At 73.4% G+C, this 57,671-nt stretch carries 48 protein-coding genes (2 of these 48 cut by a window edge); 42 read left to right on the top strand and 6 right to left on the bottom strand.

Annotated elements, in window-relative coordinates; genetic code table 11:
* The 3 genes in view from CHB94_RS04115 to CHB94_RS04105 are tightly spaced (at most 6 nt apart) and all read right to left on the bottom strand, a layout consistent with a single transcriptional unit that may run on beyond the window.
* Positions 1-1,318, bottom strand: partial view of a transglutaminase TgpA family protein gene (locus CHB94_RS04115; protein WP_089335317.1) — the 5' portion only. The gene continues 1,052 nt to the left of window position 1, outside the view; the window shows 1,318 of its 2,370 coding nt (coding positions 1-1,318); it begins with the start codon at positions 1,316-1,318; its stop codon lies beyond the left edge, outside the window.
* The gene (locus CHB94_RS04110) at positions 1,315-2,712 is read right to left on the bottom strand and encodes a DUF58 domain-containing protein (protein ID WP_089335316.1); all 1,398 of its coding nucleotides are present in this window, start codon (positions 2,710-2,712) and stop codon (positions 1,315-1,317) included. The genes CHB94_RS04115 and CHB94_RS04110 overlap by 4 nt, the downstream gene beginning before the upstream one ends.
* A gap of 6 nt (positions 2,713-2,718) precedes the next feature.
* Positions 2,719-3,702, bottom strand: coding sequence for an AAA family ATPase (locus CHB94_RS04105; RefSeq protein ID WP_089335315.1), 984 nt, complete (start codon positions 3,700-3,702; stop codon positions 2,719-2,721).
* Positions 3,703-3,969: 267 nt separating this feature from the next.
* Between CHB94_RS04105 and mraZ the strand changes: the two genes are divergently transcribed.
* The 19 genes from mraZ (at position 3,970) to CHB94_RS04010 (ending at position 25,780) form a co-directional block, all read left to right on the top strand.
* Positions 3,970-4,404, top strand: a complete 435-nt coding sequence (mraZ, locus tag CHB94_RS04100) for a division/cell wall cluster transcriptional repressor MraZ (protein ID WP_089335314.1) — start codon at positions 3,970-3,972, stop codon at positions 4,402-4,404.
* Between the two features lie 417 nt (positions 4,405-4,821).
* Positions 4,822-5,817, top strand: a complete 996-nt coding sequence (rsmH, locus tag CHB94_RS04095) for a 16S rRNA (cytosine(1402)-N(4))-methyltransferase RsmH (protein ID WP_089335313.1) — start codon at positions 4,822-4,824, stop codon at positions 5,815-5,817.
* Positions 5,814-6,317, top strand: a complete 504-nt coding sequence (ftsL, locus tag CHB94_RS04090) for a cell division protein FtsL (RefSeq protein ID WP_089335312.1) — start codon at positions 5,814-5,816, stop codon at positions 6,315-6,317. The genes rsmH and ftsL overlap by 4 nt, the downstream gene beginning before the upstream one ends.
* Positions 6,318-6,320: 3 nt before the next feature.
* Positions 6,321-8,102 carry a peptidoglycan D,D-transpeptidase FtsI family protein gene (locus tag CHB94_RS04085; RefSeq protein WP_254920384.1) on the top strand — a complete coding sequence of 594 codons (1,782 nt, stop codon included), beginning with the start codon at positions 6,321-6,323 and terminating at the stop codon, positions 8,100-8,102.
* Between the two features lie 126 nt (positions 8,103-8,228).
* Complete coding sequence (locus CHB94_RS04080) at positions 8,229-9,803, top strand: UDP-N-acetylmuramoyl-L-alanyl-D-glutamate--2,6-diaminopimelate ligase (RefSeq protein WP_089335311.1); 1,575 nt, start codon at positions 8,229-8,231, stop codon at positions 9,801-9,803.
* Positions 9,800-11,194: a UDP-N-acetylmuramoyl-tripeptide--D-alanyl-D-alanine ligase gene (locus tag CHB94_RS04075; protein ID WP_089335310.1), complete on the top strand. Its 1,395-nt coding sequence runs from the start codon at positions 9,800-9,802 to the stop codon at positions 11,192-11,194. The genes CHB94_RS04080 and CHB94_RS04075 overlap by 4 nt, the downstream gene beginning before the upstream one ends.
* Positions 11,191-12,270: a phospho-N-acetylmuramoyl-pentapeptide-transferase gene (gene mraY / locus CHB94_RS04070; RefSeq protein WP_089335309.1), complete on the top strand. Its 1,080-nt coding sequence runs from the start codon at positions 11,191-11,193 to the stop codon at positions 12,268-12,270. The genes CHB94_RS04075 and mraY overlap by 4 nt, the downstream gene beginning before the upstream one ends.
* Positions 12,271-12,394: 124 nt before the next feature.
* Entirely contained in the window at positions 12,395-13,945 is a 1,551-nt protein-coding gene (gene ftsW, locus CHB94_RS04065) for a putative lipid II flippase FtsW (RefSeq protein WP_303395978.1), read from the top strand.
* Entirely contained in the window at positions 13,942-15,075 is a 1,134-nt protein-coding gene (gene murG / locus CHB94_RS04060) for an undecaprenyldiphospho-muramoylpentapeptide beta-N-acetylglucosaminyltransferase (protein WP_089335308.1), read from the top strand. Before ftsW ends, murG begins: the two co-directional genes overlap by 4 nt.
* Positions 15,072-16,520 carry a UDP-N-acetylmuramate--L-alanine ligase gene (gene murC, locus CHB94_RS04055; protein WP_089335307.1) on the top strand — a complete coding sequence of 483 codons (1,449 nt, stop codon included), beginning with the start codon at positions 15,072-15,074 and terminating at the stop codon, positions 16,518-16,520. Before murG ends, murC begins: the two co-directional genes overlap by 4 nt.
* A 188-nt stretch (positions 16,521-16,708) precedes the next feature.
* Positions 16,709-17,377 (top strand): cell division protein FtsQ/DivIB, encoded by a 669-nt coding sequence (locus tag CHB94_RS04050; protein ID WP_254920383.1) that lies wholly within the window; start codon positions 16,709-16,711, stop codon positions 17,375-17,377.
* Between the two features lie 411 nt (positions 17,378-17,788).
* Positions 17,789-19,087 (top strand): cell division protein FtsZ, encoded by a 1,299-nt coding sequence (gene ftsZ, locus CHB94_RS04045; RefSeq protein ID WP_089335305.1) that lies wholly within the window; start codon positions 17,789-17,791, stop codon positions 19,085-19,087.
* A 144-nt stretch (positions 19,088-19,231) separates the two neighbouring features.
* Positions 19,232-19,963, top strand: a complete 732-nt coding sequence (pgeF, locus tag CHB94_RS04040; RefSeq protein WP_217899155.1) for a peptidoglycan editing factor PgeF — start codon at positions 19,232-19,234, stop codon at positions 19,961-19,963.
* A gap of 134 nt (positions 19,964-20,097) precedes the next feature.
* Positions 20,098-22,263: an acyltransferase family protein gene (locus tag CHB94_RS04035; protein ID WP_089335304.1), complete on the top strand. Its 2,166-nt coding sequence runs from the start codon at positions 20,098-20,100 to the stop codon at positions 22,261-22,263.
* A 49-nt stretch (positions 22,264-22,312) separates the two neighbouring features.
* Entirely contained in the window at positions 22,313-23,077 is a 765-nt protein-coding gene (locus tag CHB94_RS04030; protein WP_176445407.1) for a YggS family pyridoxal phosphate-dependent enzyme, read from the top strand.
* A gap of 72 nt (positions 23,078-23,149) precedes the next feature.
* The gene (locus CHB94_RS26550) at positions 23,150-23,869 is read left to right on the top strand and encodes a cell division protein SepF (RefSeq protein WP_303395977.1); all 720 of its coding nucleotides are present in this window, start codon (positions 23,150-23,152) and stop codon (positions 23,867-23,869) included.
* A 68-nt stretch (positions 23,870-23,937) separates the two neighbouring features.
* Complete coding sequence (locus tag CHB94_RS04020) at positions 23,938-24,231, top strand: YggT family protein (RefSeq protein ID WP_089335302.1); 294 nt, start codon at positions 23,938-23,940, stop codon at positions 24,229-24,231.
* Positions 24,232-24,321: 90 nt separating this feature from the next.
* Positions 24,322-25,050 carry a DivIVA-like cell division protein Wag31 gene (wag31, locus tag CHB94_RS04015; protein WP_089335301.1) on the top strand — a complete coding sequence of 243 codons (729 nt, stop codon included), beginning with the start codon at positions 24,322-24,324 and terminating at the stop codon, positions 25,048-25,050.
* A gap of 133 nt (positions 25,051-25,183) precedes the next feature.
* Complete coding sequence (locus CHB94_RS04010) at positions 25,184-25,780, top strand: hypothetical protein (protein WP_089335300.1); 597 nt, start codon at positions 25,184-25,186, stop codon at positions 25,778-25,780.
* 6 nt (positions 25,781-25,786) lie between these two features.
* Here the strand turns inward: CHB94_RS04010 and ileS are convergent, their stop codons facing one another.
* Positions 25,787-29,002 carry an isoleucine--tRNA ligase gene (gene ileS, locus CHB94_RS04005; RefSeq protein WP_254920382.1) on the bottom strand — a complete coding sequence of 1,072 codons (3,216 nt, stop codon included), beginning with the start codon at positions 29,000-29,002 and terminating at the stop codon, positions 25,787-25,789.
* Positions 29,003-29,116: 114 nt separating this feature from the next.
* Between ileS and CHB94_RS04000 the strand changes: the two genes are divergently transcribed.
* From CHB94_RS04000 to CHB94_RS03945, 12 genes are all read left to right on the top strand, one after another.
* Positions 29,117-30,628 carry a potassium/proton antiporter gene (locus CHB94_RS04000; RefSeq protein ID WP_089335299.1) on the top strand — a complete coding sequence of 504 codons (1,512 nt, stop codon included), beginning with the start codon at positions 29,117-29,119 and terminating at the stop codon, positions 30,626-30,628.
* Between the two features lie 186 nt (positions 30,629-30,814).
* Positions 30,815-32,053 carry a DUF4032 domain-containing protein gene (locus tag CHB94_RS03995; protein WP_089335298.1) on the top strand — a complete coding sequence of 413 codons (1,239 nt, stop codon included), beginning with the start codon at positions 30,815-30,817 and terminating at the stop codon, positions 32,051-32,053.
* A 183-nt stretch (positions 32,054-32,236) separates the two neighbouring features.
* Entirely contained in the window at positions 32,237-33,550 is a 1,314-nt protein-coding gene (locus CHB94_RS03990; protein WP_254920381.1) for an extracellular solute-binding protein, read from the top strand.
* A complete protein-coding gene (locus CHB94_RS03985) occupies positions 33,547-34,506 on the top strand; it encodes a carbohydrate ABC transporter permease (RefSeq protein WP_089335296.1) in 960 nt (319 codons plus the stop codon). The genes CHB94_RS03990 and CHB94_RS03985 overlap by 4 nt, the downstream gene beginning before the upstream one ends.
* A gap of 3 nt (positions 34,507-34,509) precedes the next feature.
* A complete protein-coding gene (locus tag CHB94_RS03980; protein ID WP_089335295.1) occupies positions 34,510-35,343 on the top strand; it encodes a carbohydrate ABC transporter permease in 834 nt (277 codons plus the stop codon).
* Positions 35,344-35,392: 49 nt separating this feature from the next.
* Entirely contained in the window at positions 35,393-36,649 is a 1,257-nt protein-coding gene (locus CHB94_RS03975; RefSeq protein WP_089335294.1) for an ABC transporter ATP-binding protein, read from the top strand.
* 3 nt (positions 36,650-36,652) lie between these two features.
* Positions 36,653-37,441, top strand: a complete 789-nt coding sequence (gene lspA / locus CHB94_RS03970) for a signal peptidase II (RefSeq protein ID WP_254920380.1) — start codon at positions 36,653-36,655, stop codon at positions 37,439-37,441.
* Positions 37,442-37,578: 137 nt separating this feature from the next.
* Positions 37,579-38,517, top strand: coding sequence for an RluA family pseudouridine synthase (locus tag CHB94_RS03965; protein ID WP_254920379.1), 939 nt, complete (start codon positions 37,579-37,581; stop codon positions 38,515-38,517).
* Between the two features lie 11 nt (positions 38,518-38,528).
* Complete coding sequence (locus tag CHB94_RS03960; protein ID WP_089335293.1) at positions 38,529-39,308, top strand: CPBP family intramembrane glutamic endopeptidase; 780 nt, start codon at positions 38,529-38,531, stop codon at positions 39,306-39,308.
* 35 nt (positions 39,309-39,343) lie between these two features.
* Positions 39,344-39,757: a GNAT family N-acetyltransferase gene (locus tag CHB94_RS03955; protein ID WP_254920378.1), complete on the top strand. Its 414-nt coding sequence runs from the start codon at positions 39,344-39,346 to the stop codon at positions 39,755-39,757.
* A 223-nt stretch (positions 39,758-39,980) separates the two neighbouring features.
* Positions 39,981-43,541, top strand: coding sequence for a DNA polymerase III subunit alpha (dnaE, locus tag CHB94_RS03950; protein ID WP_089335292.1), 3,561 nt, complete (start codon positions 39,981-39,983; stop codon positions 43,539-43,541).
* Between the two features lie 110 nt (positions 43,542-43,651).
* The gene (locus tag CHB94_RS03945) at positions 43,652-44,305 is read left to right on the top strand and encodes a DUF2567 domain-containing protein (RefSeq protein ID WP_176445404.1); all 654 of its coding nucleotides are present in this window, start codon (positions 43,652-43,654) and stop codon (positions 44,303-44,305) included.
* A gap of 78 nt (positions 44,306-44,383) precedes the next feature.
* On the opposite strand, the gene CHB94_RS03940 is transcribed toward CHB94_RS03945, so the two are convergent.
* Entirely contained in the window at positions 44,384-45,217 is an 834-nt protein-coding gene (locus tag CHB94_RS03940; RefSeq protein ID WP_089335290.1) for an LON peptidase substrate-binding domain-containing protein, read from the bottom strand.
* Positions 45,218-45,346: 129 nt separating this feature from the next.
* On the opposite strand from CHB94_RS03940, the gene hisD reads away from it, so the two are divergent.
* The 6 genes from hisD (at position 45,347) to CHB94_RS03915 (ending at position 51,690) form a co-directional block, all read left to right on the top strand.
* Positions 45,347-46,651, top strand: a complete 1,305-nt coding sequence (gene hisD, locus CHB94_RS03935; RefSeq protein WP_089335289.1) for a histidinol dehydrogenase — start codon at positions 45,347-45,349, stop codon at positions 46,649-46,651.
* A complete protein-coding gene (locus CHB94_RS03930; protein ID WP_089335288.1) occupies positions 46,651-47,772 on the top strand; it encodes a histidinol-phosphate transaminase in 1,122 nt (373 codons plus the stop codon). Before hisD ends, CHB94_RS03930 begins: the two co-directional genes overlap by 1 nt.
* On the top strand, positions 47,769-48,365 hold the full coding sequence (gene hisB, locus CHB94_RS03925; RefSeq protein WP_089335287.1) for an imidazoleglycerol-phosphate dehydratase HisB: 597 nt from the start codon (positions 47,769-47,771) through the stop codon (positions 48,363-48,365). Before CHB94_RS03930 ends, hisB begins: the two co-directional genes overlap by 4 nt.
* Positions 48,366-48,368: 3 nt before the next feature.
* On the top strand, positions 48,369-48,545 hold the full coding sequence (locus CHB94_RS24980) for a hypothetical protein (protein WP_176445403.1): 177 nt from the start codon (positions 48,369-48,371) through the stop codon (positions 48,543-48,545).
* A gap of 108 nt (positions 48,546-48,653) precedes the next feature.
* The gene (hisH, locus tag CHB94_RS03920) at positions 48,654-49,292 is read left to right on the top strand and encodes an imidazole glycerol phosphate synthase subunit HisH (protein ID WP_217899154.1); all 639 of its coding nucleotides are present in this window, start codon (positions 48,654-48,656) and stop codon (positions 49,290-49,292) included.
* A 40-nt stretch (positions 49,293-49,332) separates the two neighbouring features.
* Entirely contained in the window at positions 49,333-51,690 is a 2,358-nt protein-coding gene (locus CHB94_RS03915) for a M20/M25/M40 family metallo-hydrolase (RefSeq protein WP_089335285.1), read from the top strand.
* 9 nt (positions 51,691-51,699) lie between these two features.
* On the opposite strand, the gene CHB94_RS03910 is transcribed toward CHB94_RS03915, so the two are convergent.
* On the bottom strand, positions 51,700-52,299 hold the full coding sequence (locus tag CHB94_RS03910) for a nitroreductase family protein (RefSeq protein WP_089335284.1): 600 nt from the start codon (positions 52,297-52,299) through the stop codon (positions 51,700-51,702).
* A 64-nt stretch (positions 52,300-52,363) separates the two neighbouring features.
* Between CHB94_RS03910 and priA the strand changes: the two genes are divergently transcribed.
* The 5 genes from priA to CHB94_RS03885 all read left to right on the top strand — a co-directional run.
* Entirely contained in the window at positions 52,364-53,098 is a 735-nt protein-coding gene (gene priA / locus CHB94_RS03905; RefSeq protein ID WP_089335283.1) for a bifunctional 1-(5-phosphoribosyl)-5-((5-phosphoribosylamino)methylideneamino)imidazole-4-carboxamide isomerase/phosphoribosylanthranilate isomerase PriA, read from the top strand.
* The gene (locus CHB94_RS03900; protein WP_089335282.1) at positions 53,095-53,487 is read left to right on the top strand and encodes a RidA family protein; all 393 of its coding nucleotides are present in this window, start codon (positions 53,095-53,097) and stop codon (positions 53,485-53,487) included. Before priA ends, CHB94_RS03900 begins: the two co-directional genes overlap by 4 nt.
* Positions 53,484-54,278, top strand: coding sequence for an imidazole glycerol phosphate synthase subunit HisF (gene hisF / locus CHB94_RS03895; protein WP_089335281.1), 795 nt, complete (start codon positions 53,484-53,486; stop codon positions 54,276-54,278). Before CHB94_RS03900 ends, hisF begins: the two co-directional genes overlap by 4 nt.
* A gap of 225 nt (positions 54,279-54,503) precedes the next feature.
* Positions 54,504-56,279, top strand: coding sequence for an ABC transporter ATP-binding protein (locus CHB94_RS03890; RefSeq protein ID WP_089335280.1), 1,776 nt, complete (start codon positions 54,504-54,506; stop codon positions 56,277-56,279).
* On the top strand, positions 56,276-57,671 hold the 5' portion of the coding sequence (locus CHB94_RS03885) for an ABC transporter ATP-binding protein (protein WP_089335279.1). Its footprint extends 440 nt past the window's final position; 1,396 of the gene's 1,836 nt are visible here — the first part of the coding sequence; its start codon is at positions 56,276-56,278; its stop codon lies off the right edge, out of view. Before CHB94_RS03890 ends, CHB94_RS03885 begins: the two co-directional genes overlap by 4 nt.

The following is a 57,671-nucleotide window of genomic DNA, read 5'->3' as shown; positions in this document are numbered from 1 at the left end:
GATCGGTGACCCGCGGGTCCAGGAGGGGGAGTGCGGTGAACTGCTGCTGGATCGGGCTGCCCGGCGCCAGCGGGCGCGCCTCGGCGAGCTCGGCCGCCGTGGGGCGGGGCTCGACGGCGGTGACCGTGTAGCTCCGGCCGCCGCTGGTCACCTCACGGCCGTAGACGGTTCCGGTGTCGGGGTCGAAGCGCCAGCCGTCGTCCCCGTCGTCGTCCAGGCGGACCGACAGCGGGGAGAAGGGCATCGGCAGGAATCGGTCGTCGTGCTCCAGCACCTGGATCGTCACGGTGACCGGCCGGTTCGACAGGCGCTCCGGGAGCGGGGCCAGGCGGTCGTCGTCGGCGACGGATTCCTCGCCGCGCATGTTGCTCAGCGTCCAGCCGGACTCGTTGTCGTACTCGTCGATGGCCACGGCTCGGAGATGGCCCGGGTCCTCCACCGAGGTCTCCACCTGCAGCAGGTGGATCGGCTCGGGCAGCGTCAGCTGGCCCTGCATCGCCGCCACCGGGTCCAGCGAGGTGCCAGTGGCACTGCCGGACCCGCCTCCGAGCCCGGTGGCGAGCGAGCCCTCCGTCAGGGTCGGCACCAGGGGTCCGAGCACCAGGCCCGCCACGAGGGCGACCGCCCCGATCCGCAGCGCGGCCACTCCGCCGGTGCCCAGGGCGCGCCGGGTCGCCCGCCCGGAGTCGGCCAGCCGTCGGCGCTGGTCGGTCCACAGCAGGAGCGCCAGACCCGCGGCCGGTGCCACCAGCGCGACCAGCCCGATCGTTCCGGTGATCGTCACCACCGGTACGCAGTAGAGGACCAGCAGCCCGAGCCCGGCGAGGCCGCCCTGCCGTCCGGCCACGGTCACCAGGTCCACCAGGACGGCGATCAGGCCCACGAACACGGCGGTCAGTGCCAGCAGGCCGGTGAGCGGGAGCGCCGGGGTCGCCTGCTCGCGGAGTTCGGCCAGGCCCTCGCTCAGCACCGCGGCGAGCTGCCGGAGACTCGCCTCCGTCGGCAGGAGTCCCGCGACCGCCCGCGCGGGTGCGAACAGAGCGGTGAGGACACACAGGACCAGCGCCAGCTGGCCCACCGGCACCAGGACCACACCGAGCGCCGACAGGTCGTCGGAGGCGGCGCGCCCGCGAGTCAGGCCGGTCCGGAGAGCCGCCCCGCCCGCCCGCAGCAGCAGTCCGCCGGCCAGGACGGTCAGCACCACCGCCACCACGGGCCCCAGCCACGCGGCGGAGGTGTAGACCGGCGTCAGCGCCGCGGCCCCGAGGAGGGTTGCCAGCGCCGCGGCTCCCGCGGTCCGGACGTCCTGGTCGTTCACGTCCTGCCTCCGTGCAGACCCGCGACGGTGACCGGGTCCGCCTGCGCCGGAGCGCCCAGGGTGGCCCAGACCTCGGCGACGGCGGTGTCGGCGCGGGCGACGGCCACCCGCCAGCCCGCCGCCCGCAGGAGGGTCGCGGCCTCCTCGCGCTGGGCGGCCAGCGCGCCGCGCGAGGCGGCCGACGGCCCCCGGTGACCGCGGCCGTGCCCGGTGTCCACCCAGCTCTCGATGTCGGTGAGCACGGCCAGGTCGGTCGTCGGTCCGGAGCGGCCGCGGATGAGCGACACGACGTCGTCGGGGCCCACGGCACCCAGCAGGCAGACGACCGGCCCCTCGCCGGCGGCCCGGCACGCCTGCTCCACCCCGATGTCGAGGCCCGAGACACGGGAGGGCCCGACGCCGGCGAGCCGGTCGAGCAGATCCTCCGCGCTCAGCTGGCCGCGTCCCGCGGAGGGGAGGAGTTCGCCGGTCGCGGTGACCGCCCGGAGCGTGGCGCCCCGGCGGGCGAGGTCCGTCCCGATGCTGGCGGCGGCCTCCACCACCCACTCCAGACTGTCCAGCGGTGGCGCGTCGTCTCCGGCGGGGCCCGGCCGGGGACGGTCGGTCCGGCCGGCAGGCCGAGCGTGCGGCGCCACCAGGTGGGCGCGTGCGCGCGTGTCCAGGAGGAGGGTGGCCTGCGCCCGCCACGGCCGCTCCTCGAGCCGCACCATGAGCTCGCCGGTGCGGGCGGTCGCGCGCCAGTGGACCTTCCGGAGATCGTCGCCGTGGCGGTACTCCCGGGTGCTGACGTCGTCCTCGCCCTGCACGGCGATCGACCGGCGGGAGCCCTCGCCGCCACGACCCTGCCCACCGGCCGGGCCGCCGGCAACGAGCGGCCGCACGCGGGGGACGACGAGCAGGGGTGCGCTGTCGGCACCGACGGCGCCGCGCTCCACCAGTCCGAACGGGTCGACCAGCCGCAGCCGCAGCGGGCCGAGGGTGTGCCGGCCTCGCCGGTGGCCGTGCACGCGGTAGCGCAGCGTCGTGCGCGCCCCTGCGGCCAGTCGCTCGACCACGAACACCGGCGACGTGCCCAGCTCGCCCGGCACGTGCTCGGTCAGCACCCACAGTCCACCCATCCGGGTGTCGGCGTTCGCGATCTCGAGGACGACGTCCGCGGTCTCCCCGCGCGGGACGCGGGGCGGCGTGACCGTGCGCCGGGCGCTGAGCCGGAAGCGCTCCCGGGCCACCGTCAGGGCCGAGACGAGCGGCAGGGCCAGGGTGAAGATCGCCAGCTGCACGAGCGGCCGCTCGCCGAGGAGGGCACCGACGAGCAGCAACGTGACCGCACCGGCCACGACGCACCGTCCGCGGACGGTCAGTGAGGAGAGCACGCGGCTCGCCGGCGTCGGCACGGCAGCTCAGCGCCCGCGCGGTACCGGCACGGTGGACAGCAGTTCGGTGACGACCCGCTCGGCGCTGCGCCGGCCCAGGGAGGCCTCGGCGGTCAGCAGCAGGCGGTGGGCCAGCACCGGGCCGGCGAGCAGTTGGACGTCGTCGGGGAGCACGTGGTCCCGGCCGGACAGGGCGGCCGAGGCCCGGGCCGCCCGCAGGAGCTGCAGCCCGGCGCGCGGCGAGGCACCCAGTCGCAGGTGCGGGGACCGACGCGTCGCCTCGACCAGGCCCACCACGTAGCGCCGCACCGCCTCGGAGACGTAGAGGCCGCCGACCGCCTGGACGAGGTCGCGCACGGTGGCCGCGTCGGCGACGGGGGGCAGTGTGGCCAGCGGGTCGGCGGTCGACCGCTCGTCGAGCATCGCCAGCTCGGCGTCGCGGCCGGGGTAACCCATGGAGACCCGCGCGGTGAACCGGTCGCGCTGGGCCTCGGGCAGGGGATAGGTGCCCTCCATCTCCAGCGGGTTCTGCGTCGCCATCACCAGGAACGGACGGGCCAGCTCGTAGCTGACGCCGTCCACGGTGACCTGACGCTCCTCCATGCACTCCAGGAGGGCCGACTGCGTCTTCGGGGAGGCGCGGTTGATCTCGTCCGCCACCACGATGTTGGCGAAGATCGCGCCGGGCTTGAACTCGAACGCCCGGGTCTCCTGGTCGTAGACCGCCACCCCGGTGACGTCGCTCGGCAGCAGGTCGGGTGTGAACTGGATGCGCCGGACCGTCGCGTCGACGGAGGACGCCAGCGCCTTGGCCAGGGTCGTCTTCCCGACGCCGGGCACGTCCTCGATCAGCAGGTGACCCTCGGCGAGCAGCACCACCAGCGCCAGCCGCACGACGTCGTCCTTGCCCTGCACGACCCGGCCGACGTTGGCCGCGATCCCCGCGCCGACCGCGGCGACGTCGACCGAGGGACCGGCCGCTCCGTCGGCGGTGCGTGTCGCCTCCGTCACCTCTCCACCGTACGTGGCGGAAACCGTTCTGGAACCGGGCTCGCCCCGGCCTGGCCCCGGCGCGCGGCGGGCGGCGCGGACCTCGCCGGTGACCTGCGCGGTTCCGCCGCCGACGCACTGAGGGCAGCGGTGGGGGCGGCTGGTCACGACACGGTGTGGAGTGGTGTCCAGTGGGGGCTGGTGGGTTACTGTGTCGCCCGGTGGGGAGGCAGGGACCGTCCGGGGTCTCCGCAGGGCCACGGGAGGACCGATGCAGGGGGTGATCCGGTGTTCGTCGGCAGCTATCCGTTGCGGCTCGACGAGAAGGGCCGGCTCGCCCTCCCCGTCCGCTTCCGCGACCAGGTGGCCGACGGCATGGTGATCAAGAAGGGCCAGGAGCGCTGCATCTACGGCCTCACCATGGCCCGGGTCGCCGAGCAGAGCGCTGCGATGGCCGCGATGGCGCCCTCCGACACCGCGCGGGCACGCATGGCCGCCCGCATGAGCTTCGGCTCGATGGTCGAGATCGAGCCGGACAAGACCGGCCGCATCACCATCCCCGCGAGCCTCCGGGAGTACGCCGGGCTGGACCGCGACGTCGTCGTCGTCGGCGTGGACACCCGCTTCGAGATCTGGGACGCCGCCAACTGGGAGGCCTACGTGGCCGAACTCGAGGCCGCCTACGCCGACATGGAGAGCGAGGGGATGCCGACGCTGTCGTGATCCCGGGAACGCCTCCACCCGCAACGACCGGGTCATCGAGGACATCCCGTTCGAGCCGCCTTCCCCGCGGCTCGACCGGTCCGGGCCCCAGCCGCCTTCCCCGCGGCTCGGTCCCGCCGTCCTCGAGAGGACTCCGCAGCGGGTGGGCGGACCACCCCGCCCCCGCGGGACGTCACCTGACGCTCTTCCCCGACGCCAGGCGGCCCCCGCGGGGGGCGGGCTCCCATCCACGGCGCTGACCGCCAGCCGCCCCCGGCGCCCCACCCCGCTCCACCCGCCCCACTCCGCTCCACTCGCCCCACTCCGCTCCACTCGCCCCACCCCGCTCCACCGGAGCCCGCGCGTCCCACCCCCGGGCTCCCCGGCGCGGCACCATTCCGGGAAGCAACCCCGGACCCCTTCGAGAGGCAGTCGACGATGAGCAGCACGGGATCTGCCGCGGCGCAGGGCCCACTGCGGCCTCCGGTGCACGTGCCCGTCCTGCTCGAGCGCGTCCTCGAACTCCTCGGCCCCGCCTGCGCCGCCGACGGCGCCGTCCTCGTCGACGCCACCCTCGGGCTGGCCGGCCACGCGCTGGCGATGCTCGACGCCCATCCCGGACTCCGGCTCGTCGGCCTGGACCGCGACCCCGAGGCGCGCGCGGAGGCCGCCCGCCGGATCGAGGCCGCCGGGCACAGCGAGCGGGCCACCCTGGTGCCCGCCGTCTTCGACGAGCTGCCCGACGTGCTCAGCCGCCTCGGCATCCAGGAGGTGCAGGGAGTGCTGTTCGACCTCGGCGTCTCCTCGCTGCAACTGGACCGGCCCGACCGGGGTTTCAGCTACTCGGCCGACGCGCCGCTGGACATGCGGATGGACCCGGGAGCCGCACGGACCGCTGCCGACGTCGTGAACACCTACTCGCCCAAGGAACTCGCCCGCGTCCTCCGCGTGTACGGCGAGGAGCGCTTCGCCACCCGCATCGCCGCGGCGATCGACCGGGAACGGGCCCGCGAGCCCTTCACCAGCACCGGCCGGCTGGCCGAGCTCGTCCGCGAGGCCATCCCGGCGGCCACCCGCCGCACCGGCGGCCACCCCGCGAAGCGGACCTTCCAGGCGCTGCGCATCGAGGTCAACGACGAGCTCGGCGTCCTGAACCGGGCACTGCCCGCGGCGGTCGATGCCCTCGCCGTCGGCGGGCGGATCGTCGTCATCACCTTCCACTCCCTCGAGGACCGGATCGTCAAGCAGACGCTGGCCGCCGACGCCGTCGACCGGACCCCACCGGAGTTCCCCATGCCGGTGCCCGAGCTCGGCCCCGTGCTGCGCCTCCTGACGCGGGGGGGCGAGGCAGCCACCGACGAGGAGCTCGCCGCCAACCCCCGGGCGGCGTCCGCGCGGGTCCGTGCCGCCGAGCGCATCCGGAGAGCCGCATGACCCGCGCCACCGCCCGCGTCACCCCACCGTCGGTCCGGACCTCCTCGACCGTCCGGGCCGCGACGCCGAGCCGGCGCACCGGTTCCCGCGCCACCCCGCGCCCGGAGCTGCGCCTCGTGCCGGGCCCGGCCGCCGTCCGGCCCGGCCGACGGGCGCCCCGGGCGCTGTGGCACCCCCGTGCGCCCTTCGTGCTGCTGGTCGTCGCGATGCTGATCGGCACCACGCTGGGTCTGCTGGTCCTCAACACGGGAATCGCCGTCGACTCGCTCAAGGCCACCGAGCTGCGGGCCGACAACGCCGCGCGCGCCCAGGAGGTCCAGCGGCTGGAGCAGCAGGTCGTCAGTGGTGGCGCGCCCGCCGAGATCGCCCGGGCGGCGGTCGCGGCCGGGATGGTCCCCGCCGGACCGGCCGCCTACCTCGTGATCGACCCCGACGGCGGCTCGATCCTGCGCGGCACCCCGGCCCCCGCGGAGGCTCCCACTCCCGGGGACGGGAACTGACTCGTGCCGAACGCCTTCACCTCCCGTCGCGTCCCCGGCAGCCGGCGCAGCGGCGTGGGCCTGTCGATGGACCAGCGCGGGATGCGCAACCGGTGGGGCCTGATCTTCATGATCAGCCTGCTGGTGCTCGTGGTCGGCAAGCTGGCGGTGCTCCAGGGGGTCGACGGCGCGGCCTACGCCAACGCTGCGGAGCAGGACCGGCTGCGCACCTATCCCATCGCGGCGCTGCGCGGGGCCGTCCTCGACCGGGACGGCAACCCCCTCGCCTACACCGTCGACGCCTTCCGGGTGGTGGCCGACCCCCAGGTCGTCCGCGATCCGGAACGGACCGCCCTGGCGCTGACGACGCTGCTGGACGTCCCGGTGCCCGAGCTGACCGAGCGACTGTCCAAGGACAGCCGCTACGTCGTCCTCGCCACCCAGGTCTCACCGGAGACCACCGACGCGATCGACGCGCTGGAGCTGCCGGGGATCCTGTTCGAGGACGACCCGGTCCGGCTCTACCCGGCCGGCGCCGTCGGCGGCCAGGTCGTCGGATTCGTGGGCCGGGAGGGCGAGGGACTCGCCGGGATCGAGCGGACCTTCGAGGAGGAGCTCGCCGGTCGGCCCGGCCAGCGGCGGGTGGAGGTCGGCAGCGGCGGCCACCCCATCCCGTCGGGCATCGACGAGTCCACCCCCGCCACGGACGGCGACTCCGTCACCCTGACCCTCGACCAGGACCTGCAGTACGTCACCGAGCAGCGGCTCGGCCAGGCCTGCGCGGACGGCGCCACGACCCAGGCCTCCGCGGTCGTGCTGGACGTCCGGACCGGCCAGGTGGTCGCGATGGGCTCGTGCCCGGGTTACGACCCCGGCAAGTACTCCACGACGGATCCCGACCTGCTCGGCAACCCGTTGGTGTCCGACGTGTTCGAGCCCGGTTCGGTGATGAAGGCCGTGACGCTGTCGGCCGCACTGGAGGAAGGTGTCGCGGAGCCGGACGACGTCCTGACCGTCGACGGCCACATCCGGGCCGGCGACCGCGTCGTCACCGACGCCCACGACCACGAGCCGATCGACTGGACGGTCACCGGCATCCTCGCCAAGTCCAGCAACGTCGGCACGATCATGCTCGCCCGCGAGGTCGGCGACGAGAAGCTCGAGCGGTACCTGCGGGCCTTCGGTGTCGGCGAGACCACCGGGATCGAGCTGCCCGGTGAGAGCGCCGGCATCCTGCAGGACTCTGAGGACTGGAGCGGCATCCGGGCGGCCAACGTCGCGATCGGTCAGGGCGTGTCGGTCACGACCCTGCAGATGGCCGCGATCTACCAGGCGATCGCGAACGACGGCGTGCGGATCCCCCCGCGCATCGTCGAGTCGGTGACCGGGCCCGACGGTCGGGTCACCGAGACGCCGGCCCCCGAGGCCACCCGGGTGATCAGCGAGGCCACCGCCCACGAGATGGCCTACATGCTCGAGGCGGTCGTGGGGCCGGGCGGCACGGCGCCGCTGGGCCAGATCGAGGGCTTCCGGGTGGCCGGGAAGACCGGCACCGCCCAGCGGGCCAATCCCGAGTGCAACTGCTACGCGGGTGGCGGCTACGTGACCACGTTCGTCGGCTTCGCGCCCGCCGACGACCCGCAGTACGTCGTCGCCGTCGACCTCGAGCGCCCCTCGAGCTCGGCCGAGGGCGGCCAGGTGGCCGCGCCGGTCTTCGCCGACATCCTCCGCTACGCGCTGACCGCTGACGGCGTCGTCCCCTCCGGGACGGCCCGGCCCGACTTCGTGCTCACCGGCACCCCCTGACCACAGTCCCCTGAACCCACCCCGGCCCGCCAGAACGGCGGCCGGGGCCAGCCCACCCCTGCCCGCGGCGGGCTGCCCCGACGAGGTGCGCAGTCCGGCGGGTGCGCGCCGGTAGATTGGAGCCCCGTGACCCCGACGACCGATGCCGGGTCTGTGCCCCGGCCCGTGGGGGACCGGCCGCTGACCGGTCCCCTGACGCTGGCCGACCTCACCGATCTCGTCGGCGCTCCCGTCTCCGGCTGCGAAGCCGGCGACCCGGTGATCTCCGGCGTGACGCTCGCGTCGGGCGAGGTGCGGTCCGGTGACCTCTACGCCGCCCTGCCGGGCGCCAGGACCCACGGCGCCCGATTCGCCGCCGACGCGGCTCGTCGCGGCGCGGTGGCCGTTCTCACCGACCCGACGGGCCGGGAGACGGCTGCGACCGCCGGCCTGCCGGTGTGCGTCGTGGACGACCCCCGAGCGGTGCTCGGCCTCGTCGCCGACCGCGTCTACGGCGAGCCCAGCCGCGCGCTCCGCGTCATCGGCATCACCGGCACGAACGGCAAGACGACGACGGCCTACCTCGTCGAGGCCGGCCTCGCCGCCGCGGGCCTGGGGACCGGGCTCATCGGCACCGTGCAGACCCGGACACGTGGCCGGGCCGCCGACGGCGCACCCACCGAGACCGCCTTCCCCAGCGTCCGGACCACCCCCGAGGCGCCCGCCCTGCACGCGCTCCTGGCGACCATGGCCGGGTCGGGGGTCTCCGCCGTCGTCATGGAGGTGTCCAGCCACGCGCTGGTGCTGGGCCGGGTCGGCGGCGTGCGGTTCGCCGCCGCCGGGTTCACCAACCTCGGCCGGGACCACCTGGACTTCCACGGCGACCTCGAGGAGTACTTCCGGGCCAAGGCGATGCTCTTCGACGGCCGGGCCGCGGCGGAGGTCGTCGACGTCGACGACGAGGCCGGTCGCCGGCTGGCCGGACTGCGGCCGGATGCCGGGACCGTGTCGATCACCGGCCCGGCCGACTGGAGCGCGACCGACGTGGCGACCGCGCCCGACGGTGGCTCGACCTTCACGCTCTCCGGCCCCGGCGGGCGTACCTGGCCGGGGCGGCTACGGCTGCCCGGGCGCTTCAACGTGGCCAACGCCGTTCTGGCCGTCGCCCTCCTCGACGCCGTCGGCGTGCCCGTGGAGACGGCGCTGGCCGGCATCGCCGCGACCGTCGTCCCCGGCCGCATGGAGCCCGTCGAGGCCGGCCAGCCGTTCGTCGCCGTCGTCGACTACGCCCACACGCCCGATGCCGTCACCACGGCCCTCACCGCCCTGCGCGGGGCGACGGAGGGCCGGCTGATCACCGTCCTGGGCTGCGGGGGCGAGCGTGACCCGGGCAAGCGGCCCGCGATGGGTGCCGCCGCCGCCGAGGCCAGCGACATCCTCGTGGTGACCGACGACAACCCACGCTCGGAGGACCCGGCGGTCATCCGCGCCGCGATGCTCGCCGGGGCCCGGGACGTCCCCGCGGAACGCCGCGCCGAGGTGCACGAGGTCGCCGGCCGTCGCGACGCGCTCGCCGCCGCCGTCGCCCTGGCCGGCCCCGGGGACACGCTGCTCGTCGCCGGGAAGGGGCACGAGACGGGCCAGGAGGTCGCCGGCATCGTGCATCCCTTCGACGACCGGGACGTCCTGCGCGAGGTGCTCGCGGCGCTGGGGACCGCATGATCCCGCTGTCGCTGGCCGAGGTGGCCGAGCTGTCCGGTGGCGTGCTGACCCGACCCGACGGTGCCCGCGTCACCGGGAAGGTCACGCTCGACTCCCGCACGGTGGCGCCCGGCGACCTGTTCGTCGCGGTCGCGGGGGAGCGGGTCGACGGCCACGACTTCCTGGCCGCGGCCGCGGCCGCCGGTGCCGTGGCCGCGCTGAGCACCCGCCCCGACGACGCGCTGCCGACGGTCGTCGTCGAGGACCCGGTCGCCGCACTGGGTCGGCTGGCCGCCGGGGTGCACGCCCGGCTGGCCGCCGGGGGACTGCGGACGCTGGGGATCACCGGCTCGTCCGGCAAGACTTCCACCAAGGACCTGCTGGGCCAGGTGCTCGCCGCCGCCGGGCCCACCGTCAGCCCGCCGGGCTCGTACAACAACGACATCGGTCTGCCGCTCACCGTCCTCGACGCCGACGAGGACACCCGCTTCCTGGTGCTGGAGATGGGGTCCCGCGGCCCGGGGCACATCGCCCGCCTGTGCCGCATCGCCCGCCCGCAGGTCGGGGTGGTGCTCAACGTCGGCTCGGCACACCTGGGCGAGTTCGGCAGCCCCGAGGGCATCGCGACGGCCAAGGGAGAACTCGTCGAGGCGCTGCCCGAGGACGGGACCGCCGTCCTCAACGCCGACGACCCCCGGGTCCTCGGGATGGCACCCCGCACGGACGCGGCCGTCCTGACCACCGGCCGGGGGACGGACGCCGACGTCCGGGCCACCGCCGTCACGCTCGACGACTCGGCCCGCCCCCGCTTCACGCTGGTCGTGGCGGGCGAGGAGCACCCGGTGGCACTGCAGGTGGTCGGCGAGCACCAGGTCGCCAACGCGCTGTCGGCCGCCGGGGCCGCGCTCGCGGTGGGCATGCCGCCCGCGGAGATCGCGGCGGCTCTCTCCGCGGCCGCTCCGCGCAGCCGCTGGCGGATGGAGGTCGACCGCCGCGCCGACGGGGTGACCGTCGTCAACGACGCCTACAACGCCAACCCGGAGTCGATGCGGGCGGCGCTCGCCGCGCTCGCCGGGCTGCCCGGCGAGCGCCGGATCGCCGTCCTCGGTGGGATGGGTGAGCTGGGTGCGGACGCGCCGGCCGAGCACGAGCGGCTGGGCCGCGACGCGGTCGCCGCGGGCGTGGACCTGATCGTGGCCGTGGGAGCCGATGCGGTAGGCATAGCCGAGGGCGCCGCCGCCGCAGGGCGTCGCGCAGGAGAGGAGTCGGTGCACGTGCCGGACCGGGCCGCTGCCCGCGAGCTGCTGTCGGAGGTGCTCCGTCCCGGGGACGTCGTCCTGGTCAAGGCCAGCCGCTCCTATGGGCTGGAACTGCTCGCCGCCGACCTCCTGACCACGGGGGCCGGCGCATGAGGTCGGTCCTGATCGCGTCCGGGTTCAGCCTGATCATCTCCATCCTGCTCACCCCGCTGGCCATCCGTGCCTTCCGCCGGCAGGGGCTGGGGCAGGAGATCCGGGACGACGGGCCGGAGAGCCACCTGTCGAAGAAGGGCACGCCCACCATGGGCGGCACGGTGATCGTCGGTGCGACCGTCGGTGGCTACGTGGCCGCGCACCTGTTCCTGGGCGGTCGGGACAACTGGGGGTTCACCGCCAGCGGGCTGATGCTGATCTTCCTCATGGTGGGCATGGGCACCGTCGGCTTCCTGGACGACTACCTCAAGATCCGTCACCGTCGCAGCCTCGGGCTCAACAAGACCGCCAAGCTCGTCGGCCAGCTGCTGGTGGGCGTCTCCTTCGCGGTGCTCGCCATCAACTTCCCCAACAGCGACGGCGTGACGCCGGCGTCCACCGTCGTCTCCTATGTCCGGGACATCGCCCCGTTCGCGCTGGGCTCGATCGCCTTCGTGATCCTGGCCTACCTGTTCATCGCCGGCTTCTCCAACGCGGTGAACCTCACCGACGGTCTGGACGGCCTGGCGGCGGGCTCCTCGGCCATGGTGTTCGCCTCCTACGTCTTCATCTCCTTCTGGCAGTTCACCCACGACTGCGCCAACGAGCTCATCGACGGCTGCTACACCGTCCGCGACCCGCTGGACGTCACCCTCGTCGCGGCCGCCGGCCTGGGCGCCTGCCTCGGCTTCCTGTGGTGGAACACCAGTCCGGCCCGGATCTTCATGGGTGACACCGGCTCCCTGGCCCTGGGTGGCCTGCTGTCGGGCCTGGCCATCGTGACGCGTACCGAGCTGCTGCTGATCGTGCTGGGTGGGCTGTTCGTCGCGGTCACGCTGTCGGTGGTCATCCAGGTCGCCTTCTTCCGGGCGACCCGCAGGCGGGTCTTCCGGATGGCGCCGCTGCATCACCACTTCGAGCTCGCGGGCTGGACGGAGAACACCGTCATCGTGCGGTTCTGGCTGGTGACGGCGATGGCCGTCGCTTTCGGCATCGGGCTGTTCTACGCCGACTGGCTGAACATCGTCGGGCTGTGAGCGACGCGTCACCCACCGGCAGGCCGTCGGTCCTCCTCGCGCGACACGCACCGGGGATCGGCCTGGCGGGGCGGCCCAGCAGCGACGATGGGGTCATGAGCGCGGACGAGCGGGGCGGCCTCCGATGACCGCCAGCACCCGGCCGCGGACGTCGGGCGCTGAGCGCTCCGCCCGCGAGCGCGCCACGCCGACCCGCCACGAGCGCCCCTCGCGCTTCCAGGGGCCTGCCTGGCTGGACGGCCCGATGACCAGCAGCCACCTCGTCCTCGGCTCGGCCGGGCTGCTCCTGGCCATCGGTCTGGTCATGGTCTTCTCCGCCTCCTCGATCGAGGCTGCGCTGGAGGACCAGCCCGCGTGGGCCCCAGGTGTGCAGCAGCTGATCTGGGCAGGGCTGGGCGTCGTCGCGATGCTGGTGGCCCTGCGACTGCCGACCGGGCTGATCCGGCGGTGGTCGCCGGTCGCGCTGATCGTGGTCGCAGCGATGCTGCTCCTGGTCCTGGTGCCCGGTATCGGTGTGAAGCTCAACGGGGCACGGCAGTGGTTCGACCTGGGCTTCGCCCTGCTGCAGCCCTCGGAGATCGCCAAGCTCGTGTTCGCGCTCTGGGGCGCGCACGTCCTCGCCCTGCGCGAGCGCTACCTGACCACGTCGTCGCTGCTCGTCCCGGTGGTGCCGGTCTTCGGGATCCTGTCGCTGCTGATCATCGCGGAACCGGACTTCGGCGGCGTCGTGAGCCTCGGGCTGGTGCTGGTCGGACTGCTCTGGGCCGGCGGGATGCCGCTGCGCTGGTTCGGCTGGGCCATCGCCGGTGGCGCTGCAGGGCTCGCCGCCGTGGTGACGGTGTCGCCCGAGCGCATGTCCCGCATCACGTCGTTCCTCGACCCGTTCGCCGACCCCACCGACGGCGGCTTCCAGGCCATCCGTGGCATGTACGCGCTGGCCACCGGCGGCTTCTGGGGTGTGGGGCTGGGCAACAGCGCCATGAAGTGGAACCTCCTCCCGGAGGCGGAGTCCGACTTCATCTTCGCGATCATCGGCGAGGAGCTCGGCTTCCTCGGCTGCCTGGTCGTGGTCGCCCTCTACGGCGTGCTGGCCTGGGCCGGGTTCCGCATCGCCCGCCGCTCGGCCGACCGGTTCGTGCAGCTCGCCAGCGTCGGCATCACCGTGTGGCTGGTCGGTCAGGCCGCCATGAACATGGGCTACGTGGTCGGGCTGCTGCCGGTGACCGGGGTGACGCTGCCGCTGATCTCCGCGGGTGGCACGTCCCTCATCCTCACGCTCTTCATCGTCGGCCTGCTGGCCCGCTTCGCCCGGTCCGAGCCCGCCGCCATCGAGGCGCAGCGCGCCCAGACCCGCGGCCGGATCGCCCGGCTCCTCCTGCCCGTGCCCGCAGCGGCGGTCGACCCGGTGCGGCCGCGCCGCCGGCCGGAGGACCGCGCTCCGGTGCCATCGCCGGGCGGCGGTGGCCGGACCCTGCTCCGCACCCGGGCCGCGCCGTCCCGGCCCGACGCGCGCCGGGGGGCCGCACTGCGGACGGCTCCACCTGCCGAGGCCCAGCCGCTCCGCGAGCGTGTCGTGCCGCCTCGGGACCGCCGCCCCGCCGCGAACGGTGCCCGGGGTGGCGGGCGTCGCCAGCCCCCCGCAGGAGCGCCCCGGCGGCCCGGGGGTGCCCGATGAGCCGGACCCGCAGCGTCGTCCTGGCCGGCGGTGGCACGGGCGGGCACATCGAGCCGATGCTCGCTCTCGCCGACGCCCTCCGCCGCAGGGACGGCGACCTCCGGATCACCTGTCTGGGCACCGCCCGCGGCATGGAGACCCGGCTGGTTCCGGCCCGCGGCTACGACCTCCGGCTGATCCCGCCGGTGCCCCTGCCGCGGAAGCCGACCGTCGACCTGCTCCGGGTCCCCGGCCGGGTCCGGCGGGCGGTCGCGGACACCCGCGCCCTCCTGGACGAGGTGTCCGCCGACGTCGTCGTCGGCTTCGGCGGATACGTCGCCCTGCCGGCGTATCTGGCGGCCCGCAGGTCGGGCGTGCCGATCGTCGTCCACGAGCAGAACGCCCTGCCCGGCCTGGCCAACCGCGTCGGTGCCCGGCTGGCCGCCCGGGTGGCCGTCACCGCGCCGGGGACGCCGCTGTACCGCGGCGAGCACGTGGGGATGCCCCTGCGCACCGCCATCAGCTCGCTGGACCGCGCGGCGCGGCGGGTCGAGGCCCGGGCCGAGTTCGGGCTGGACGCCGACCGTCCCACGCTGCTGGTGTTCGGCGGCTCGCAGGGCGCCCAGACGCTGAACCGGGCCGGGGTCGCCGCCGCTGATGCGCTCACCGCCGCCGGGATCCAGGTGTTGCACGCCCGCGGCCCCAAGAACACCGAGGTGACCGTCCCCGGTCGCCCCCCGGGTAGTGCCCCCTACGTGGTCGTCGATTATCTGGAACGCATGGACCTCGCCTACGCCGCTGCCGATCTCGCCCTCTGCCGGGCCGGCGCGGTGACCGTGGCCGAGCTCTCCGCCGTCGGACTGCCCGCGGCCTTCGTGCCCCTGCCCATCGGCAACGGTGAGCAGCGCCGCAACGCGCTGCCGGTGGTCGAGGCCGGCGGCGGACTGCTCGTCGAGGACGCGGACCTGGACGCGGACTGGATCACCGAGCACCTCGTGCCGGTGCTGACCGACCCCGCGGCGCTGTCCGGGTACGCCCGGCACGCCGCGGCCGCCGGGGTGCCCGACGCCGACGACCGGCTGGCCGACATCGTGCTCGAGGTGGGCGCGCCGGCCGCCGAGGCGCGGACCGAGTCCGGGGGGCAGCGATGAGCGCGGCCGACGTCGCTGCCTGGACCGATCCCGTGCCGACGCTCGAGGAGCTGGGTGCGGTGCACTTCGTGGGCATCGGTGGAGCCGGGATGAGCGGCATCGCGCGGATCCTGCTCGCCCGCGGTGTCCGCGTCTCGGGAAGCGATCGACGCGACACGCCGACCCTGCTTGCGCTGCGGGCGCTCGGCGCGCAGGTGGCCGTCGGCCACGACCCGGCGAACCTGGACGGGGCCGACACCGTGGTCGTCTCCACCGCGATCCGACCGGACAATCCCGAGCTGGCGGTCGCCCGGCAGCTCGGGCTGCGGGTGCTGCCCCGGGCCGTGGCCCTGGCGGCGGTCATGGCGGGCCGGCGCAGCGTGGCCGTGGCCGGTACGCACGGGAAGACCTCGACCACCTCGATGCTGACCGTCGCCGTCCAGGCGTGCGGGGTCGACCCGTCGTTCGCGATCGGCGGTGACCTCAACGAATCGGGCAGCAATGCGCACGCGGGGGAGGGCGACGTCTTCGTCGCCGAGGCGGACGAGAGCGACCGGTCCTTCCTGCTCCTGGCCCCCTTCAGCGCGATCGTGACCAACGTCGAGGCCGATCACCTCGACAACTACGGCGACCTGGCGGCCGTCGAGGACTCGTTCGACCGGTTCCTCCAGACCGTCGACCCGGCCGGGTTCGTCGTGGTGTGCGCCGACGACCCGGGCGCCGCGCGGCTGCGCACGGTGTCCTGCACGGCTCGCCTGCGCACCTACGGCCGTGCTGCCGACGCCGACCTGCGGCTGTCCGGGCTCGAGGTGGGCCAGGACGCGACCAGCTACACGGCGACCCTCGACGGCGTCGAGCTGGGGCGGGTGCGGATCCAGGTGCCGGGGGAGCACATGGCGCTCAACAGTGCCGCCGCGCTGCTGACCGGTCTCGAGCTGGGGCTGCCCGCGGCCGACCTCATCGAGGGCCTGGCCCGCTTCGGCGGTGTGCACAGACGGTTCGAGCTGAAGGGCGTCGCCGGCGGGGTGCGCGTGTACGACGACTACGCCCATCACCCGACCGAGGTCACCGCGCAGCTGAAGGCCGCCCGTGCCGTCGCGGGGGAGGGGCGGCTGGTCGTCGCCTTCCAGCCCCATCTCTACAGCCGGACCCAGGAGTTCGCGGAGGGCTTCGGGCAGGCCCTCGGCCTCGCCGACGACGTCGTGGTGATGGACGTGTACGGCGCCCGGGAGGACCCGGTCCCCGGCGTCACCGGTGCGATGGTGGCCGACGCCGTCCCGCTGCCGCCCGGCCGCGTGCTGTTCGAGCCCTCCTGGTCGGCGACCGCCCCCGCTCTGGCCGCGCGGGCCCGGCCGGGCGACCTGGTGATGACCATGGGGGCCGGAGACGTCTCCATGGTCGGTCCGGAGGTGCTCGCGGCCCTGCGGGCGGGAACCGGCGGAGATCCGGCGGGCGCGGACCGGTGAGCCGGTCCGGCACGACCACGCGGGACCGCAGTGGCGGTCCCCAGCGGAGGGCCGGGGGCCGCAGTGCCGACCGCCGGGGGCCCGAGCGCCACGGGAACCAGCGCCGGGGGAGCACGAGGCACCCGTCCGCGGCGGTCACCCCGCTGGCCCGGCGGAGCGGCCGGCCCGCGGGCGCACGCCGCCGACCGGTGCAGGCCGTCGCCGCGTGCGTGGGCGTGGCGCTCCTCGCCTGGCTGCTGCTGGCCGGTCCGGTCCTCACGGTGCGCGCGGTGCAGGTCGACGGTCTCGCCACCCTGTCGGCCGATCTGGTCCAGGAGGCAGCGGGCATCGGCGGGGGGACGCCGCTGCTGCGGGTCGACGTCGATGCCGCGGAGGCACGGGTGGCCCGGCTTCCCCAGGTCGCGTCGGTCGAGGTGACCCGCGACTGGCCGGCCAGCGTCGTGATCACCGTCGTGGAGCGGGTGCCGGTCGCCGTCGTGGGCGAGCCGGGACGCCGATCCCTCATCGACGCCGAGGGCGTGCTGTTCGACACGGTCACCGGTTCCCCGCCCGACGGTGTCGTGCCGCTCGACGTCCGGTCCCCGGGACCGGACGATGCCGCCACCCTGGCCGGCATCGCCGCGGTCGGCTCGCTGCCGGCCGATGTCCGCAAGCAGGTGACCGGTGCCGCCGCCTCCAGCGCCGACGACATCTCGCTGACGCTGACCGACGGGACCGTCGTGCGCTGGGGCGACGCGTCGGAATCCGACGCGAAGGCCGCCGCGCTGGTGGGGCTGCTCGAGCAGATCGCCGACGGCAGCCTCGAACCGGCGGGGACCATCGACGTCAGCACGCCCGCCGCAGTGGTCCTCCGCTAGGTCGACGGGGCCGCGGCCCGACGCGGACGCGCTCCTCCCGTCCAGCGCACGGCGACCGTCGCAGTGGGTGGCCCGCTGCCTCCGGAGCGCTCCCGGCGGTTCCTGCGGCCGACACGCCAGCAGCAGCGACACGCCCGGCGCGCAACATCTCTTTGGCGAGTTCCCGATCCAGGAACCTCACAGGGTCTGGACCCCGACATGAGACGTTCCACAGGCGGGTCGTCACACGCAGTGGTGCTGATGTGACCAACGGGTCGCCAGTGTTCGGTGCGATCCGCTGTCACCGACACGCCGACCCGATGAGGGTGCTTGTAGCGCCTCTCCGGACCCACCTAACTTCATCCACGTCGACCAAGTTGACATAACTGTAAGCCTGTACTTGAGGATGAGGGTCCAGTTGGGGAGCGCCGCATGACACCTCCGCACAACTATCTAGCGGTCATCAAGGTCGTCGGCATCGGCGGCGGCGGGGTGAACGCGGTCAATCGCATGATCGAGGTCGGCCTCAAGGGGGTCGAGTTCATCGCGATCAACACCGATGCGCAGGCGCTGCTGATGAGCGACGCCGACGTCAAGCTCGATGTCGGCCGCGAGCTCACCCGCGGGCTGGGTGCCGGCGCCCAGCCCGATGTGGGGCGCCAGGCCGCCGAGGACCACCGCGAGGAGATCGAGGAGGTCCTCCAGGGGGCGGACATGGTCTTCGTGACGGCGGGCGAGGGTGGGGGCACGGGTACCGGCGGGGCGCCGGTCGTGGCGTCCATCGCCCGCAAGCTCGGCGCCCTGACCATCGGTGTGGTCACGCGGCCGTTCGCCTTCGAGGGCAAGCGGCGCGCGGTCCAGGCCGAGTCGGGCATCGAGGAACTGCGCAACGAGTGCGACACGCTGATCGTGATCCCGAACGACCGGCTGCTGCAGCTCGGGGACCGCAACGTCAGCGTGATGGACGCGTTCCGCACCGCCGACCAGGTGCTGCTGTCCGGTGTCCAGGGCATCACGGACCTGATCACGACGCCCGGGCTGATCAACCTGGACTTCGCCGACGTCAAGTCGGTCATGTCCGGCGCAGGCTCGGCGCTGATGGGCATCGGGAGCGCGCGCGGTGACAACCGTGCGCTGCTCGCCTCGGAGCAGGCCATCGCCAGCCCGCTGCTGGAGGCCTCGATGGAGGGCGCGCACGGGGTGCTGCTGTCGATCTCCGGCGGGTCGGACCTGGGTCTCTTCGAGATCAACGAGGCCGCCTCGCTGGTGTCCGACGCGGCGCATCCGGACGCCAACATCATCTTCGGTGCGACGATCGACGACGCGCTGGGTGACGAGGTGCGGGTGACCGTCATCGCCGCCGGTTTCGACAGCGGCCGGCCCAGTGCCCGCCAGGCCGCCGAGGCGGCAGCGGCCGCGGGCGGATCCGCTGCCTCGGCGCCCGCGGGCCTCCCGCCGTACCGCCGGCCGATGTCGCCCCTGGGTCAGCAGCCGGGGGGAGAGCGGCGGGTCGTCCCGCAGACCGCCCAGGCGGCGCCTGCCGCTCCGGTGGAGGCCGCGGCTCCGGCACCTGCCCCCGCGGCGGCTCCGGCGCGCCCGGCCGCCGTGAACGGGGGCGGCATCACCGTGCCGCCGTTGCCGCCCATCCCCGGTCCGGTCTCCGGCCGGCGTCCGCTCTCCAGTGACGACTTCGAGGAAGAGCTCGACATCCCGGAGTTCCTCAAGCAGTAAGAGGACCCCGTCCTCCCCACCCTTCGCAAGCTCAGGGTGGGACCCGGGACGGGGCCGCGGGGGGCCGCTCCAGCACGTCACCTGGGGTGGCCCGGGACCACGTCACCTGGGGTGGCCCGGGACGGGGCCGTAAGGTCGTCCTCGATGAGCACTTCACCGGCCGCCTCGTCGGCGGTGCGGCCCCGCCGGGTCGTCACCGACCGGCGGGGCGGCCGGTCCCGTCCTCCCTACGACTCCTTCAACCTGGGCGACCACGTCGGTGACGACGCGGCCGACGTCGCGGCCAACCGCGATCGGGTCGCCCGCGAGCTGGGCGTGCCGGGGGACCGGCTGGTCTGGATGAACCAGGTGCACGGCACCGGCGTCGCCGTCGTCGACGGTCCCCAGGACGGCCCGGTGCTCGGCACGGACGCGCTCGTGACCACCACGCCCGGGCTCGTCCTGTGCGTCCTGGTCGCCGATTGCGTTCCCGTGCTGCTGGCCGACCCCGTCGCCGGCGTGGTCGCCGCCGTGCACGCCGGGCGCGAAGGGGTCCGGCGCGGCGTCGTCCCGGCGACGCTGTCGGCCATGGCGAGTCTGGGCGCACGGGCCCGGCACGTGAGCGCACTGCTGGGACCCGCGGTGTGCGGGGAGTGCTACGAGGTGCCGGCGGAGATGCAGGCCGACGTCGCCCGCGTCGCGCCGGCTGCCGCGGTGCGCACCCGGAAGGGCACGCCGGGCCTGGACCTGCGGGCCGCCGTCGCTGACGGGCTGCGCCGCGCCGGGATCCCCGAGGTCGTCCAGGACCCGCGCTGCACCGCGGAGGATCCCCACCTCTTCTCCCACCGGCGCGACGGCGTCACCGGGCGGCAGGCAGGGATCGTCTGGCTCGGCTGAGTACCGCGGACGAGGGGGCCGGCTCCGGCTGGTCCGGCACGCGGACCGGCCGCCGTGCCCGACGCCCCCGGCCGATGCTCCGGGGGATGGCGCGACGCCTCCTGGAGGGCGGCCGGCGCGCCTAGCCTCGTCGGATGGAGGGCCGCGGGCGGAACTCCCGGTTCCGTCCTGACATCGAGGGCCTGCGCGCCGTCGCGGTGCTGGCGGTCGTCCTCTTCCACGCCGACGTGCCTGGTCTTCCGGGCGGGTTCGTCGGCGTCGACATCTTCTTCGTCATCTCGGGGTTCCTCATCACCGGTCTGCTGTGGCGGGAGGTCCAGAGCAGCGGCAGGGTCCGGCTGGCCCGGTTCTACGGCGCCCGTGCCCGCCGTCTGCTGCCGGCCGGTGTCCTGGTCCTGGTCACCACCGCGGTGGCGTCGGTCTGGCTGCTCCCCCCGCTCCAGGCGCGGTCCGTCCTGGGCGACGTCGTCGCAGGCGCCCTGTACGTCGGCAACTATCGCTTCGCCGTCCAAGGGACCGACTACCTCACCGCGGACGTTCCGCCCTCGCCGGTCCAGCACTACTGGTCCCTGGGCGTGGAGGAGCAGTTCTACCTCTTCTGGCCGGCGCTGCTGATCGCCGCCGCATGGCTGGGCTCGCGGCTCAGCAGGAACCGCGACCGGCTGCCGCTGGGCGGCCGGCGTCCGGTGCTGCCGGCCCTGATCGTCCTCGGTGTGGTCGCGGGAGCCTCGTTCCTGCTCTCCCTGCGCTGGACCACCGACCTGCCACCGTGGGCCTTCTTCTCCCTCCCGTCGCGCGCGTGGCAGCTGGCGGTGGGCGGTCTGGTGGCGCTGAGCACGGCCTGGTGGCGCCGGCTGCCGGACCCGGCGGCCGGGCTCGCCGGCTGGACCGGGCTCGGGCTGATCGCGCTGGCCGCCGTCCGGCTGGACGAGTCGACGCCGTACCCCGGCGTGGCCGCGCTGCTGCCGGGGCTGGGGGCGGCGCTGGTGGTGATCGGCGGCTGCTCGCGACCCGATCGGGGCGTGGGCGTTCCCCTCTCCAGCCCGCCGATGCGGTTGATCGGGCGCCTGTCGTACTCCTGGTACCTGTGGCACTGGCCGGTGCTGCTGCTGGGCCCTGTGGTCATGGGTCACTCCCTCGGCCTGACCGCCCGCCTGGTCGCGGCCGCCGTGGCCGGGGGGCTGGCGATGCTCACGCTCGTCGCCGTCGAGAACCCGGTCCGGTTCGCGGCGCCGTTGCGCGCCTCCGGCGGCCGCAGCCTCCTCCTCGGCGGCGCACTCACCGCGATGGGCGTCTGCGCGTCGCTGGTTCTCGTGTCCACCGTTCCGACACCCGTGGGCCGCGGCGCGGCGGCCCGGGCTCCGGAGATCGAGGCACGGCCACCGGCGGCCCCGGCGCCACCGGCGCCACCGGCGGAGCCGACCCCGGATCCCGCGAAGGCGGCGCTGGAGGCGCTGACCGCACAGGTCCACGCCGCGGTGGCCGCGTCGGCCGATCGTCAGGCCGTGCCGTCCAACCTGACCCCGCCGCTGGCCGATGCCTTCGCCGAGAAACCGGAGGTCTTCGTCAACGGCTGCGTGCGGTCGTGGCTCTACGTGGGGCAGGGCGAGTGCGCCTACGGCGCCGCCGCGTCTGCGACCCGCGTAGCGCTGGTCGGGGACTCGCACGCCGCCATGTGGTTCCCCGCACTCGAGCAGGTCGCCGCCCGGCGGCAGTGGCGGCTGGAGACCATGGGGAAGGTGACCTGCCCGCTGCTGGACCTCCCGATCACCAGCCCCTACCTGGGTCGCACCTACACCGAGTGCACGCAGTGGCGCGGCCAGGTCCTCGACCGGCTGCGGAGGGAACGACCGGCCCTGATCGTCCTGAGCATGTCCCGCCGGTACGGCTCCGACTTCGGGTTCACCGTCTACAGCCGTCAGTGGCTCGACAGCCTGACGCGCCTCGTCGGGGAGCTGCGGTCCACCGGCGCCGCCGTCCTGGTGCTGGGTCCGGTTCCCGACCCGCGCTCCTTCGTCCCGACCTGCCTGTCCGCGCACCTCGACTCGGCCACCGCCTGCAGCCCCGACCGCGCCGCCGCGGTGAGCGATGCCGGGATCATCGCTGAGGAGCAGGCGACGGCGGCCGGCGCCGGTCACTACGCGGTGCTGACCGACCTCTTCTGCACACCCGCCCGCTGCCCGGTGATCGTCGGCAATCAGCTGGTCTACCGCGACGACAACCACCTCACGGTCGGCTACGCGACCTGGCTCGCGCCCGTCATCGACGCGCACGTCACCGTGGCGATGGCCGGCGGCTGACCGGGCAGGGTGCAGTCAGCCGGGAGCGTCGGCTGGAAGGATCAGCGGCATGGCCGATCTGGAAGGCAATCTGCGCTCGGTCCAGGCGCGGATCGCCGCAGCCGCGCGAGCGGCCGGACGCGACCCGGCGTCGGTCGCCCTGCTCGCCATCAGCAAGACCTGGCCCGCCGCCGACGTCCGCGCCCTGGCCGGGCTCGGCCAGGCCGACTTCGGCGAGAACCGGGCGCAGGAACTCGTCGGCAAGGCGACCGAGCTCGCCGACCTACCGCTGCGGTGGCACTTCGTCGGCCAGCTCCAGCGCAACAAGGCCGCTGCGGTGGCCCGGCTCGGTGCCGTCGTGCACTCGGTCGACCGGCCGTCGCTGGCCGCCGTGCTCGACCGGGTGGGCCGGGAGGGGAGCCCCGTGCAGGTGCTGCTCCAGGTGGACCTCGGGGGACAGCCCGGGGGAGAGGCCGCCCGCGGCGGGGCCCTGCCCGACGACGTTCCCGCCCTGGCCGATCTCGTCGCCGCCGCCTCGGGCCTCCGGCTGCGTGGTCTGATGGCCGTCGCTCCCCTCGGGGAGGACCCGCGGCCGGCGTTCGACCGGCTCGCCGCCCTCGCCGCCCGGGTGCGAGCGGACCACCCCGAGGCGGTCGACCTGTCCGCCGGCATGAGCGGGGACCTCGAGGCGGCCGTCGCGGCCGGCGCGACGATCGTGCGTGTCGGAACCGCGCTCTTCGGCGATCGGCCCCTACCCTGCGACGGAGATCAGAACTCACCAGCCACTCGAGTCACACGGGTCACTCGGGCCTCCGGAGCCTCCGGCGGGCCGTGACGACCGCAGTACGGACGCGACGCTGAGGACGCCAGCAGAGGGGGAGGTCCGATGGCTGGAGCCATGCGGAGAATGGGTATCTACCTGGGGCTCGTCGAGGACGACGACGCCCGCGGCTACGGCCGGTACGACGCCCGCCAGCCGGAGCACCCGGAGCACGACCGCCGCTACGCCGGTCGGTACGCCGACGACCGGTACGACGGCCCCTACGAGGACGAGTACTCGTCGGGCTACGGCGACGACGCGCCGGACGTCGACGACCTCCCCCCGGCGCGCGAGCCGGAGGCTCTGCCGGTGCGCCGCGAGCGTGCCGTGCGCCCGATCGGCCTCGCGCCGGCCGGCGCCGCCGGTACCCCGTCGCGGGTGAGCGCCCTGAGCGGCACGGGAACGGCCGGCTCGGGGATGGGCAACGGCGCCATGGGCAGCGGGCCCGTGGGCGCGACCGCCGCGAAGCTCCCCGTCCGTGAGCCGGTCGTGGCCGTCGCGGAGCCGACACCGGCCCCCGCGCCGCAGCCCTACCGGATCACCACCCTGCACCCGCGCACCTACAACGAGGCGCGCACGATCGGGGAGCGGTTCCGGGACGGCATGCCGGTCATCATGAACCTGACCGAGATGGACGACTCCGACGCGAAGCGGCTCGTCGACTTCGCTGCGGGCCTGTCCTTCGGACTGCGCGGTAGTATCGAGCGCGTCACGGCGAAGGTCTTCCTGCTCAGCCCGCAGAACGTCGACGTGACGGCCGAGGACAAGGCCCGGATCCGCGAAGGCGGGTTCTTCAACCAGTCCTGAGGCGTGCGTGAGGGGAGCTCGCGCGACGGTGGACACGGCACGCTAGGTGCCCCGAACGAACGAGGACCGTGGCTCTCATCTGGCAGATCGTCTCGTCGGTCCTGCTCGTCTTCCTCGTCCTGCTCTTCGCGCGGTTCGTCGTCGACTGGGTGATGGTGCTGGCCCGCAGCTGGCGGCCCTCCGGGCTCGTCGCCGCGGGGCTGGAAGTCGTCTACGCCACGACCGACCCTCCGCTGAAGGCGGTGCGCAAGGTCATCCCGCCCCTGAACCTGGGGTCCATCAGACTGGACCTCGGGTTTATGGTGCTGTTGATCGCCGTGTTGATCCTCAAGAGCATCACGGACTCGCTCGCTTATGGCTGAGGCCATCGGGACCAGCGCGGAACCGGCCTGGTCCGCCGCCGCTCGTCCGAGAACGTCCCTGTTCCCGCCGTCCCACCCGAGGTGACCCCGATGCCACTCACGCCTGCCGACGTGCACAACGTCGTCTTCAAGAAGCCGCCCATCGGGAAGCGGGGCTACGACGAGGACGAGGTCGACGCCTTCCTCGACGTCGTGGAGGCCGAGCTCGCGCGCCTCATCGAGGAGAACAACGAGCTGCGCTCCACCGTCGGCCGCGGCGGTGCCCGGATGGAGGAGGCGCCGGCTGCGGTGGCCACCCCGGCCCCCACCGCCCCGCCCCCGCCGCCGGTGCAGCAGCCGCGTGAGGACGACAGCGCCCGCGCCTCGCGGATGCTGGCCCTGGCCACCGAGACCGCGGACCGCTACGTCAACGAGGCCAAGACGCAGGCCGAGCAGATGCTGACCGGCGCCAAGACCAACAGTGAACGGTTGATGGCGGAGGCCCGCACCAAGAGCGAGCAGATGGTCGCCGAGGCCAAGCACCGTGCCGAGTCGATGGTCGGGGATGCCCGGACGCGCGCCGAGACGATGGAGCGCGAGTCGCGGGCCAAGGCGGCGGCTCTGGAGCAGGACGCCGAGCGCCGGCACGTCGAGGCGATGAGCGGCCTGGAGGAGAAGCGCAGCAGCCTGGAGCGCAAGATCGAGGAGCTGCGGACCTTCGAGCGGGAGTACCGCACCCGGCTGCGCTCCTACCTGGAGTCGCACCTGCGCGACCTGGACAGTCGTGGATCCGCGGAGCCGGCAGCGGCCAACCGGCAGAACCAGCACGCACCCGCGTAGACCTCGTGCACCCAGGGCCCGGACCGTTCGGTCCGGGCCCTGCGGCGTCCCGGGCTGCTGAAGGGGCCCTCCGCAGGGGGCCGCGCCGAGCGTGCGAGGTGTGGGGAGCGGAGGGTCCTTCTAGAGTCGCAGCGTGATCTTGGCTGCCGGCCTGCTGGTGCTCCTGGGCCTCGGACTGTTCGTCGCGGGCATCCTCACCGGGATGACCGCCCTCTACTGGGCATGCGTCGCGGTGTGCGTGGTGGCTGCGGTCCTGCTCGCCCTGACCCGGCGGCAGATGGGCGCCGCCACCCGCGCGGAGGCGGTGGCCGCTCCCGCAGCGCCCGTGACGCCGGTGTCGCCCGGGGATGGGCCGGCGCGCGAGCCCGGCAGCGGCTCTCCGCCGCCGCGGGCCGTCGACGACCGCGCGTCCGACGCAGCCGCCGTCGTGCCGGCCGGGGCGACCGCCGCGTCGGTCGCCGCTGAGCCGGAGCAACTGGCGGACCCGCCGGTCGAGGAGGTCGAGGTCACCGATCTGCTGATGGTGGTCGACCTCACCGACGAGGTGCTCGTCGTCGACGAGCGCCCGCGCTACCACCTGGCCGGGTGCGTACACCTCAGCGGGCGGACGGCGATCCCGCTGCCGCTGGACGAGGCGCGGACCGACGGCTTCACGCCGTGCGCGGTCTGCGCCCCCGACCGCACCCTCGCCCAGCGGGCCCGGGAACGGAGGGCCGGCCGGAGCGGCTGACCCGGCTCACCTCCCGGCGAGAGAACCTCCCGTGCGGGCGATGCTCATCCGCAGTCCGGGCAGGCCGTCCACGCGGGCGGCGCGGCCGCCCAGCGCTTCGGGGACCGTCGCCGATCGGGGGTCCGGGCCCTCGGAATCGGGGTGCACCGCCGTGGCGAGCACCTCGGCGGCCAACTGCGACTCGTGTTCGGTGAGAGCCCGCCGGATCTGCTCGTCCTCGGCCGTCCACCACAGCTCGATCCGGTCGCTGACCTCCAGTCCGCTGGACTTGCGAGCCTCCTGGATGAGGCGGACCACCTCGCGGACGAGTCCGGCGCGTTCGAGCTCCGGCGTGAGGGCGAGGTCCAGCGCGACGGTCAGTCCGCCCCCGCTGGCCACCGTCCACCCCTCCCGCGGCGTCTCGGTGACGATCAGGTCGCCGTCCTCGAGCGGGACGGGCGCGCCGTCGACCTGCACGGTCGCGGTGCCCGCCCGGTAGGCGGCGGTGAGTTCGGCCGCGTCGGCGGCGGCCACGGCCTTCGCCACGGCCTGGACCTGCTTGCCCAGCCGCCGCCCCACGGCCCGGAAGTCGACCTTCAGGCTGACGTCGACCAACGCACCGTCGGCACCCGACAGCTCGGCCATGTCGAGCACGTTGAGCTCGTCGGCCACCTCGGCGATCAGCTCGGCAGGCAGCGAGGCCCACCCGGGCGCCGCGACGACCGCGCGGGCCAGCGGCTGACGGGTGCGCACCTTCGCCGAGGTGCGAGCCGAGCGGCCCAGCTCGACCAGGCGACGGACCAGGGTCACCTGGGCCACGAGCTCGTCGTCACGGGCGTCCTCGTCGACGGCCGGCCACGAGGCCAGGTGCACCGAGTCGGGCGCGTCCCCGCCGAGGCCGGGCAGCACCGCGCGGGTCCAGACCTCGTCGGTCACGAACGGGGTGAACGGGGCCATGAGCCGGGTCAGGCCGTCGAGGACCTCGTGCAGGGTGGCCAGGGCGGCGGGATCGCCGTCCCAGAACCGGCGGCGGGAACGGCGGACGTACCAGTTGGACAGGTCGTCGACGAACCCGGCGAGCAGCCGGCCGGCACCCTGGGTGTCGAAGTCCTCCAGCGCCGTGGTGACGTCCTCGGTGACGGCGGCCAGTGTGGCCAGCGCCCAGCGGTCCAGCAGCGGCCGCTCGGCCCGTGCAGGGGCAGGCGTGGATGCCGGGTCCCAGCCGTTGGTGTCGGCGTACAGCGTGAAGAAGCTCGCGGTGTTCCAGTAGGTGAGCAGGACCTTGCGGACGACCTCGGACAGCGTCTCGTGTCCCACCCGGCGGGCCGACCACGGCGAGCCGCCGGCCAGCATGAACCAGCGGACGGCGTCGGCGCCGTGCCGGTCCATGAGCGGGATGGGCTCGAGGATGTTGCCCAGGTGCTTGCTCATCTTGCGGCCGTCCTCGGCGAGGATGTGGCCCAGGCACAGCACGTTCTCGTACGAGCTCTCGTCGAACACCAGGGTGCCGACCGCCATCAGCGTGTAGAACCAGCCGCGGGTCTGGTCGATCGCCTCGCAGATGAACTGCGCCGGGTAGGAGGCCTCGAACTTCTCCTTGTTGCGGTGCGGTGCGCCCCACTGGGCGAACGGCATGGACCCGGAGTCGTACCAGGCGTCGATCACCTGCCGGACCCGCCGGTAGGTGCCCTCCTCACCGGGGCGGGTGAAGGTGACGTCGTCGATGAACGGCCGGTGCGGGTCGAGGCCGGCGAGGTCCCGGCCGGTCAGCTCCGACAGCTCGGCGAGGGACCCGACGGCGATCAGCTTCGACGGGTCGGCGTCGTTGCGCCAGATCGGCAGCGGCGTCCCCCAGTAGCGGTCGCGGGAGAGCGCCCAGTCGACGTTGTTGTTCAGCCAGTCGCCGTAGCGGCCCCACTGGATGTTCTCCGGGTGCCAGTGCGTCTTCTCGTTCTCGGCGAGCAGCCGATCCTTGATCGCGCTGGTCCTGATGTACCAGGACGGCTGGGCGTAGTACATGAGCGGCGTGTGGCAGCGCCAGCAGTGCGGATAGCTGTGCTCGTACCGCAGCTCGCGGAAGAGGACGCCGCGGGACTGCAGATCCTCGACCAGCGCGGCGTCGGCGGCCTTGAAGAAGTGCCCGCCCACCAGCGGGAGCTCGGGCAGGAAGTGCCCGGTCGGGTCGATCGGGTTGACCACCGGCAGGCCGTAGCCGCGGCAGACCGCGAGGTCCTCCGCGCCGAATGCCGGCGACTGGTGCACCAGGCCGGTGCCGTCGTCGGTGGTCACGTAGTCGGCCAGGACGACGTAGTGCGCGTCGCCCTCGGGGAACTCCACCAGCTCGAAGGGCCGCTGGTAGTGGACCCGCTCCCAGTCGCGGCCGCTCGTGCGGGCGAGGATCTCCACGTCCTCGCCCAGCACCGCGGTCACCAACGGCTCGGCCACCACGAAGGTGCCGGCGTCCGTGCGGGCCACGACGTAGGTCACGTCCGGGTGGACGGCGACCGCCGTGTTCGACGGCAGCGTCCAGGGCGTCGTCGTCCAGATCAGCAGGTCGGCCTTGCCGGCCCACTCTCCGCTGGTGACCGGCAGCCGGACGTAGACCGAGGGATCGGTGAGCGTCTCGTAGCCCTGGGCGACCTCGTGGTCGGACAGGCCGGTGCCGCAGCGCGGGCAGTACGGGGCGACCCGGTGGTCCTCGACGAGCAGGCCCTTGTCGAAGATCTGCTTGAGCGACCACCAGACGCTCTCGATGTAGGCCGGGTCCATCGTCCAGTAGGCCGTGGACATGTCGACCCAGTAGCCCATGCGGCGGGTCAGCTCGGCGAACGAGTCGACGTGCCGCTCCACCGACTCGCGGCAGCGGGCGTTGAACTCGGCGATGCCGTAGCGCTCGATGTCGGGCTTGCCCGCGAACCCCAGCTCCTGCTCCACGGCGATCTCCACGGGCAGCCCGTGGCAGTCCCAGCCCGCCCGGCGGGGCACGTGCCAGCCCTGCATGGTCTTGAACCGCGGGAAGACGTCCTTGAACGCCCGGGCCTCGATGTGGTGGGTCCCCGGCCGGCCGTTGGCGGTGGGCGGACCCTCGTAGAAGACCCACTGCGGCTTGCCGGCGGAGGCCTCCAGCGACCGGGCGAAGACCTTGTCGGCCTCCCAGCGCTGCAGGATCTGCTTCTCCATGGCCGGCAGGTCGACCTGCGGGGGCAGCGCGGCGAACGGACCGGCGGGGGCGGGGGCACTCACGGGACCCATTCTCCCCGAACCGCCAAACGGGTCGCCGGGCGCGTCCTCGCCCGGCCGCGCCGGAACGGCGCAGAAACACCCGTACGGGAGACTGCCCCCCATGGACGGTGCCCGGTGAACACCACGGTCACCGTCGCCCTCGCCGTCGGAGCGCTGGTCGTCCTCGTCGCCGCTGTCGCCCTCCGGCTCGCCGACCGGGTCGGACTGCCGAGCCTCCTGCTCTACCTGGCGCTCGGTCTCGCCCTCGGCGAGAGCGGCCTCGGTGTCCAGTTCGAGGACTACCAGCTCACCCACACGCTGGGGTATGCCGCGCTCGTCGTCATCCTGGCGGAGGGCGGCCTCACCACGCGGTGGGCCGACGTCCGCCGGGCGATCGGGCCCGGCGTCGCGCTGTCCACGGTCGGCGTCGCGGTGAGCGTGGGCGTGACGGCGACCGTCGGTGTCCTGCTCCTCGGCTACGACTGGGGCTTCGCCCTCCTGCTGGCCGCGGTCATCAGCTCGACCGACGCCGCCGCGGTCTTCGCCACCCTGCGGCGGCTGCCCCTTCCGCGCCGGCTGGCCGCCTCCCTGGAGGCCGAGAGCGGCCTCAACGACGCCCCGGTCATCCTTGTGGTGACCGTCCTGGCCGAGTCCCTCACGGGGGAGACGACGCAGCCGTGGTGGTTGGTCGGTCTGGTCGTGGCCGCCGAGCTCGCCGGAGGCGCCGTCATCGGGATCGGCATCGGCTTCGCGGGCGCCGCGCTGCTGCGTCGGGTCGCCCTGCCCGTGGCCGGGTTCTACCCCCTGGCGACGCTGGCGCTCTGCGTCCTGGCGTACTCCACCGCGTCGCTGGCGCACACCTCGGGTTTCGTCGCGGTCTACCTGTGCGGTGTGGTGCTCGGCAACGCGGCAGTGCCCCACCGCACCGCCAGCGTCGGCTTCGCCGAGGGCATGGCGTCCCTGGCGCAGATCGGGCTGTTCGTCCTGCTCGGTCTGCTCGTCTCGCCGGACCGGCTGCCCGAGGCCATCGGGCCCGCGCTCCTCGTCGGCGGAGTGCTGCTGGTCCTCGCCCGGCCCCTGTCGGTGGTGGCCAGCCTGGCGTGGTTCCGCTTCCCGCTGGCCCAGCAGGCGTTCATCTCCTGGGCGGGACTGCGCGGGGCGGTGCCCATCGTCGCGGCGATCATCCCGCTGACCGCGGAGGTGCCCGGGGCGACGACGGTCTTCGACACGGTGTTCGTGCTGGTGGTCGTCTTCACGGTGATCCAGGGCTGGTCGCTGCCGTGGGTCGCGCGGCGCCTCCGGATCGCCACCCCCATGACCCCCCGTGACGTGCAGGTCGAGGCCGCCCCGCTGGAGGAGCTCGACGCCGAGCTCATGCAGCTGACCGTGCCCGCCGGTTCCCGCCTGCACGGGGTGTACCTGCCCGAGCTGCGGCTGCCCGAGGACGCCGCCGTGGTGCTGATCGTGCGCGACGGCCGGTCCTTCGTCCCCGACGACACGACCCGCCTCATGCGGGGCGACCAGGCGCTCCTGGTGTCGGCGCGCCGCTCCCGGCCCGAGGCCGAACGGCGGCTGCGGGCGGTCAGCCGCGCCGGCCGACTGGCCAGCTGGCGCGGGGAACGGGGCGCCGCGACCGAGCTGGACTGAATGAAAGGACCCCGTCCCTCTCACCCCTCGCGCGCTCGGGGTGAGCCTCCGGACGGGGCCACCTTCCCCCCACGCCACGCACGCTCGGCGCGGCCCCCGAAGGGCGGCCCGACAGCGGCCGGGTCCGCGCCGTGGGATGGTGGCCACCAGTGGACGGCGTCCATCCGGCGACCCACGGAGCGCGCGATGCGGTTCCTCTTCCGTCCGCCCGCCGCGGAGGCGGCAGGGCTGTTGAGCCTGCCCTGGGACCGACCTCTGCAGGAGTGGGACCCGAGCCTGCTGCTCGAGGTGCCGCAGCGGGGCATCTCCCGCCACGTGGTCCGGTTCGTCGCTTCCGGCGGCCGCGTCTTCGCGCTCAAGGAGATCTCCGAACGGCTGGCCCGGCACGAGTACCGGCTGCTGGGCGAGTTCGAGGAGGAGGGCCTGCCGACGGTCTCCGCGCTCGGCATCTGCGTGGACCGGCCGCACGACCAGGAGGCGATCCTGGTCACCCGCTACCTCGAGTACTCGATGTCCTACCGGTGGTTGTTCTCCAGCGCGCGCGGCGAGCACTCGGCCGATCAACTGCTGGACACGCTGGTGGAACTGCTGGTGCGGCTGCACCTGGCCGGCGTCTTCTGGGGTGACTGCTCGCTGTCGAACACCCTCTTCCGTCCGGACGCCGGGGCGCTGGTCGCCCACCTGGTGGACGCGGAGACCGCGGAACGGCATCCGGCCCTGTCGCCGTGGCTGCGCGCCCACGACGTCGACCTCGCCCGCGAGCGGGTGGGCGGTGAGCTGCTGGACCTGCAGTCCGGCGATCTCCTGCCGTCGGTCATCGACCCGATCGAGGTCGCCGAGAGCCTCGCGCCGCGCTACGAGGCGCTCTGGGACGAGGTCACCCACGAGCAGGTCTTCGGGGTCGACGAGCAGCGGTGGCGGGTGGCCGAGCGGCTCCAGCGGCTCAACGACCTCGGGTTCGACGTGGGGGAGATGGAGCTCGTCACCTCCGACGAGGGCGCCAAGCTCCGGGTCGAGACGCGGGTCGCCGAGCCCGGGCAGCATCGCCGGGAACTCCTCCGGCTCACCGGACTGGAGGTGCAGGAACGGCAGGCGCGCCGGCTGCTCAACGACATCCGGGCCTTCCGCGCCTACCTGGAGTCGACGGCCGGGGGGCCGGTGTCCGAGTCCTTCGCCGCGCACCGCTGGCTGGCCGAGGTCTACCAGCCGGTGGTGGAGTCCATCCCCCGCGACCTGGTCGGCCGGCTGGCGCCGGCGGAGGTGTTCCACGAGGTGCTGGAACACCGGTGGTTCCTGTCCGAGAAGGCCCAGCGGGACGTCGGGACGACGGAGGCGGCACGCTCCTACTTCGACACCGTGCTGCCCCGGACACCCCCCGAGATCACGACACCGTCGGTCATCGCCGAGCTGGGCCCGAAGGGCTGACCGGACGGCGAGCCGGTCATGTCTCGGTCCGGTGGCGATCGACGGATCCGCAACGGTTCGAATTGACACCCCTTATGACCTGCACCACGCTCCGATCACCGCGGTGACCCCTCTGTCGCTGGCGCGACAACGGAGGCGATACGAATGCCGATAGCTCCTGGCGATGGACGCCCCAGAGACGGGGTGCTCGCTCCTTCCCGAGCCAGGCGCAGGCCGCCTCGGCGTGGGCTCGCCGGTACCGCTGCACTCCTGGTCACCGCCGGCACGCTGGCCGGGTGCGGGGGCGGTAGCGGTGATGCGTCCACTCTGACCTGGTACATCAACCCCGACGCCGGGGGGCAGGCCGAGATCGCCAGCCGGTGCACGGAGGAAGCCGGCGGCGCCTACACCATCGAGACGGCGCAGCTGCCCCGCGAGTCCTCCCAGCAGCGCGAGCAACTCATCCGCCGCCTGGCCGCGGGGGACGCCTCGATCGACCTCGTCAGCCTGGACCCGCCGTACATCCCCGAGTTCGCCGAAGCGGGCTTCCTCGCCCCGGTGCCCGACGACGTGGCCGATCGGGTCACCGAGGGCGTCGTGCAGAGCGCCATCGACGGGTCGACGTGGAAGGACGAGCTGGTCGCCGTCCCGTTCTGGGCCAACACCCAGCTGCTCTGGTTCAAGAAGTCCGTGGCCGAGGCGGCGGGCCTCGACATGGAGCAGCCGGTCACCTGGGAGCAGCTCGTCCAGGTAGCCGAGGAACAGGACACCGCGATCGCCGCCCAGGGCATCCGCGCCGAGGCGTTGACCGTCTGGGTCAACGCGCTCATCGAATCAGCGGGCGGCTCGATCATCGAGAGGTCCGCCGACAACCCCGAGGACGTCCGACTCGGGCTCACCTCGGACGCCGCCGTGCGGGCCGCCGAGGTGATGCGCAACGTCAGCACCGTCGGGGGAGCGGCCTTCAGCACCGCGGGTGAGGACGCCAACGTCACCGACTTCGAGGAGGGCGACGCCGCCTTCATGGTGAACTGGCCGTTCGTCTGGGGCCGGGCCCTCGACGCGGTCGAGGCGGGCACGCTGGACCCCAGCGTGCCCGAGGACTACGGCTGGGCGCTCTATCCGCGGGTCCTCGAGGACGAGTCGAGCGCGCCACCGTACGGCGGGATCAACCTCGTGGTGGGCGCGTTCAGCGCGAACGTCGACGCCGCGTACGAGGCCGCGGAGTGCATCGTCTCCGAGGAGAACCAGGCCTACTACTTCACGACCAACGGGAACCCCGCGTCGAAGGCCTCGGTCTACGACGACCCCGAGGTGCTCGAGGTCTTCCCGCAGGCGCCCGTGATCCGGGAGTCCCTGGAGCAGGCAGCGCCCCGGCCGCAGACCGTCTACTACAGCGAGGTGTCGGGGGCGCTCCAGCGCGTCTACCACCCGGCGTCCTCGGTCGAACCAGGAACGACCGGTGAAGAGGCGAGCGAGCTGATCACCGCCGTCCTGCGAGGGGAGCAACTGCTGTGACCCAGACCACGCTTCCACCCGTCAAGAAGACCGAACCGGTCCAGGCGCCGAAGGGCGGGATCAGCGACCGGTCGCGGGCTGAACGGCGGCTCGGCTGGCTGCTGGCCGGCCCCGCCTTCGTGGTGATGCTGGCGGTCACCGCCTATCCCATCCTGCAGGCGGTCTACGAGTCGCTCTTCTCCTACCGGCTGACCGACCCGGACAACCGCGAGTTCATCGGTCTGAGCAACTACTGGGTGATCCTCACCGACTCCCTGTGGTGGCAGTCCATCTGGGTCACCGTCTTCATCACGGTGGTGACGGTCGCGGTGGAGCTCGTCCTCGGGTTCGGCCTGGCGATGGTGATGGCCAAGGCGCTGAGCTCCATCCGGCCGGTCGTCCGGGCGGCCATCCTCATCCCGTACGCGGTGATCACGGTGGTGTCGGCCTTCGCCTGGCAGTTCGCCTTCGACATCAACACCGGGTTCGTCAACAGCTGGTTCACCTGGCTCCCCGGCGTCGCGGCGGACACCGACTGGTTCGGCGACTGGGGTACGTCGATCCTGGTCATCTGCCTGGCCGAGATCTGGAAGACGACGCCGTTCATCTCCCTGCTGCTGCTGGCCGGCCTGGCCCAGGTTCCCGACGTGCTGCAGGAGGCCGCCATGGTCGACGGGGCCACGTGGTGGCAGCGGCTGTGGAAGGTGACGATCCCGAACATGAAGGCGGCGATCATGGTCGCCGTGCTGTTCCGCACCCTGGACGCGTTCCGGGTCTTCGACAGCATCTTCATCATGACCGCCGGCGCCAACGGCACCGAGTCGGTCTCGTTCCTCGCCTACCGGCAGACGATCGCGCGCCTGGAGATCGGTCTGGGTTCCGCGGTCTCGGTCCTGCTGTTCATCGCGGTCGTGATGATCGCGTTCGGTTTCATCAAGGGTTTCAAGATCAACCTGTCCCAGGCGCGGGGGGAGTAGCCGATGTCCACGCAGAAGAAGGTCATGTGGTGGATCGGCGGGGCGGTGATCGTCGTCTACGCGCTCTTCCCGATCGCCTGGATCATCTCGATCTCCCTCAAGGCGCCGTCGGACATCGCCAACGGCCAGTTCGCCCCGACGAACGTGTCCTGGGAGAACTACACGACCATCCTGACCGGCAGTGCCAGCGGCCTCTTCCTGCCGGCGCTGCGGAACTCCTTCGGCATCTGCCTGATCGCCACCTTCATCTCGTGCGTGCTGGCGATGTTCGCGGCCTATGCCATCGCACGACTGGACTTCCGCGGCAAGCGGTTGATCCTCTCGACCGCGCTCGGTGTGGCGATCTTCCCGGTCATCTCGATCGTCACGCCGCTGTTCAACGTGTGGCGTCAGATCGGGCTGTACGACACGTGGCCGGGGCTCATCCTCCCGTACTTGTCGCTCACCCTCCCCATCTCGATCTGGACCATGTCGGCGTTCTTCCGCGAGATCCCGTGGGAGATGGAACAGGCCGCCCAGGTCGACGGCGCGACGACGTGGCAGGCCTTCCGGAAGGTGATCGTCCCGCTCGCTGCGCCCGGGGTCTTCACCACGGCGATCATCGCCTTCTTCATCGCCTGGAACGACTTCGTCTACGGGATCGTCCTGACCTCGACCGAGGCGGCACGGCCGGTGCCGGCGGCCCTCGGCCTGTTCAGCGGCGCCTCACAGTTCGAGGACCCGACGGGCGCGATCGCCGCGGCCGCGGTGATCGTCACCATCCCGGTCGTCATCCTGGTCCTGCTCTTCCAGCGTCGCATCGTCGCCGGCCTCACCAACGGCGCCGTCAAGGGATGACCCCCGCCATGCTCCGCATTACACCGACCCATCGAGGGGACGAGGACTGATGGCTTCGATCGAGATGCGCAACATCGTCAAGCAGTACGGCGACGGGTTCCCGGCCGTGAACGACGTCAGCCTCGACATCGCCGACGGCGAGTTCATGATCCTCGTCGGCCCCTCCGGCTGCGGAAAGTCGACGCTGCTGCGGATGATCGTCGGCCTCGAGGACATCACCAGTGGCGACATGATCATCGGCGGGAAGCGGGTCAACGACCTCGCCCCCCGGGACCGCAACCTGTCGATGGTCTTCCAGAACTACGCCCTGTACCCGCACATGACCGTCTACGAGAACATCGCCTTCCCGTTGCGGCTGTCCAAGACCCCCGACGACGAGGTGCGCCGCCGCGTCACCGAGGCCGCGGACGTGCTGGAGCTCAAGGAGCACCTCGAGCGCAAGCCGGCCAACCTGTCGGGTGGCCAGCGTCAGCGCGTCGCCATGGGTCGCGCCATCGTGCGGCAGGCCGAGGCGTTCCTCTTCGACGAGCCGCTGTCCAACCTCGACGCCAAGCTGCGCGGCCAGATGCGCACGGAGATCTCCCGTCTCCAGCGCCGGCTCGGCATCACCACCGTCTACGTCACCCACGACCAGACCGAGGCCATGACCCTCGGCGACCGGGTGTGCGTCCTGCGCAAGGGCAAGATCCAGCAGGTCGCCTCACCGCGCGAGCTCTACGAGCAGCCGGTCAACCTGTTCGTCGCCGGCTTCATCGGCTCCCCTCCGATGAACTTCCTGCCGGCGACGCCGGAGGGCAACCGGCTGAACACACCCTTCGGCACCATCGAGCTCGACGAGAAGCGGGCGGCGGCGGTGCGCGGCCGGGACCTGCTCCTGGTCGGCATCCGGCCCGAGTACTTCGAGGACGCCAGCCTGGTTGACGAGGCGAAGCGTCCCCTCGGGTCGATGTTCCGGGCACGGGTCGACGTCACCGAATGGCTCGGGGACTCGCAGTTCGCCTACATCCCGTACGAGGCACCGGAGGCGATCACCGCGCAGCTGCGCGACCTCTCGCGCGAGCTGGACTCCGAGGAACTGCGTACCCAGGCGATCGTGTCCATCGACTCCACCAGCCGCATCCGCGAGGGCAGGGAGGCCGAATTCTGGCTCGACAGCCGGAAGGTGCACGTCTTCGACCCGACCTCCGGGGAGAACCTCACCCGCGACGCCGAGGCCGGTGCCGAGCTGACCCGGCTGGCGACGCAGGACCGGGTCGAGCAGCTCGACGAGTCCCGGGGCGGGGCCGCCAGGGTCGGGGCCGCCTGAGCTGTGGCCGGGCCGCCGGGACCAACGCCGTTGCGGCCCGGCCGCCTACCCGCCGCGTCTGCATCGCCATGGCCATGCCTGCATCGCCATGGCCCCTGGCTGCGGTTCGACGATGCGGGCGGCGGGGTTGACGCAGTCGCGTACCGGCGGTGGCGGCGCGGTTATCGTCGACGTCGGTGGCCGTGCGGCCACTGGCCGACCCCAGCCGAGGAGCCCGTCCTGTCCGAGCAGCCCGCCGACCCCGCGGACACCCCGGCCGCCGCCGGCGGTCGCCGCCCTCGGACCCGGCTCCTGCTCACGCTGGCCGCCGCCGTCCTGCTCGCCGACCTGGTCACCAAGCTGGCCGTGGTCGCGAGCATCGAGCCCGGTGAGGACATCCGCCTGCTCGGTGGGGCGCTGTACCTCACCCACCTGCGCAACACCGGTGCGGCCTTCTCCTTCGCCGAGGGCTTCACGGTCGTGTTCAGCCTGGTCGCGCTGGCCGTGGCCGTCGTCATCGTGCGGACGGCGCGCCGGCTGTTCTCCACCGCGTGGGCCGTCGCGCTCGGCCTCGTGCTGGGCGGTGCCCTGGGCAACCTGGTCGACCGGATCTTCCGCGATCCGGGGTTCCTGCGCGGGGGAGTGGTCGACTTCCTCTCCGTCTTCGGCCCCGACGGCCGGGTGTGGCCGGTCTTCAACGTCGCCGACTCGGCGATCGTCTGCGGCGGGATCCTCGGGGCCGTGCTGGCCCTGCGTGGCATCGAGTTCGACGGTTCCCGGAGCACCGACCAGGCCGCGACGGACGCCGCCTGAAGAAGGACCACCCTGCCCCCCACCAGCCCCCTGCAGGGCCCCGCCGCGAGCTCGTGAGTGGTGGGGGCAGGGGGTGTTTCTACCTGCAGAGCGGCCGTTCCAGTACGTCACGACGGGAGCACGTCACAATGGGCGGCATGACGAGCGTGCCCGGGATGCACCGTGCCCTGCCGGTGCCCGACGGGCTCGAGGGGCAGCGGGTCGACCAGGCGCTCTCGCGGCTGTTCGGGCTGTCCCGGACCGCGGCGGCCGACGTCGCCGACGCGGGCAACGTCGTCGTCGACGGCCGGGTCCGCGGCAAGGGCGACCGGCTCATCGGCGGCAGCTGGCTGGAGGTCGAGCTCCCGCCGCCACCGGGGGAACCGGTCGCGCCCCGGCCGGTCGAGGGCATGGGCATCCTGCACGACGACGACGACCTCGTCGTCGTCGACAAGCCCGTCGGCGTCGCGGCCCACCCGAGCCCGGGATGGGACGGCCCCACGGTGATCGGCGGCCTGGCCGCGGCCGGCTACCGGATCTCCACCTCGGGTGCCGCCGAGCGGCAGGGCGTGGTGCACCGCCTGGATGCCGCGACGACCGGCGTCATGGTGGTCGCCAAGAGCGAGCGGGCGTACACCGCGCTCAAGGCGGCGTTCAAGGAGCGCACGGTCGAGAAGGGGTACCACGCGCTGGTGCAGGGCCACCCCGACCCGTCGCGGGGCACGATCGACGCGCCCATCGACCGCCACCCGAAGCACGACTGGCGGTTCGCGGTGGTCAGCGGCGGGCGCCCGTCGGTCACCCACTACGAGGTCACCGAGGCCTTCCCGGCGGCCAGCCTGGTCGACATCCGGCTCGAGACCGGGCGGACCCATCAGATCCGGGTGCACTTCTCCGCACTGCGCCATCCGTGTGTGGGTGACATGACCTACGGCGCCGACCCGACGCTGGCCGCGCGGCTGGGCGTGGAGCGGCAGTGGCTGCACGCGGTCCGCCTCGGCTTCCCGCACCCCGCAGACGGCCGCTGGGTGGACCTCACGAGCGACTACCCGCCCGACCTCGCCGGCGCGCTGGCCGTCCTGCGCGCCGAGACCTGAACCCGGGACCGGTGAGTGGCCTGCCGGGCTCCCTCACCGACTTCGGTCCCGGAGCCCTCGCCGCGCTCGTGGTGGCGGGCTACCTGGTCCTCGGCGAGCCCATGGTCGGGCACGTGCTGCACCGGCGGTTCGAAGGCCGGCTGCGCACCGAGCCCGGTGCCCGGGTCTCGTTCTACCGGCGGTTGCTCGTGCTCGAGTGGGGACTGGCTCTGCTGGCACTGATCGTGTGGCTGTCGGCCCCCGGGGTCGACGCCGGCCAGGTCGGCCTGCGCTGGCCGCAGCAGTGGCCCGGCCCGGTGACCGGCCTCGTGCTGCTGCTCGTGCTCGGTTTCGTGGTCGTCTCCACCCGTGCGCTGCGGTCCGGAGCCCTCCTGGACGCCGAGTCGGCGCGCCGGCCGGGGGAGGGGCGGCACGCCGAGCCGGAGGCGCACGCCACGCTGGCGCTGCTGCCCCGCACCGCCCGGGAACGGCGGCTGTTCACCGTGGTGGGGCTGACGGCCGCGGTGTGCGAGGAGTGGTTGTACCGGGGGTTCTTCCTCGCGGTGGTCGCGGCACTGGCCGGGGGACTGCCCACCGGAGTGCTGGTCCTCGTCGCCGCCGTTGCCTTCGGTCTGGCGCACGCCTATCAGGGCCGGGTCGGCATCGTCACCACGGGCGTGCTCGGCGGGGTGATGGCGGCGGTCTACCTGCAGACCGGCTCGTTGCTCCTCCCCGTCGTCCTGCACGCCGTCATCGACCTGCGCTTCCTCCTCGTGCCGGCGCGGGTGCTCCCCGCTGGGCGGACGGCGTGACCCGGGTGGGTGGGGGGAGTGGGGCCGTCGCGTCCGTGGCGACGCAGGCGGACCGGCCCGAGGTGGCGGCCCTGCGCACCCGCGTGTTCGTCGAGGAGCAGGGCGTGCCGCCGGAGATCGAGCAGGACGCCGCGGACGCCACCGCCGTCCACGCGCTCAGCCGTGACGCCGGCGGCAGGGTGGTGGCCACCGGCCGGCTCCTGCTCCGCGAGGACGGAAGGGCGTCGATCGGCCGGATGGCGGCCGACGCGTCGGTCCGCGGCCGTGGGCACGGCGCCGCCGTCCTCGCCGAACTGCACCGGCAGGCGGTCCTGCGCGGGGTGACCGAGGTGGAGCTGCACGCCCAGGTGACCGCCCGGGGGTTCTACGAGCGGGTGGGCTACACGGCCGTCGGTGAGGAATATCTCGAGGCCGGGATTCCGCACGTGACGATGGTCCGGCGGCTCTGAAGGCGGCCCCCTGCAGGGGCCTGCCGCGAGCGTGCGAGTGGTGGGGGGCAGGGGGTCCTTCTGGGATCGGTCGGCCTGTGAGAAGACACGTCCTGTCAGACCCTCGGAGTAGACCTCTCCCAGTGCGAGGATCGTCGCACCGGACCGTGTCTTCCCCGCCGGTCGCCCGAGCGGAGTTCCTGCCGGCCGGGCACGCACGACCATTGAGGAGTCACAAGTACCCGTGAGCAGCACGTCCGACTCGTTCGCGCACCTCCACGTCCACACCGAGTACTCGATGCTGGACGGCGCGGCCAAGCTGCCCGAGGTGACGGCGGCCGCGGCCGCCCAGGGCATGCCGGCCCTCGCCATGACCGACCACGGCAACGTCTTCGGCGCCTACGACTTCTACAAGCAGGCGACCGGCGCCGGCGTGAAGCCGATCATCGGCATGGAGGGCTACTACACGCCCGGCTCCCGGTTCGACCGTGCGCCCTTCGACTTCGGCGACAACCTCATCGACGAGGAGGGCGACGGCGGGTCCAACCGCGGCAAGGCCGCGTACACCCACATGACGCTGCTGGCCCGCACGACCGAGGGGATGCACAACCTCTTCCGGATCTCCTCGCTGGCCAGCCTCGAGGGGCAATACCGCAAGCCGCGCTTCGACCGCGACCTGCTCGAGAAGTACGGCAAGGGCCTGATCGCCACCACCGGCTGCCCGTCGGGCGAGGTGAACATGTGGCTGCGCGCCGGCAAGGAGGACAAGGCCCGCCAGGCGGCCGCCGACTTCCAGGACATCTTCGGCAAGGAGAACTTCTACGCCGAGCTGATGGACCACGGGCTGTCGATCGAGAAGAAGACCCGACCGGCGCTGCTCGCGATCGCCGAGGACCTCGGCATCCCGCTGCTGGCGACCAACGACCTGCACTACACGCACAAGGAGGACGCCGCGGCGCACGACGCGCTGCTGTGCATCCAGACCGGCTCCCGGCTGAACGAGACCAACCGCTTCCGCTTCAACGGCGACGGCTATTACCTGAAGAGCGCGGCCGAGATGCGCGCGCTGTTCCCCGGCGACCTGCAGGTGGCCTGCGACAACACGCTGCTGGTCGCCGAGCAGTGCGAGGTGACCTTCACCGAGGGCGCCGACCTCATGCCGCGCTTCCCCCTCCCGCCGGGGGAGGACGAGACCTCCTGGTTCGTCAAGGAGGTCGAGCGCGGCCTGCACAAGCGGTGGCCGAACGGCATCCCCGACCACGTGCGCAAGCAGGCCGACTACGAGACCGGGATCATCTGCCAGATGGGCTTCCCGGGGTACTTCCTCGTGGTCGCCGACTTCATCAACTGGGCCAAGGACAACGGCATCCGCGTCGGACCGGGCCGTGGTTCGGCCGCGGGCTCGCTGGCCGCCTACGCGATGGGCATCACCGACCTCGACCCGCTGGCCCACGGCCTGATCTTCGAGCGGTTCCTCAACCCTGAGCGTGTCTCGATGCCCGACGTCGACATCGACTTCGACGACCGCCGCCGCGGCGAGGTCATCCGCTACGTGTCCGAGAAGTACGGCGAGGAGCGGGTCAGCCAGATCGTCACCTACGGCACGATCAAGGCGAAGGCCGCGATCAAGGACGCCGCCCGAGTGCTCGACCGCCCGTACTCGGTGGGCGACGAGCTGACCAAGCTCATGCCGCCGGGCGTGATGGGCAAGGACATCCCGCTCTCGGGGATCTTCGACCCGGCCCACCCGCGCTACAAGGAGGCCGCGGAGTTCCGTGCCCGGTACGAGTCCGACCCCGGCGCGGCCGAGGTCGTCGACCAGGCCCGCAAACTGGAGGGCCTGAAGCGCCAGTGGGGCGTGCACGCCGCCGGCGTGATCATCGGCCGCTACCCGCTGATCGACAGCATCCCGATCATGCGGCGCGAGGCCGACGGCGCCGTCATCACGCAGTTCGACTACCCGACGTGCGAGACGCTCGGCCTGCTCAAGATGGACTTCCTGGGGCTGCGCAACCTCACGGTCATCGACGACGCCCTGCGCAACATCGTGGCGAACGGCAAGGAGCCGATCGACCTCGACGAACTCAGCAAGGACCTCACCGACAAGGCGACCTACGAGCTCCTGGGCCGGGGCGACACCCTCGGGGTCTTCCAGTTCGACGGCGGTCCGATGCGGTCGCTGCTGCGGCTCATGCGGCCGGACAACTTCGAGGACATCTCGGCCGTCGGTGCGCTCTACCGCCCGGGGCCGATGGGCGCCAACTCGCACACCAACTACGCCCTGCGCAAGAACGGCCAGCAGGAGATCACGCCGATCCACCCGGAGCTGGCCGAGCCGCTGGAGGAGATCCTCGGCCAGACCTACGGCCTGATCGTCTACCAGGAGCAGGTCATGGCGATCGCGCAGAAGGTCGCCGGGTACTCGCTCGGCAAGGCCGACCTGCTGCGCCGCGCGATGGGCAAGAAGAAGAAGTCCGTCCTGGACGCGGAGTTCGTCGGCTTCGAAGCCGGCATGAAGGCCAACGGCTTCTCCGCCGCCGCGATCAAGACGCTCTGGGACATCCTGGTCCCGTTCGCCGACTACGCCTTCAACAAGGCGCACTCGGCGGCGTACGGGCTGATCTCCTACTGGACGGCCTACCTCAAGGCCAACTACCCGGCCGAGTACATGGCCGGCCTGCTCACCAGCGTGGGCGACGACAAGGACCGCCGGCCGATCTACCTGGCCGAGTGCCGCCGGATGGGCATCAAGGTGCTCCCGCCCGACGTCAACGAGTCGTCCTGGGACTTCACCGCTGTCGGCACCGACATCCGCTTCGGCATGGCCTCGGTGCGCAACGTCGGGCACAACGTCGTCGAGTCGATCGTCCGGGCGCGCGAGGAGAAGGGCGCGTTCAAGGACTTCGCGGACTTCATGCGCAAGATCGACACCGTGGCCTGCAACAAGAAGGTCATCGAGTCCCTGGCCAAGGCCGGTGCTTTCGACTCGCTCGGCCACTCCCGGCAGGGCATCGTCGCGATCCACGCCCAGGCCGTCGACTCCGCGATGGGGCTCAAGCGCAAGGAGGCCGAGGGGCAGTTCGACCTGTTCGGCAGCTTCGGCGAGGGCGACGCGGCCGACGACCCGTTCGGCAGCGCCCTCGACATCACCATCCCGACCGCCGACTGGTCCAAGAGCGAGCGGCTGATGTTCGAGCGCGACATGCTCGGCCTCTACGTCTCCGACCACCCGCTGCACGGCGTCGAGCACGTGCTCGCGGCCAACGCCGACACCCCGATCGCCGAGATCAACGCCGGCGGCGTCGAGGACGGCGCGAACGTCACCATCGCCGGCATCCTCACCTCGGTCTCGCCGCGCACCAACAAGCAGGGTGCGCCGTGGGCGATCGCGACGCTGGAGGACCTCGAGTCGGGCATCGAGGTGCTGTTCTTCCCCAAGACGTGGGCCGAGGTCTCCGAGAAGGTCGTGCGCGACCAGATCATCGTGGTCAAGGGGCGGATCAGCCGGCGCGACGACCAGCCCTCGCTGTTCGGCTCCGAGGTCACCATCCCCGAGCTCACCGAGGGCCCGCGCGGCCCGGTGCTCGTCTCGATGGCCGCGGCCCGCTGCACCCCGCCGGTGGTGGAGCGGCTGCGCGAGGTGCTGGGCAGTCACCCGGGCACGACCGAGGTGCAGCTCAAGCTCGTCAACGGCAGCCGCGAGACGGTCCTGCGCCTCGACCAGGGGCTTCGGGTACGCCCGAGCACGGCACTCATGGGCGACATCAAGGCCCTGCTCGGGCCCACCAGCGTGGCCATCCTGTGAGCAAGGACCCCGTCCTCCTTACCCCCTCGCAACCTCGTGGTGAGCCTCGGGACGGGGCCGCACTGACGACCGGCCCGGCGCGTGCCGGGATGCCGTTGTTCACTGGAGCGGTGAGCCATCCCTCGCCCCTGCCCCGTGCGGCGTCGGCCTACTGGGGAGGCTGGTCCGAGGTTCGGGCGGACCTGCGCAGCTCGGCCGGGATCGTGCTCGCGCTGGTGGCAGCCGGCGTGCCCGCCGGTCTGCTCTGGTGGTGGCTGGCGCCCCGGGCGGACTTCCGCGTGACCGACGCCGAACCGGTCCCGATCGGGAACCCCTCCGACGAGCTCCTGATCGCCGACGACGCCGTCTTCGCCCTCCTCCTCGCGGGCCTCGGCCTGCTGGCCGGCGCGGCGGCGTGGTCTCTCCGCCATCGGCGCGGAGTCGCGACCGTGCTCGCCCTCGCGGTGGGCGCGTGTCTGATGTCCGCCGTGGCCTGGCAGCTCGGCGAGCTCCTCGGTGCCGGCCCGAGCCGAGCTGAGCTGGCCGATGTCGGTGCCCAGGTGACGACCTCGCTCACGCTGGGCTCGTTACCGGCGCTCGCCCTCGCGCCGTTCACCGCACTGCTGGCCTACCTGGTGGCCGTTCTGTACGCCCCTCGCGACGACCTGGGGCGCACGGACCCCGGCGAGACGAGGACGTGGCCGCCGCCGCAGGTCGCCGGGGAGTCACCGGCGGGGGAGCGCCCGCTCGTCGACGTCCCGCCACCGGGCCGCCCCTCCGCCTGACGGTGCGGCCGCTGACTCGGTGGCCCGTCCCGAGGCTCGCCCCGAGCCTGCGAGGGGTGAGGAGGACGGGGTCCTCTTTCAGTTGACGGTCATGGGTGTGAGGAACTGCTGGAGCGGCACGGGCACCGCGCCGAGCGTCTGCAGCAGCGTCAGTTCGCGGCGCAGCAGGCGTGCTTCCAGAGTCAGGCGCCGCCGCGTGGCCGACTCCGCGAGCAGCGCCTGCCGGTCCTCGGTGGTCAGCTGTGCCGCCGATGCGACCAGGTAGGACAGCGCGGTGGGATCGTCGCTGACCGCGTCGAGCAGGACGGCGGTCTCGGCGTCCATCGTCGGCTCCTCGTCGCCGGCACTGCCTCCGCTGCCCAGGCCCGACACCTCGGCGACGTAGCGGCTGAACAGGTCGCGGACCCCTCGGGACAGGACGTCCAGGGAGCCGCGGGCGACGGCGGCCACCAGATCGTCCGTGTCGTCGTCGCAGAGCGGGGTGGCGCCGGCGGCCCCCGGGGTCAGCAGCCCGTCGGCGTCACCGGCCGCCTCCTCGGCGGCCTCCTCCTCGGCCAGCCACTCGACCTCGGCCTGCAGGTAGGGCGGGTCGTCGGCGACCACGACGTCCAGCAAGCGGAAGCGCTCCCCACCCACGGTGACGATCCGGAACCTCCCGTCGGCCTGCGGGCGCACGGCCTGCACCCGGGCTGTGCAGCCCACGTCGTAGAGCGCCTCGGCCGGGGCCACCCGCTCGACCTCCCACCCCTGCCGGATGGCGACGACGCCGAAGAACCGTCGGTCGTCGGCCTCGGGATGGCTGAGCAGGTCGTGCATCAGGCGCCGGTACCGCGGTTCGAAGATCTGCAGCGGCAGAACGATGCCGGGGAACAGCGGCGTCCCGAGTGGGAACAGTGGGATGAGCTCACCCATCCGCCCACCGTACGGGCGGGCGGGAAGGCATGCGCCGGCTCTGGCTACCCTGGAGTTCCCGCCGCACCGCACTCTGACTTCCCCGCCCACCACACTCTGGCCCACCCGCTCACCATCCGGAGGCATCCCGTGCTCGCCCGCATCGACCTGCGCGGATCCGCGCTGCCGGGGCCCCGTGATCTCGCCGGCCTGCTGCCGCGCGCCGGCACGGACATCGACTCGGTCATGGCCACGGTCCGGCCGCTGTGCGAGGACGTGCGCATCCGAGGGGCCCAGGCGGTCCGTGAGATCACCGCTCGCCTCGACGGCGTGGACAGCGAGGACTTCGCCGTTCCCCAGGCCGCCCTGGACCGGGCGCTCGCCGAGTGCGACCCGACGCTGCGGGCCGCGCTCGAAGAGGCGATCACCCGCGTCCGGACGGTGCATGCCGACCAGCGCCGGACCGACGTCACCACCCAGGTGGTCCCGGGTGGCACCATCACCGAGCGGTGGGTCCCGGTGCGCCGGGTCGGCCTCTACGTGCCGGGTGGCCTGGCCCCGCTGCTGTCCAGCGTGGTGATGAACGTCGTCCCGGCGCAGATCGCCGGCGTGCAGTCGATCGCCGTGGCCTCGCCGCCGCAGCGCGACCACGGCGGGTTGCCGGACCCGGGCGTGCTCGCGGCCTGCGCGCTGCTGGGCATCACCGAGGTCTACGCCGTCGGTGGGGCCCAGGCGGTCGCGACGTTCGGCTACGGCGCGGGTTCCTGCGAGCCCGTGGACATGGTCACCGGGCCGGGCAACGTCTACGTGACCGCGGCGAAGCGGCTGCTGCGCGGGCTCATCGGCATCGACTCCGAGGCCGGTCCCACCGAGGTCGCGATCCTCGCCGACGACACCGCCGACCCGGCGCACGTCGCCGCGGACCTGATCAGCCAGGCCGAGCACGACCCGCTCGCCGGGGCGGTGCTCGTCACCCCCAGCGAGGAGCTCGCCGACGCCGTGCTGGCGCTCGTGCCCGGCCAGGTGGCGGCCACCAAGCACTCCGACCGCATCACGACCGCCCTCGACGGCACGCAGTCCGGCATCGTGCTGGTCGACGACCTCGACGCGGGCCTGCGCGTCGTCGACGCCTACGCCGCCGAGCACCTGGAGATCCAGACGCGGGACGCGCGCGAGGTGGCGGCCCGGGTCCGCAACGCCGGGGCGATCTTCGTGGGCGCCTGGTCACCGGTGTCCCTCGGCGACTACTGCGCCGGGTCCAACCACGTGCTGCCCACCGGCGGCTGCGCGCGGTTCTCCAGCGGGCTGTCCGTGCAGTCGTTCCTGCGCGGGATCCACGTGGTCGAGTACGACCGGCAGGCGCTGGCTGCGGTGGCCGGGCACATCGACGCCCTGGCCGGTGCGGAGGACCTGCCGGCCCACGCGGCCGCCGTCCGGATCCGGCAGACCGGCTGATGCCTTCCCTCGACGAGCTCCCGCTGCGGCCGGAGCTGCGGGGCCGCTCGCCCTACGGCGCCCCCCAGGTTCCCGCCACCCACCGGCTGAACACCAACGAGAACCCGTACCCGCTGCCCGCCGAGCTGCTCGCCGACTTGGGCGCGGCCCTCGGCCACGCGGCGCTGGAACTCAACCGGTACCCCGACCGCGACGCCGTCGCGCTGCGCACCGACCTCGCTGCCTACCTGTCGCGGACCAGCGGGGAGCCGGTGGAGCCCGGGCAGGTCTGGGCCGCCAACGGGTCCAACGAGGTCCTGCAGCAGATCCTGCAGGCCTTCGGCGGTGCCGGCCGGACGGCGTTGGGCTTCACGCCGTCCTACTCGATGCACCCCATCATCTCGGGCGGGACGGGCACCGAGTGGGTCGACGGCCACCGCCGGGCCGACTTCACCATCGACGCCGCCGCGGCGACCGCGCAGGTCCGCGACGTGAGTCCTGACGTCGTCTTCGTGACCAGCCCGAACAACCCGACGGGCACCGCCGTCGCGCTGGAGACGATCGAGGCGATCTACGACGCCACGACCGGCGTCGTCGTCGTGGACGAGGCGTACGCGGAGTTCGCCCGCTCCGGGACGCCGTCCGCGCTGACCCTGCTGCCCGGCCGGCCCCGGCTGATCGTCAGCCGGACGATGAGCAAGGCCTTCGGCATGGCCGGGCTGCGCCTGGGCTACCTCGCCGCGGACCCTGCGGTCGTCGACGCGCTGCAGCTGGTCCGGCTGCCGTACCACCTGAGCTCGCTGACCCAGGCCGCCGCCCGCGCCGCCCTGGCGCACACCGACGCGCTCCTGGCCACCGTCGACGCGGTCAAGGCCCAGCGGGACCGGATCGTCGCGGCGCTCCCGGTGATGGGCCTGACAAGCGTGCCCAGTGACGCCAACTTCGTGCTGTTCGGGCACTTCACCGACGCGCCCGCGACCTGGCAGGCCCTCCTCGACCGGGGGGTCCTGGTGCGCGACGTCGGCCTGCCCGGCTGGCTGCGCGTCACCGCGGGCACTCCCGCTGAGACCGACGCCTTCCTCACCGCGCTGGGTGAGGTGGCGGCGACCTCCCGGAGCACTGGGGGAGAATCGGGCGCATGAGTCGCACCGCACGCGTCGAGCGCGCCACCAGCGAGACCAAGCTGGTCGTCGAGCTGAACCTCGACGGCACCGGGACCAGTTCGATCAGCACGGGCGTGGGCTTCTACGACCACATGCTCACCGCGCTGTCCAAGCACAGCGGCATCGACATCTCGGTGCAGGCCGACGGTGATCTGCACATCGACGCCCACCACACGGTGGAGGACGTCGCGATCGCGCTGGGGCAGGCCTTCGCACAGGCCCTGGGCGACAAGCGCGGCATCACCCGCTACGGGGACGCCACCATCCCGATGGACGAGGTGCTGGCCCAGGCCGCCGTCGACCTCTCCGGCCGGCCGTACTTCGTGCACTCCGAGCCCGAGAACATGACGCCGATGATCGGGCCGGACTACCCGACCAGCCTGACCAAGCACGTCCTGGAGTCCTTCGCCTTCAACGCGCGGATCAGCCTGCACGTGCGGGTCCTCTACGCCGGCCGCGACGCCCACCACATCGTCGAAGGCCAGTTCAAGGCGCTGGCCCGCGCCCTTCGCCAGGCCGTCGCGATCGACCCGCGGGTCACCGATGTGCCCTCCACCAAGGGCGCCCTGTAACCCGTGACCTTCGGACTCGTCCTGCTGCTCCTCGGCGGCTTCCTCCTCGGCGGCGCCTGGAGCGTCTGGCGCACCGACGAGGAGTCCGCCGCCCGCGGCGGGCCGCAGATCGCGCTCGCCGTCGTCCTCCTGGTCGCCGCCCTGCTGGCCAGCGCCGCGGGTCTCCTCCGCCTCGTCTGAGCAGGGACCGCCTCCTCCCCACCCCTCGCACGCTCGGGCGGTCCACGGCAACGGCCGGCTGCCGGAATGCCTGCGGGCCACCCAGCGCTGCTGGGTAGCGTGGCAGGAGTGAAGAAGGTGACCATCCTCGACTACGGGTCCGGCAACCTCCGGTCGGCGGAGCGGGCGCTGGCCCGCGTCGGGGCGGACGTCACGGTGACCTCGGACCGGGAGACCGCCCTGGACGCCGACGGTCTCGTCGTCCCCGGGGTGGGGGCCTTCGCCGCCTGCATGGACGGGCTGCGCGGCGTCGACGGCCCCCGGATCATCGGGCGTCGCCTGGCCGGGGGCCGGCCGGTCCTCGGCATCTGCGTGGGTATGCAGATCCTCTTCGAGCGCGGTGTCGAGCACGGCCACGACGCCGAGGGCTGCGGCGAGTGGCCGGGCGTGGTGGAGCAGCTCGAGGCGCCGGTCCTGCCGCACATGGGCTGGAACACCGTCGAGGTGCCGGAGGACAGCGTCCTGTTCGACGGTCTGGCCGATCAGCGCTTCTACTTCGTGCACTCCTACGGGGTCCGCGACTTCCCGCTCGGGGCGGACGGTCCGCCCTCACCCCTGGCCAGGCCCAAGGTCACCTGGGCGAAGCACGGCGACCGGTTCGTGGCCGGGGTCGAGAACGGCGCTCTCTCGGCGACGCAGTTCCACCCCGAGAAGAGCGGTGACGCGGGCGCCCAGTTGCTCGAGAACTGGCTGCGGACACTCGACTGACCTGCACCGGGACGCACCACCGCCCACCTAGGGTGACGGAGTGCCAGCTGCCCGGTCACGCACCGCCGGTCGCAGGTCCGCGGGCCGGCCCCGCCGCAGCGCTGGGCTGGTCCTGACCGCCCTGCTGCTCGGGCTCACCGGCTGGAGCGTCGCTGCCCTCCAGCCCCCCGGACCCGCGCCGGCCGACGCGCCGGCGACCGAGTTCAGCGCGACGCGGGCCCTCGCGCACGTGCAGGAGATCGCGTCGGGCGTGCACGTCCCCGGCAGTGCGGCGAGCGAGGGGGTGGTGGACGGCCTCGTCGAGACGCTCACCGGTCTGGGGCTGGACACCCGCGTCCAGAACGCGGTGGGTGCCGTACGGACGGCGTCGGGCGAGACCCGGATGGCCTCCGTCCGCAATGTCGTCGGCTACCTCCCCGGCACCCGGTCCACCGGCCGGTTGTTCCTCACCGCCCACCACGACTCGGTGGCGACCGGGCCGGGCGCCGCCGACGACGCGGCCGGGGTGGCCGCCGTCCTGGAGGCGGTGCGGGCGCTCACCACCGGGCCCCGGCTGCGCAACGACGTGGTGGTGGTGTTCACCGACGCCGAGGAGGCCTGCACCTGCGGAGCGGAGGCGTTCGCCGCCGCGCATCCGCTCGCCTCCGCGGGTGGTGTCGTGCTGAACCTGGAGGCCCGCGGCACGGGCGGGCCGCCGATCATGTTCGAGACCTCTCCCGGCAACGCCGGGCTGGCCGATGCCTACGCCGCGGCCGCTCCACACCCCGTCGCGAGCAGCTTCGCCGTCGAGGTCTACCGGGCCCTGCCCAACTCCACCGATTTCAGCATGCTCATGGCCGACGGCGACTTCACCGGCCTGAACGTCGCGTTCATCGACGGGGTGGCCGCGTACCACACCCCGCAGGACGTGCCCGAGCGGCTGGATCGGGGGACCCTGCAGGCGCTGGGCGACAACGCCCTGGCCATCGCCCGCGAGCTCGGGAGCCGCGACCTGACCGCGCTGGCCTCGCCGGGCGCCGACGACGCCACCTACTTCCCGGTCCTCGGCGAACTGGTCCGCTATCCGGGAACGCTGGTGTGGCCGCTCGCGGGCGCAGCGCTGGTCGCGGTCGGCCTCCTGGTCCTCGTCGTCCACCGGCGGGGGAGCAGCTCGCTCCGCCGCACCATGGCGGGCACGCTGCTGACCACGGTGCCGCTCGTCCTCGCGCCGCTCGCAGCCGAGGGACTGTGGGCGCTGCTGGCCATGGTCCGGCCGGGGTACGAGCAGCTGGTCGATCCGTGGCGACCCGGCTGGTTCCGGGTGGCGACCGTCGCGCTGGTGGCCGGCGTGGTGCTGTCCTGGTATGCCGTGCTGCGCCGCCGGGTGGGGGCCGACCCCCTCGCCGCCGGAGCGCTGGTCTGGCTGGCGGTGCTCACCGCTGTCCTGGCCGCGGTCGCGCCCGGTGGTGCGTACCTGACGGCGTGGCCGGCCCTGGCCGGGGCGCTCGCCGGCCTGCTCGCGGCCGTCACCTCCTCGCCCGCCGTCCGGATCGTGACGGCGCTGCTCTCGGGAGCCGTGGCGGTCGTGGTGCTCGCGCCGACCGTCGCCCTGCTCTTCCCGGCTCTCGGCCTGAGCGCTGCGGCAGCCCCGTCGGCGGTCGTGACGCTCCTCCTGCTCGCCCTGCTGCCCGCTCTCGACCCGCTCTTCCCCGATCCGGAGCGGGCCGCCGTCCGCGGATCCTGGCTGCCGGTCGCCGCGGTGCCCGCGACCGCTCTGGTGGTGGCCGTGGCATGCACCGTCGTCGGGCTGCAGGTCGACCGGTTCGACGCCGACCACCCGGTGCCCAGCCGGCTGGCGTACGTGCTCGACCAGGACACCGGGCTGGCCACGTGGGTGAGCACGGAGAGCACCCCGGGCGTGTACACCGCGGAGTACGTGGGCAGCCGGTTCGAGCTGCCCGTCGAGTACCCGCACCTGGGCGGTGAGGTGTGGTCGGGCCGGGCGGCGCCGGCCGACCTGCCTGCTGCGGGGGTGGAGACCGTGTCCGACACGGTGGTCGGCGGCCGGCGAGAGGTCACCGTCCGCATCAGCCCGCAGCGGCCCGCTGTGCGGATGATGACTCTCGACCTGCGCGTGGAGGGCGGCAGGGTGGCGACCGGCCGCGTCGCGGGGCGCGCGGTGCCCGAGGCGGAACTCGGCCGGGACCGGGCGTGGATCGTCTTCCATGCGCCACCCGAGGGTGGGCTCCGGGCGACGTTCGGGATCGACGGCGACGGGGCGGTCGACCTGCGGGTGATCGAGGCGAGCAACGGTCTCGAGGGGCTGCCCGGGCGCGAGCCGCGGCCCGACGGCGTCGACGCTGCCGGCTCGCACAGCGCCGACCTGGTGCTGGTCGCGGCGACCACCGCGCTCGGCTGACCGGGCTCCTCACCACCGTCCGCGGTGCACGACCTCCTCGATGCCGCGGCGGCCGCGGCGCAGCGAGGGGGAGCGGCGGTCGCCGTCGCCCGGATAGCCGACGGAGACGCAGCCGACCGGCCGGAAACCCGCAGGCACCCCGAAGACCTCGTGAAACGCGGTGAGCCGCTCGGGCGGGATGCCGAAGAAGCACGCGCCGAGCCCCTCGTCGACGGCGGTCAGCAGCATGAGCAGCGACGCCATCCCGGTGTCGACGTCCCAGTAGGGCACCGGCCAGCGTGCCTCGTCCCGGTCGGTCCAGCCCTTGTCCGGCTCGGCGTAGCGGTCGAGATAGGCGGACTTGTCCGACATCGGGACGATCAGCAGCGGCGCCCGGCGCATCCGGGTGAGCCATCCGTCCGGAGCCCCGCCATCGGTGGTCGCCGTCCAGAACCGCTCGCGCTCCTCCGGGGTCTCCAGCACGAGGAACGCCCAGCCCTGGCTGAACCCGGCCGACGGCGCCCGGATCGCGTGCTCCAGCAGCCGGTCGCGCACGTCCGACGGCACCGGCCGGTCCGGGTCGTAGTCCCGCACCATGCGGCGACGGCGGACCACCTCAGCGAACTCCACGGCAGCACTCCACGGCGACAGCCTGCCGCAGGGGCGCGGCGGACCCGCTCCTAGGCTGGTCGCCGTGCCGAAGCTGCAGCTGCTCCCCGCCGTCGACGTCGCCGATGGTCAGGCGGTCCGCCTCGTGCAGGGGGAGGCCGGGAGCGAGACCTCCTACGGCGACCCCCTCGAGGCGGCCATGACCTGGCAGCGCGACGGCGCCGAGTGGGTCCACCTGGTCGACCTCGACGCCGCCTTCGGTCGCGGCAGCAACCGTGAGCTGCTGGCCCGCGTGGTCGGCGAGCTCGACGTCGACGTGGAGCTCTCCGGCGGTATCCGGGACGACGAGTCGTTGACCGCCGCACTGGCCACCGGCTGCCGCCGGGTCAACCTGGGGACGGCGGCGCTGGAGTCACCGGAGTGGTGTGCCCGGGCGATCGCCGAGCACGGTGACCGGATCGCCGTGGGCCTGGACGTGCGCGGCACCCGGCTGGCCGCCCGCGGCTGGACCAAGGAGGGCGGCGAGCTCTACGAGACCCTGGCCCGCCTGGACGCCGAGGGGTGCGCCCGGTACGTGGTCACCGACATCACCAAGGACGGGACGCTGCGCGGGCCGAACCTCGACCTGCTCCGCGAGGTCTGCGCCGCGACCCCGCGGCCGGTCGTCGCGTCCGGCGGGGTGAGCTCGCTGGAGGACATCCGCGCGCTGGCCGGCCTGACCGCCGTCGGGGTCGAGGGCGCGATCGTCGGCAAGGCCCTCTACGCGGGTGCGTTCACCCTGCCGGAGGCGCTGCGGGTGACCGAGGAGGCCGCGTCGTGAGTGTCATCCGCCTCGGCTCCGGAGCACCCTGGGAGGGGATCGTCGGTTACAGCCGGGTCGTCGTCCGCGGGGACGCCGCCTGGGTCAGCGGCACCACCTCCGTCGTCGACGGGGCGGTCGCCCACCCCGGCGACGCGCGGGCGCAGACCCGGCAGGCCCTCGTCACCGTCCGGGAGTCCCTGGAGCGGGCCGGCTTCACCCTCGCCGACGTCGTCCGGACGCGGATGTTCGTCACCGACATCTCCCGCTGGGACGAGATCGGCCGCGCGCACGGCGAGGTCTTCGGGGACGTCCGGCCGGCCACCTCGATGGTGCAGGTGGCCGCGCTGATCGATCCGGCGATGCTCGTGGAGATCGAGGCGGACGCAGTCCGGGGGGCTGGGGCGTGAGTCTCGCGGTCCGCGTCATCCCGTGCCTGGACGTCGACGCCGGGCGCGTGGTCAAGGGCGTGAACTTCGTCGACCTGCGCGACGCCGGCGACCCGGTGGAGATGGCGAGGGTCTACGACGCCGAGGGCGCCGACGAGCTGACCTTCCTCGACATCACCGCGAGCTCCGGCGACCGCGCCACCACCTACGACGTGGTCAGCCGGACGGCGGAGAGCGTCTTCATCCCACTGACCGTCGGCGGCGGGGTGCGCAGCCCCCAGGACGTGGACCGGCTGCTGCGGGCGGGCGCGGACAAGGTGGCGGTCAACACCGCAGCCGTGGCCCGGCCCGAGCTGATCGCCGAGATCGCCGACCGGTACGGCAACCAGGTGCTGGTGCTGTCCCTGGACGCGCGGCGCTGCCAGGACGGCGCGGTCACCGACTCGGGCTTCGAGATCACCACCCACGGCGGACGGCGGGGGACCGGCCAGGACGCCGTCGAGTGGTGCGTCCGGGCCGCTCAGCTCGGGGCCGGCGAGATCCTGCTCAACTCCATGGACGCCGACGGCACCCGGACCGGGTTCGACACCGAGCTGATCCGCCAGGTGCGGCGCGAGGTGTCGGTGCCGCTGATCGCCAGCGGAGGGGCGGGCGCGGCCGAGCACTTCCCGCCGGCGGTCGAGGCAGGTGCGGACGCCGTCCTGGCCGCGAGCGTCTTCCACTTCGGCGTCATGCGCATCGGCGAGGTGAAGGACGCGCTGGCCGGCGCCGGTGTCCCGGTCCGCCACGAGGCCGACACCCCGCTTCCCTGACGCGTCGGCTTCGGCCTGGGACGGGCCCGGCGGGCACGCACATCTCGCCGGCGGCCACCCGACGCGCGCGCACGTCCCGGGAAGGGCGCGGGAAGAGGGGATCGGCGGCGGAGGTTACGGAGAGGGCCGTCGACCGGCCGGTGTCCAGCAGCCGGAAATCCGGTTAGCGACTCTAACGAACGCGCGTACCATCCGAAGGCCGTCGACCGACCCCCGAGGAGCACCGTGGCCCGCCGCCGAGACCCCGTCGTCCGGCGCGGTCTCCGTCACGTGGGGCGCTCCGTCGTCGAGCAGCCGGGCATGTTCAGCCTGGCCGTCGCCGCCAGCAGCGTCTACGGCGCCATGACCGTCGCGAGCGCCTACGTCATCGGCGAGATCACCGACCGGGTGCTGCTCCCGTCCTTCGCTGAGGGGGCGACGACGGCCGCCGCGCTGACCCTGGCGTCCGTGGCGATCATCGGGGTGGCGCTGCTGAAGATCGTCGGCATCCTCGGCCGTCGGCTCTTTGCCGGGATCATGAGCTACCGGCTGCAGGCCGACTACCGCCGCCGGGTCACCCGCCAGTATCTGCGGCTGCCGCTGTCCTGGCACCAGCGCCACCCGACGGGCCAGCTGCTGTCCAACGCCAACTCCGACGTCGAGGCCGCCTGGTTCTTCGTCGCGCCGCTGCCCTTCGCCGTCGGCGCACTGGTGATGATCGCGATCACCGTGGTCGCGCTGGTCCTCACCGACCCGCTGATCGCCCTCGTCGGCCTCGTCGTCTTCCCGCTGGTCTTCGTCGTCAACGTCGTCTACTCGCAGGTCATGTCGCCGCGGATGCAGCGGGCCCAGCAGCTGCGCGCCGAGGTCAGCGAGATCGCGCACGAGAGCTTCGACGCGGCGCTGGTCGTGAAGACGCTCGGCCGGGAGGCCGCGGAGACCGATCGCTTTCGGGCTCGCGCCGAAGAGCTGCGGGACGGTCTGGTCGCCGTCGGCCGGGTCCGTGGCCTGTTCGACCCGATGATGGAGGCGCTGCCCAATCTCGGCACGCTGGCCGTGCTGCTGATCGGGGCGGGCCGGGTCGCCGACGGCAGCACCGACGCCGGCAGCCTCGTCTCCATCGCCTACCTGTTCACCCTCCTGGCGCTGCCCATCCGCGCCATCGGCTGGGTGCTTGCCGACCTGCCCCGGGCGCTGGCCGGATTCGACCGGGTCACGCCGGTGCTGGAGGCGACGGGGGAGACCCCGTACGGGCCCGACCTGGCAGTGGCCGTGGGCGCCGGGGCCGCGCTCGGGGTGGAGGGCGTGGACTTCGCCTTCTCCGACGCCGCCTCCCCGACGCTGCGCGGAGTCACCTTCGACGTGCCGGCCGGCACCACGGTGGCCGTCGTCGGTCCGACCGGCTCGGGCAAGTCCACCCTGGCCGGGCTACTGGTCCGCCTGGTCGACCCCGCCGACGGCACGGTGCTCATCGACGGCGTGGACCTGCGCCGGCTGCGGGAGGGCGAGGTCAGCGGCCAGGCCGCCTTCGTCGCGCAGGGCACGTTCCTCTTCGACGACACCGTGCGCGGCAACGTCACCCTCGGCGCTCCGTTCTCCGATGACGAGGTCTGGGCCGCCCTGCGGGTGGCCGCGGCGGACCGCTTCGTCGCGGCGCTGCCCGAGGGCCTCGACACCCGGGTCGGCGAGCGCGGGGCGACGTTGTCGGGCGGCCAGCGACAGCGGCTCGCGCTCGCCCGCGCCGTCGTCCGCCGACCGCGGCTGCTCGTGCTGGACGACGCCACGAGCGCGGTCGACCCGTCGATCGAGGCGCACATCCTCGACGCGCTGCGGGGCGGGGACGACCCGGCGACCGTGGTCGTGGTCGCCTACCGGCAGGCCACGATCGCCCTGGCCGACGAGGTGGTGTGGCTCGAGCGGGGGCAGGTGCTCGCGCGCGGCAGCCACGAGCAACTGCTCGCCGAGGTCCCCGGCTACGCGGCCCTGGTCCGCGCCTACTCGCAGGCGGAGGTGGCCGTATGAGCGAGCCCGTGCTGCCCGCGGACCACCGACGCGAGGGCGCGTTCGCCACCCTGCGCCGGGGTCTGCGGATGATGCCGGAGTTCCGCCGCGGGCTGCCGCTCACCTTCGCGCTCGCGCTGCTGGCCACCGCGGGGCGGGTGGTCGTGCCGATCGCCGTCCAGCAGGTCATCGACCGCGGGCTCGCGGCTCCCGGCGGCCCCGACATGGGTCTGGTCACCCGGCTCGTCCTGCTCTGCGCCGTCGTCGTGCTGATCACCGCCGTCGCGGTCTACCGCATGAACGTGCGCCTCTTCCGCACCACGGAGACCGCGCTGGCCCGGCTGCGGGTCCGCGCGTTCCGTCACGTCCACGACCTCTCGGTGCTGCACCAGCAGGGGGAGCGGCGGGGATCTCTGGTCTCCCGCGTCACCAGCGACGTCGACCAGCTCTCCACCTTCATGCAGTGGGGCGGGGTGCTCGGCCTGGTCAGCGTCGGCCAGCTCGTCGTGGCCACGGTGGTCATGTCCCTCTACTCGTGGCAGCTCACGCTGCTGGTCCTGGTCTGCTTCGTCCCGCTGGCGATCGCCGTCCGCTGGTTCGCCCAGCGTCTGGCTACCGCCTACGGCGTCGTCCGGGAGCGGGTCGGGGACGTCCTGGGGGCCGTCGCGGAGTCCGTCGTCGGCGCGCCCACGGTGCGCGCGTACGGCGTCGGTGGCCGGACGGCGGCCCGCATCGACGCCGCGATCGACCGGCAGTACCGAGCGCAGGTCGACGCCCAGAAGGTCACCGCGGCCGTCTTCGTCAGCGGAGAGTTCGTGGCCGCGATCGCCAACGCGGCGGTGGTCGTCGTCGGCGTGCTGCTGGGGCTGGCGGGGGAGATCTCGGTCGGGACCCTGGTGGCGTTCCTCTTCCTGGTCACGCTCTTCGTCGCACCGGTGCAGACCGCCAGTGAGGTGCTCAACGAGGCCCAGAACGCCGTCGCCGGCTTCCGCCGCGTGCTCGACGTCATCGACACCGAGCCCGACGTCCGGGACCCGGAGGTCGCCGACCCGGAGCGGGTGCGCGACCTGCCCTCCGGGCCGCTGGGCGTTCGCTTCGACGACGTCTCGTTCCGCTACACCCCGGGGGCGCGCCTCGCCCTCGACCACGTCGCGCTCACCATCGAGCCCCGGCAGCGGGTGGCGATCGTGGGGGAGACCGGCTCCGGGAAGACCACGTTCGCCAAGCTGGTCACCCGACTGATGGACCCCGAAGAGGGGCGGGTGCTGCTCGGGTCGGACGCCGGGGGCTGGGTGCCGCTGGAGGAGGTCGCCTTCTCGTCGCTGCGCGGGCGGGTGGTGATGGTGCCGCAGGACGGCTTCCTGTTCGACGCGACCGTGGCCGACAACGTCCGCTACGGACGCCCCGGGATGA

Origin of the sequence: Blastococcus mobilis (genome assembly GCF_900188025.1) — a bacterium.
In the GTDB taxonomy this organism is placed as follows: domain Bacteria; phylum Actinomycetota; class Actinomycetes; order Mycobacteriales; family Geodermatophilaceae; genus Blastococcus_B; species Blastococcus_B mobilis.
Note: the sequence above shows the minus strand (reverse complement) of the source record. Positions and strands in the feature narration are given on the sequence as shown.

Coding starts and splice junctions, on each gene's coding strand:
- rsmH (WP_089335313.1), top strand. CDS start 4,822: ATGAGCAGCACGGGATCTGCCGCGGCGCAGGGCCCACTGCGGCCTCCG.
- ftsL (WP_089335312.1), top strand. CDS start 5,814: ATGACCCGCGCCACCGCCCGCGTCACCCCACCGTCGGTCCGGACCTCC.
- CHB94_RS04075 (WP_089335310.1), top strand. CDS start 9,800: ATGATCCCGCTGTCGCTGGCCGAGGTGGCCGAGCTGTCCGGTGGCGTG.
- mraY (WP_089335309.1), top strand. CDS start 11,191: ATGAGGTCGGTCCTGATCGCGTCCGGGTTCAGCCTGATCATCTCCATC.
- ftsW (WP_303395978.1), top strand. CDS start 12,395: ATGACCGCCAGCACCCGGCCGCGGACGTCGGGCGCTGAGCGCTCCGCC.
- murG (WP_089335308.1), top strand. CDS start 13,942: ATGAGCCGGACCCGCAGCGTCGTCCTGGCCGGCGGTGGCACGGGCGGG.
- murC (WP_089335307.1), top strand. CDS start 15,072: ATGAGCGCGGCCGACGTCGCTGCCTGGACCGATCCCGTGCCGACGCTC.
- ftsZ (WP_089335305.1), top strand. CDS start 17,789: ATGACACCTCCGCACAACTATCTAGCGGTCATCAAGGTCGTCGGCATC.
- pgeF (WP_217899155.1), top strand. CDS start 19,232: ATGAGCACTTCACCGGCCGCCTCGTCGGCGGTGCGGCCCCGCCGGGTC.
- CHB94_RS04035 (WP_089335304.1), top strand. CDS start 20,098: ATGGAGGGCCGCGGGCGGAACTCCCGGTTCCGTCCTGACATCGAGGGC.
- CHB94_RS04030 (WP_176445407.1), top strand. CDS start 22,313: ATGGCCGATCTGGAAGGCAATCTGCGCTCGGTCCAGGCGCGGATCGCC.
- CHB94_RS26550 (WP_303395977.1), top strand. CDS start 23,150: ATGGGTATCTACCTGGGGCTCGTCGAGGACGACGACGCCCGCGGCTAC.
- wag31 (WP_089335301.1), top strand. CDS start 24,322: ATGCCACTCACGCCTGCCGACGTGCACAACGTCGTCTTCAAGAAGCCG.
- CHB94_RS03995 (WP_089335298.1), top strand. CDS start 30,815: ATGCGGTTCCTCTTCCGTCCGCCCGCCGCGGAGGCGGCAGGGCTGTTG.
- CHB94_RS03980 (WP_089335295.1), top strand. CDS start 34,510: ATGTCCACGCAGAAGAAGGTCATGTGGTGGATCGGCGGGGCGGTGATC.
- CHB94_RS03975 (WP_089335294.1), top strand. CDS start 35,393: ATGGCTTCGATCGAGATGCGCAACATCGTCAAGCAGTACGGCGACGGG.
- CHB94_RS03965 (WP_254920379.1), top strand. CDS start 37,579: ATGACGAGCGTGCCCGGGATGCACCGTGCCCTGCCGGTGCCCGACGGG.
- CHB94_RS03940 (WP_089335290.1), bottom strand. CDS start 45,217: ATGGGTGAGCTCATCCCACTGTTCCCACTCGGGACGCCGCTGTTCCCC.
- CHB94_RS03930 (WP_089335288.1), top strand. CDS start 46,651: ATGCCTTCCCTCGACGAGCTCCCGCTGCGGCCGGAGCTGCGGGGCCGC.
- hisB (WP_089335287.1), top strand. CDS start 47,769: ATGAGTCGCACCGCACGCGTCGAGCGCGCCACCAGCGAGACCAAGCTG.